A 57671-nucleotide genomic window follows, 5' to 3' on the forward strand; every position below is an offset into this window, starting at 1 on the left:
AGGTCACCAGCCATGAAGCTGGACGTTGCCCTAAGTGCAACATGTTCCTAGTGAGCGAAGAGGAGGAAGAGAGTAGCGGCGACGAGCAGGCCAGCGAGCACAAGTACTACTGCCCGATGCACCCCGAGGTCACCAGCCATGAAGCTGGACGTTGCCCTAAGTGCAACATGTTCCTAGTGAGCGAAGAGGAGGAAGAGAGTAGCAGCGACGAGCAGGCCAGCGAGCACAAGTACTACTGCCCGATGCACCCCGAGGTCACTAGCCATGAAGCGGGACGTTGCCCCAAGTGCAACATGTTCCTGATAACAGATGAGGCGAATGATGACAACCACGCAGGACATGATCATGGTAGCCACAATAACCCCGATGCCACAGACCCTCTAAGCCAGCCTAAGCCCAGCTTGCTGCCTGCAGCGCAATCAAGTGGCGAAGGCAATGTCAAATATGTCTGTCCAATGCATCCACACGTGGTTTCTGACACGCCTAGTACCTGCCCAATCTGTGGCATGAACTTAGAGAAAGTGACCATGGGTGAAGTGGGCGAAGAGGTAGTCGTTGGGATCAGCGGCGGTATGCAGCAAGCACTTGGCATGCGCACTGAAACCATTGGCAAAGAAACCCTATGGAAACTAGTAAAAACCATAGGGACAGTACAATACAACGAAAATGAGATTGGCCATGCCCATACCCGCGTGAGCGGCTGGATTGAAAACCTGATGGTGCACAATATTGGCCAGCAGGTGAAAAAGGGGCAATTGCTGTATGAGCTGTATTCTCCTGAGCTTATCAATGCCCAAGATGACTACATGCAAGCCTTTGATTACCTGAAGCAGGATAAAAAGCGGGGCCAAGAGCTACTGAGAAAAGCACGGCTTCGCCTTGAACTGCTCGGTGTCAGTAATCACACTATCAAGCAGCTAGAGCGCAGTGGTGAAACCATCTACCGCATTCCATTTTATGCACAACAAGATGGTGTCGTGAGCCAGCTCACCGTGCGCCATGGCATGTATGTACAACCGGGTGATACCCTATTTGAAATTGTCGATCTCAGCAGCGTATGGGTCATAGCCGATGTTTTTGAAAATGAGCAGAGCTGGTTAGAACTTGGCAGGCCGGTAGAGGTGACCTCTGCCGCTCAAGGCTTATTCGATCTCGAATCGACTATTGATTATATCTACCCAGAGTTAGACCCCATCTCCCGAGCGATGCGAGTGCGGATCAAACTCGATAACCAAGAGCAAAACCTAAGACCTGGCACCCTCGTCGATGTCAAACTCTTTGGTGGACCAGAGCGCAACGTCCTCACTGTGCCAACAGAAGCACTGATCCTCACCGGTCGAGAAAATCGCGTTGTTGTGCAGCGTGACGATAACCGCTTCGCCTCTGTTAAAGTCAAAGTGGGCATGATCGCCCAAGGTAAAGCTGAGATCATCGAAGGACTGCAAGCGGGTGACAAGGTGATTGTCTCTGGCCAGTTCCTCATCGATTCTGAAGCCAGTATTCAAGGTAGCTTACAGCGACTCAGCGGGGGCAATACTGCCACTGAAGCCGATCCGCATGCTCATCACTAATAGGAGGCACTATGTTAGAGAAGATAATTAGCGCCTCCATCAAACAAAGAGCGATGGTGTTGCTGATGACCGCGGTCATCGCCCTAGTGGGCTATCAAGCGATGCGCACCACTCCGCTAGATGCCCTACCGGATCTGTCGGATGTGCAGGTGATAGTCAAAACCTCCTACCCAGGTCAGGCACCACAACTGGTAGAAGATCAGGTGACCTATCCGCTGTCGACAGCCATGCTGGCGGTACCCGGTGCAAAAACCGTACGGGGTTTTTCGATGTTTGGCGATTCTTACGTCTACATCATTTTTGAAGATGGCACCGATATCTATTGGGCCCGTTCGCGGGTACTAGAGTACCTGTCTCAAACCCAAGGTCAGCTCCCGGATGGCGTAACACCGACACTGGGCCCAGATGCATCCGGTGTCGGCTGGGTATTTCAATATGCCTTGGTCGACAGAAAAGGTCAGCATGATCTCGCGCAGCTGCGTTCCTTACAAGATTGGTTTTTAAAACTTGAGCTGCAAAGCGTGGCTGGCGTGTCAGAGATCGCCACCATCGGCGGCATGGAGCAGTCGTACCAGATCATCGTCGACCCACATAAGTTAGCCCTCTATCAAATCGACTTGATGACGGTAAAAAATGCGCTGGATAACTCCAATAGCTCCACTGGCGGCTCAGTGATTGAGATGGCAGAGGCGGAGTATATGATCAGCTCCACCGGTTATCGCCAGAGTCTGGCCGATTTTGCCGAGATCCCACTGGGTATTGTGTCTGAATCCGGTACTCCAGTATTAATGAAAGATGTGGCGCAGCTGCGCACTGGCCCTTCTGCCCGTCGCGGCATTGCCGAACTTGATGGTGAAGGTGAGGTCGTCGGCGGTATCGTGGTGATGCGCTACGGCGAAAATGCCCTGCAGACAATCAATAACGTCAAGCAGAAGCTCACTGAGATCGAAAATGGTCTGCCTGATGGTGTCGAGTTAGTGATCACCTACGACAGATCTGAGCTGATCCTTAATTCAGTCAACAACCTGAAGAACAAGGTGATTGAAGAGATGTTGGTGGTGGGCTTCATCTGCCTCATCTTCCTGCTTCACGCACGCTCGACCCTCGTTGCCATCATCTCGCTGCCCATCTCGATTCTGATCAGCTTTATCGTGATGAGAATGATCGGTGTCAACGCCAATATCATGAGCTTGGGTGGCATCGCCATTGCCATCGGCGCGGTGGTCGATGCGGCCATCGTAATGGTTGAGAATGTGCATAAGCATCTGGAGCAATATAGGAAAAAACACAATGGCCAACCGCCGACCGGTGAAGCCCATTGGAACTTGGTCAGAAAAGCCTCTGTCGAAGTGGGGCCGGCGCTGTTCTTTAGCCTACTGATCATCACCCTTAGCTTCATTCCAGTGTTTGCACTAGAAGCACAAGAGGGACGACTATTCCACCCCTTGGCCTACACCAAAACCTTTGCCATGGCGGCCTCAGCTATCTTAGCCATCACCCTGATCCCAGTGTTAATGGGTTATTTTGTTCGCGGAAAAATCCCCGATGAGAAACGAAACCCCCTAAGCCGTATCTTAATCGCTCTGTATGAACCCGTGCTAAAACTGGTACTGAACTTTCCTAAGGTCAGCATACTGTTAGCCTTAATAGTACTGGGGAGTGCTGTTTACCCCATGAGCAAGATGGGCAGTGAATTCATGCCGGAGCTGGAGGAGGGTGATCTACTGTACATGCCAACCACCCTGCCAGCGGTGAGTTCAGGTAAAGCAGCGGAAATCTTACAGCAAACCGATAGGCTGATTAAAACCATTCCCGAAGTCAAACGCGTGTTTGGTAAAGTCGGTCGCGCTGAAACCGCTACTGACCCTGCGCCGCTGACCATGCTGGAGACCACCATCATGCTCAACCCTCGTGACACTTGGCGTGAAGGGATGACACTGGAGGGGATTATCGCCGAACTGCAGCGTACGGTTCGCGTACCGGGCATGACCAATGCTTGGGTACAGCCAATTAAAACCCGTATTGATATGCTGTCAACCGGTGTGCGAACGCCTGTCGGTATCAAGATATCCGGCTCTGATATTGATGAGTTGCAACGCATCGGTACTGAGATAGAAGCGGTAGTGAGCAAGGTACCAGGCACGCTATCTGCGTTTGCTCAGCGCACCAGCGGTGGCCGCTACATCGACATCGAGCCCAACCTGAAAAATGCCGCTCGCTACGGCATGACATTAAAAGATATCCAAGATGTGGTGCAGATGGCGATTGGTGGTATGGAGGTGGGTCAGTCCGTTCAAGGGCAGGAGCGTTACCCGATTAACATTCGCTACCCACGAGAACTCAGAGACAATATTGAAAAACTCAAAGACCTACCTGTACTGACCAAAACAGGTAAATACCTGCCACTGGGTAACCTTGCCAGTATCAGCATCAGTGATGGTGCGCCGATGCTGGCCAGTGAAAACGGTCGTTTGATCAGCTGGGTGTTTGTCGACTTAGCGGATATTTCCATTGGTGAATATATCGACTTAGCGAGACAAGCGCTGGATGAGCAGATCACGCTACCGGCACGCTACAGCTACAGCTTTGCTGGTCAATATGAGTATATGCAGCGTGTTGAAGCTAAAATGCAATTGGTGATCCCACTGATGCTGGCGGTGATTTTCATGCTACTGATGATGACCTTTAGCTCATTTGTACAAGCCTCGATGATCATGTTAAGTCTACCATTTGCCTTGGTGGGCAGTGCCTGGTTGCTGTTCCTACTGGACTTCAACTTATCCGTTGCTGTATCCGTGGGTATGATCGCCCTCGCCGGCGTCGCCGCAGAGTTTGGTGTAGTCATGTTGGTGTACCTCAACAATGCCATCAAACAACGTAAAGAAGAAGGCAACTTCAATACGGTCAACGACCTAAAACTGGCACTCATTGAAGGAGCTGTCATGCGGATTCGCCCGAAAGCGATGACCGTCGCCACCATCTTTTTCGGCTTATTGCCGATCATGTGGGGCGCCGGGGCCGGTAATGACGTGATGCAAAAAATTGCCGCGCCGATGGTTGGCGGTATGGTGACAGCACCGTTGTTGTCACTGTTTGTGTTACCTGCTCTTTATCTAATAATTTACCGTCGTAAATTGGTGCCATAATCACACATTCGCGCACGGCTCATTGCCGTGCGCACTTGCCCCTGTGGTAACCTTAAGCCAATCAGGTTAACCTCTCGCTATGATGACAACTTACAAACACGCCGCACAAATCTGGCTATGCTCACTGCCAACACTCATGTTCACTCTGGCATTAACTGGCCAAGCTTGGTCTGCAGAAATCAATATCACCCAAGGCTGCCCGCTATATCAATCGAAAAACAAACAAACCAACCCTGATGATCGGCAGGCGCAAGTCGCTGACAGTTTTCGAGTAGTACAAACCTTAGGCCCCCAAAGTGCCCCAACGTGGGTAAGAGTAGACACAAAAGCGACACCACACCCCTTACGCTGGATTGAAGCGAAATGTACAAATATTGCACAGAACAAGCCAGCAATATCGTTAAACTCTCAGGGAGCTAGCAGCAATCAATGTCAAATAGCGCAGCAGTACGACAGTCATGTGCTGGCATTAAGCTGGCAAGCTGGGTTCTGCGCCACCCGCGGCAAGCAACGAAAAGAGTGCCAACAAGCTAACAATCAGCATCCGAGCGCAAGCCAGTTTAGTCTTCATGGCTTGTGGCCAAATCGTCAAACTTGCGGGATTAGCTATGGATATTGCGCCAAGATCCGCAAACAGCCAAGTCAGTTCTGCGACTACCCTGCGATTAACTTAACTTCCCAAACCCGTCAGCAATTGCAGCAGCTGATGCCAAGCGCTGAATTTGGCACTTGTTTGCAGCGACACGAATGGTGGAAACATGGGAGTTGTCGAGACCAAACACCAGAGCAATATTACCAACTGGCGATAAGGCTCACTGAGCAGGTGAATCAAACCTCATTAGTAAAGGAGTTTATCGCCAAAAATCGCGGTAAAACGGTTTCACGCAAGCAGTTTAATCAGGCAATTGACCAAAGCTTTGGCCAAAACAGTTATCGCCATATCAGCTTGCAGTGTCGCCATGGTCAATTAGTTGAAATACAGATGCAATTGCCAAAGCAGTTGCTTGGGCAGCCAATATCAAGCTTATTATCAACTGCCAAGCGTGCCCGCAAAGGTTCTTGCGGACAACATTTTCAAATCGGCCAGTACCCTAACTAACTGGGTGTCGTTAAGGTAATCACCGAAAACACGCCGCCTTGAGGGTCGTTAAGTACCGCAAAACGACCCACATTGGCAATATCGGTAGGCGGTACGCAAACCTTGCCGCCTAACTCTGCGGCTTTCGCTGCACTGGCGTCACAATTCTCGACCATAAAATAGCTCATCCAATGGGCGGGGAGATCGCCCCACTCTTCGGTCATCGCCATCATTCCACCCTGTGGTCCCGCTGATGTATGCCACTCGGTATATTCAAAGCCCGACATGTCTTGTACGCTCGATTGCCAGCCAAATACTTTGGTATAAAACTCACCGGCTTTCTGGGTATCTCGACAGGCTAGCTCAACCCAGCATAATGTACTGTTCTCATCTTTACGCATACATCCCACATGTTGCTTAGCTTGCCATATTGAGAAGTGTGCGCCCTCTGGATCTTGACACAACACCATACTGCCTGCGTCCCCCACATCATGTGGCCCCATCACCACACTACCTCCATGCTGCTGAACTAACTGGGCGCTGGCGGCAACATCGGCCACAGCAAAGTAAATCCCCCAATGGGTAGGAGTATCCGCTTGTGCCATAAATTCAGGCATTTGAAACATCGCGCCCACGTCATCCTCACCGAGGGTAAACATGGTATAAACCCCTTCTGGCATCGGCATATCTTTTAATCCCCAATCAAACAAAGCGGAGTAAAAATGTCTTGCAGATAAGGCATCATTGCTGGCGAGTTCAACCCAGCAGGGCTGGCCGGGTTGGTAACTTGATACTTTCATATACTTGTCCTTGTATTGCGCTTGCTCATGTTGAGTCGATAAACTTTAGTTAAGCGGGTTTTACCGTTGCTGTCTATGCCAACAATGAGCAAATTGACCCGCCAGCAGCAACCCTCCCTACGCACCAATGCATTATCATGGACATCCTCACTGCAATCACGTACAAATATCAGTAACGACTTCATTTACTTAAGCAAGTGTCGTTCTACTAATAACAACAGCATTAACGGCCTTTTTAATCATGGCCACAACAGCGCGACATGATTGCGTTTATCAGGAGAGAGCTTTGGGCGCTTTTATTCATGGCTGCCGCTATGTCGGTATCCCTATGCTAGGCACTTTGCTAGCATTAACCGCGCTATATTTCTCGCAGAATAATTGGCAGCAATGGCTATCCAGTATTAACTATGTTCCATATTGGTTGCTGACCATCACCTCTGTGCTCGCCATTCAGTTTAACCGCAGCCGACTGGCCTATATCGGGCTTTTGTTACTGGTATACTTTAGCGCGATACAGTTACAGTGGCTAAGCCAGACAGCCCAGGCGCTATATCAAGATGTATGGGTCATCGCCGTGGCGCTCGCAGTTGGTGTGTTATTGTTATGCAAAGATCGCGGCTTATTATCTGCACATACTTTAATTCGCATAGCCGCTATCGCCATATGTTTTGCTTTTGGCTACTTTTGGCTAAGATCTCTCGATGATATCAATGGGTTTGTAGCACAAACATTCGCCATTACACTCGATCCAACCGTACAAATCTATGCACCTGTCGCTTTGATGGCAATCATCGTATTGGCGCGGACTTTCTGGCAACCTAATTTGGTTAATAGCGCCATTAGCGTGACTTTCATCCTTTGGGGGATTCATAGTGCCTATCCGCAACTATTGCCAACTAGCGTGTTACTCAGTGTCATTGCCAGTGTTTACCTGGTTACCATTTTGGTTGATTCGTACTTTCTCGCCTATCGAGATGAGCTCACCGGCCTGCCTTCTCGGCGGGCGTTATATAATTTAGTGCTGTCTTTAGGCCGAACTTATAGTGTAGCCATGGTCGATATCGATCACTTCAAAAAGTTTAACGATACCTATGGACATGATGTTGGCGATCAAGTGTTGAAACTGGTGGCAGCGAAGCTGGCAAAAGTCACAGGGAATGGCAAAGTATTTCGTTATGGCGGTGAAGAATTCACCATCGTTTTCCCTCGCAAGCAGACCGATCAAACCTTAACCCATTTAGAAGAAGTAAGAGAATCTATCGAGGCATATCAAATTGTGCTGCGCGATGATAAACGCCAACAACAAAGCAAACAAACCCGCGGCAAGACCAACAACAAGCACCAAAAAACTGTCAGTGTCACTGTGTCTATTGGCGTTGCTGAGCACCTAAAAGGACAAACGTTCGATGAGTGTATGAAAGTGGCCGATGAAGCCCTGTACAAAGCCAAGAAAAAAGGCCGCAACCAAGTTTGTCACTGATAACAAAGAGCAGGCCAAGCCTTTTGCTTGGCCTGCTTTGGTATTAAATTGAATAGAAGTAGTAAATTTGTGACTTCATGCGGATGATAATGCCGCGAATCACATCCAAAAACGCCAGAAACGCTATTGGCTTTTCACCGGATATCCAAGCCAGTCCAACCGACCCAACCGGAATGTCGTAATCTGGCGTTTCATGTAACTTCAAACGCACAAAATGATGCTTGTTATTGACGTTACGCACCGTAGTTTGACGAACGTTATCATCGACAGCTAACAGTCGCCCTTGAGATTCACCCGTTGCTTCAACAATCCCTTCCACTTCCGCACTGAAAATTTTGCCAGGAAACACTGCCGAAGTGAATTCGGCCATTTGACCCACTTTTATGTTTCTAATGGCCTGATGATTAACTCGCATCAACACGTACTTTTCATTGGTGTACATTTGCAGTCGCGGCACTAAACCAATCAGTTGACCTTCACGCATAATGAAGTTCGTCACAAAGCCATCAGCTGGTGCATGGATTTTGGTATGTTCAAGGTTCCACTGGGCTTGAGCCACATTTTCCTGTTCACCACGCAGCTCGGCTGCACGCGTTTTTACACTCAATTGCGCTTTTTCAATCTCTAGGCCACTTTTGTGTAGTGTCAATTGCGCTTGTTCAATCTGAGATTGATAAGTATCAACTTGGGCTTTAGCGATATCAATCGCATTGGTTTGCTCATCAAACTGACTCTGGGATACTGTATCTTCTACCACTCGATTTTGCTCAACAAAGCGTGCTAGCGTCTTCTGCTTCCAAATTAAATCTTTCTGCGCTGCAGCGAGTTGATTCTGCCTCATGGCAATATCTGAACGCGCTGTCTGCTGATTTTTATGTGCTAATTTGACATCTTCTTTGGCGACAAACAGCGCCACTTGCGCTGCTTCTTGAGCAACTTGCGCCTTATTTAACGCAATCTGATAAGGTTCATCATCCAATTCATAGATCAGTTGCCCCTTTTCAATCTGCTGGTTAGGTGAGATATGAATATGTTCAACTTGGCCTTTGATTTTGGTTGAAGCTGGACGTAATTGAATATGCGGTGATTGCACCACCGAGCCGCCAGACACATCCATCGGGCTATAATTTAATAAGCCCACCCAAACAAACAATAACCAGCTGCCGCCCCCCACGTAAGCAAAGCTTTTGCTATACACATTCCACGGCATACCAATTAAACGCAGGATATAGATAAACAGCGCCCAGAGCGCTAAACCTTCTAACATGACTTAGCCCTCTTTTGATGTCGCAGTATTACCCGCTTCACCATGCCATATATCACGAATACGGATCAGGGCTTTTTCTGCATCTAAAAAGGCCACAATAACGGCAATAACCCACACCCAGTGCCACACAAAACCTATCCAGGTGAGCGCGGTGATCAGGCCTATCTGTTGATGTTGTTTTTTGTGGGCTTTATTGATGGGCAGCTCATGAATTTTCCAAAATCCATAGCCTACCGCAGCAACCGTTGCCACCATAAATATCGTACTAATGACATGTAAGGTGGTATCAACCCCACTATCAACAAATGGCATCGCCATTAAACTCATATTTGCTTCCCCAAAACGTTCTTGATCTTGGCTATTTTGACAAAGTCTATATAAGCAACAACAGCACCAATCTATTTATATCAAATTTAGTCTATAATTGATTACTTCTGACTTAATGATGGCAACAATGAAATCTGATATTGCTTTTATACGCATGTGTTATATCAAGGTACTGCTGGCACCGGTGTTTGACCGTTTTGCTATCAGCGCACCTGATCTAGGCATTCCCCGCGCACTCTATGCTGACCCGATGGCACTGGTCCCCATGGCAGAATGCTTAAGCTGGTTCGCCAAAATACAAACCCTGTGTGGTGATGATTACATATGCTCTATTGCAGATAAGCTCAGCTTGGCGCACATGGATGTACCTGGAAATTGGTTTCTTTCCGCACCAGACTTTGCCGTCAGCTTACGGCGTATTAACTACGGCTTATCTTCGTTCCAGTCAGGCAGCAGTTACTACGTGATTCAGTCTGGCCGCATCATTAAATGGTGTTACAGCAATCGTTATGCAGAAGGACAACAACGCAACTATGACTCTTTTCGAGTCGCGATGACGCTACTCAACACCATGCGTCACCACCTAGGTGACGATTTTACGCCCCATAAAATCCACCTCAGCGGCCCCACTTTGCAGCACTTACAGTTAGAAAAAGTTTTTGGTTGCCCAGTGGTCTATAACACAGGGCAGACAGAGATTTGGGCCGATAACACCGTACTTTTACAGTCTCGGCATACTGAGTGGCTAGACAATCCAACCTTAACCATGCCACTGTCTTTATTTGAAAAATACCTCAACATGCCACAGCCGGATGACACGCCAAAAATACTCTATGAATTAGTTAATTACTGCCGATATTATGGCTTACCTAGTATCGATGATGTCGCCGAGAAAATTGGCTTGTCCAAACAACAATTGCAGCGGCGCTTGCAAGCTAAAGGCTTTAGCTTTATCTATTTACGCGGCTATGTATTGAGTAACCAAGCAGTAAAATACATGCTTGAAGGAAAACAGGTTGAAGAGATAAGCCAACTACTTGGCTATGGCAATAAGCAGAGTTTTAGTAAGGCCTTCAAAACCTTCCGGCTTTGTACCCCACAGCAATACCTTACACGTTTAAAGCAACATGCAGATCTCGCAGGAAACCCAACAAGACCTGCATAAAAGCATTAACCATATACAGGTAACAAATCGGCCATCGCCAGTAAATGACAGGCACCAGTGATAATACCAAAGGCAATCACTATCACAATCACTGTGGTACCACCTGGCACACGATAACTGTCACTATCAGCGAACATCTTCCGCGCCTTGTGTGCCATCAGAGCCGGCACAATAGCGGCCCAGATAGTCGCTGCCAATGCAGCAAAACCAATTGCGATTAAGAAACCATTTGGAAACAGTAAACCGAGTATGGTCGGTGGTAAAAAAGTCACCGCGGCGGTTTTTAAACGTCCTACACGCGACTCATCAAAGCCAAACAAATCCGCTAGATAGTCAAATAACCCTAAAGTCACCCCAAGGAATGATGAAGCGACAGCTAGGTTAGCAAATAGCGTTAAGGTCGTGGTTAGCCAATCACTGGACATGACATCCGATAACGCTGCAACCAGCACCCCCATATTACCGCCTTTAGCAATAACATCGACGAACTCTAAGCGCGAAATATTGCCCATAGTGGCCACTAACCAGCAAAAATAGATCACAAACGCGATACCAGTACCAATCAATATCGCTTTAATAATGGTATTAGCATCTTTGCCGTAATACTTCACTAAACTCGGTACATTGCCATGGTAGCCGAAACTCACCAAACCAAAGGGTAAGGCGGCTAACAAATAAGGTAAATAGCTGGCTTCGCCGTCTGGCTCAAATAACTTGGCCGGCTCAGCGCCCATAAGTAGGTTACCCACAGCAAGGAAGAAAGTAATCACCATGCCACCCAACATGATGGTGGTTATACGATCAACCGCTTTGGTACTAATAAACACCACAAACGCTAGTCCTAGCGCAAACACTAGGCCTGCAACACTTTGCGGTAAAGCTATTCCTAGTCCCTGCAAACTGTGATTGACGATGGAGCCACCGCCACTGATGTAGGCATAAGCAAGAATGTATAAAACAAATGCGATGGATAAGCCATTCACAATCCGCCAAAAACTACCTAAGGTATCTTTAGTGAGGGTATCGAAGCTGGCGCCCGGTTCAAAATGTAGATTGGTTTCGAGCAATAAAAGCCCAGAAACCAACATACAAAACCATACAAGTACCATCATCAGTAATGAATAACTAAACCACATGCCAGCACCCACAACCGGTAGCGAGAACATGCCCGCTCCTACTGCTGTACCGGCAATAATCATTGCCCCGCCTAATATTGACTTACCTGCTACCTTATTCTTGGCAGCATTCATATGATTGGCCATTTGGCTTATTGCTCCGCAGCGACGCTGTCTACAATTGTCTGTCTCACAGAGGCTCGAAGCAAGCCGTTAGTGCGCGTGCGGATCCGCTGGATATCAGACTGATTTTTATCAGATAGGTAACCCAAATCCTTTAGCTTCACACTAAGAGTCCCATAAAGTTTTTTATCATAAAATTCGGGCGCGGTAATACCGTGTAGCGCCCCTAAACGTTGTGCCAAGGTATGGCTTTCGCGCTCTAAATCAGATCGTTCAATCTTTGGTTTATTGGCCAACAAATTGAAAATAATCGCGTAGCGTTGCAATGTTTCGCTCACGGTATTGCCAAGCAACAACATTTGGCTCATAGCATCGGCTTCAACGTTTAAGCTACTCGTTTCGTTGATCAGTTGCTGCTCGACAAACAGGTCGAGTACGCGATTGACGTATGCAGGCACATCATCGACGCCCATAAACAATTCAGCTTGCAACAGAGGGTAAAGATCTTCAACCGTTGCAATCACTTGCTGGCGATCACATGATTTTCCTTGGGTAACACAAGTGGCAATTAACGAAGGAATAATCATCAAGTGAATGATGTTATTGCGGTAATAGGTCATAGCCACCGCAATACTGTCATCAATAGAAATAATATCGCCAAGCGGATCGCTATCAAGCTTGAGCTTTTTCAATTCCAACCCTTGTTGCACCAACTTACTACCGTCACCATCTACCACAGAGGCATAATCGGTATAAGGAAGGGTTTTCAATATCGTGAGATACAGGTCTAACTGCTGCTCAAGCTGGCTGCGCTGCAGCGCATGCTGCTCTGCTGCCAACAAGGTTAAGCTGGTTAACGTCACTGAGCTAACTGCCGCAGCATCGTTGATATTGGTCATCACTTTATTGGCTAAGTTATTCACCACAGGAGTCAACCAAGTTGGCTTTTGCTCTGGATCTTTTGCCACTTCATCACGCCAATCTGGCGCTTGTTCATTCAAGAAGTTGTGTAACGTAATCGGCTCACCAAAGTTCACATAACCTTGGCCAAAGTTACCTAATTTACGAATTGCGCCAAACACTTGCCAAACAGATTCTTTCTGCTTTTTCTTACCACTGAGCTCTTTATGGTATGTCGCCACTTCCATCACGTGATCATAACCAAGGTAAACAGGCACTAAAGTCACTGGACGCTCAACGCCACGAAGTACACTGTTAACGGTCATCGCAATCATGCCGGTTTTCGGCGCCAATAAACGACCTGTACGTGAGCGACCACCTTCAGTGAAGTACTCCACTGAATAGCCTTTAGTAAACAACTGGTCTAAGTACTCTCTAAATACCGCGGTATAAAGCTTGTTGCCGCGGAAACTACGACGAATAAAGAAAGCACCACCACGGCGGAATAGCGGACCTGCAGGCCAGAAGTTAAGGTTAATACCGGCGGCAATGTGCGGTGGAACCATACCTTGATAGTACAAGATATAGGACAACAGCAAATAGTCCATGTGGCTGCGATGACAGGGTACATAGATGATTTCGTGGCCGTCGTGATGCAACTGACGGATCTGCTCTGCACCTTTAATATTGATGCCTTTGTAAAGCTTGTTCCATAACCAAGTTAGGAAACGCTCAGCGATTCTCACTAAGCTGTCAGAATAATCCGCGGCAATTTCATCGAGGTACTCCATCGCCTTAGCGCGAGCCTCTGTTTCTGAAATCTTCTTGCTGTTGGCTTCTTCAATAATGGCTTTTTTCAGAGACTCTGATTTAAGCAGCGCATGGAACAGCGCTTGACGGTTGGGCAATACCGGTCCAGTCATCACCTTACGCTGACGATGGAAATGAACTCGCGCAACACGAGACAGCTTTTGCGCAATACGTTTATCGGTACCGTGAACATCTGCCATATGCCGCAAAGACAACGCGTTGGAGAATTGCACAAAGTTGTGGCGTCCAAGGAACAAAATCATCAAACATTTACGTAGCCAAGTAGGATTTTGACGTTCCAGCACCGCGGCGCGCATCGTATCATCTTCTTTGCCGGGGGTTCTTCCCCAATACAAGCTCACAGGCACCAACTGTACATCTAACTCGGGTCGCCGTTTATGGGCGCCCAGCAAGCGCATAAATGTGCTCAAGTAAGGTGAGTTGCTAGCCCGCTGACCAAATAACGGTTTTGCTCCCTCTAAACAGACCACTCTTGGGGTCTGTTCGCCATCGACCAATAAAGGATCATAAGGGCTCGGCAAACCAAAATCGGCAGTAATTTCGCTCAGTGCGGCGATATCACTGACTGATTCTGTTTTCATTACATAAACGACGGGGCGGCTAGGATCCAAATTCAGATCTGCAAAAGGGTCGTGAGGCACAACGATAGTGTGCACTAACTTTTTTTGAATCCAGCGCAATGACTTGTGCCAAATTGAGTCTTGTTTTGACATGATTTTGTTATTTATGAGTCTCGTTGTTAGCCCCATAGAATATCAGAAAAACTCTGTAGGTCGCTATTAACGATGCACATTTCTACTTCTACAATGGGATATTGCTCCACAAAATGGACCTAATACAGCGTACACAACATACAGTCATTGCTGGGCAATGCTGCAAGCCTTTGCTGTAGTGAATAAAATTATTCACTGGTTAATACTTGCACTACAAATAATACTGTATATACTGACAGGTACTGTATGGAAAAACAGGTTTACTTATGAGACCGCTAACGCCGAGACAATCTGAGATATTAGATCTCATCAAAAATAATATTGCTGATACCGGCATGCCACCTACCCGTGCTGAAATTGCCAGAAGACTGGGTTTCAAAAGTGCCAATGCGGCTGAAGAGCACCTAAAGGCGTTAGCAAAAAAGGGCTGTATTGAAATCATCCCCGGCACCTCTCGTGGTATTCGTTTGACCCAAGAAGAAGACGAGTCAGAGTCAGGCCTGCCATTAATTGGTCAAGTCGCTGCGGGTGAGCCCATTTTGGCGCAAGAACATGTCGAGCAGCATTATCAGGTTGACCCTGCCATGTTTAGACCCGCCGCAGATTTTCTACTGCGAGTTCGTGGTGACAGTATGAAGGATATTGGGATTCTCGAAGGTGATTTACTGGCCGTCCATAAGATGAACCAAGCCCGAAATGGTCAAGTCGTTGTGGCTCGCGTAGAAGATGATGTGACGGTTAAACGATTTGAAAAAGTGGGCAGCAAAGTGTTACTCCATGCAGAAAATGATGCCTATGACCCAATTGAAGTCGACCTTAACTATCAGTCTCTTACGATTGAAGGCTTAGCGGTTGGAGTGATAAGAAACGGAGACTGGCAATGAGCAACTTAATCGGAACTAGCCCAAGACATCCTGGATTGTGGCATCAAGATGCCAAACTGGCTAAAGGTGTGTCACGTATGGCAAGTCATACCCAAGGTATGCAAGAGCTACAAAGCTTAACACCTGAATTAGCCAGATTAAGCCAGCAAGGTCAGTGGATAGTACTGATTAGTCCGCCAAATATTGGTTACAAACAGATGTTAGCGCAAGCTGGCGTGCGTATGGATCGTATCTTATTAGTCCATGCAAAAGATGAAGTAGAAACTTTATGGGCTATGGAGAAAGCTTTAACGAGTGGCACTTCTAGCGCGGTGATTTGTTGGTCTCCTATGCTAGATAACCGCGATAACCGACGCCTAGAGTTAGCGGCTAAAAATGCGACCGCATTAGGGGTTGTAATCGAAAGTGACAGCCAACAAATACTCAGTCAACTTGACTCAAGCGCTACCGTACATGCTGATCAAGGTTCGCTATTCAGCTGCTTTCATTGATCCCACTGTTCTAGTGAAAGCCTCCCATTGGGAGGCTTTTTTGTTGCTGTTTTTTTTGATAAAAGTTAAATATTTGATCTTGATCAAATATTAAACAGGCAGTAAGTTAAAAGAAGATAACAACGATTATTTGTTATATCCGAGCGATTTAGTCGTCACTTTCACCTCGCCAGATTGGCTTATGCAGTGGGCTCCGTGCGAGAACAAAGTAGAAATTGGACTGATATATTCAGCCGTAAGTGCATAGAGTGGTAGCCACCCGCAAAATAACAACACCGCGCTAAACCACCAACGCACTTTGAAGTCATCGTTGCTTTTTTGGGAACCGAAGAGTTTGCATAGAGCAGAGACTTACTGTGTGGCTCTTCTTTGTAGTTGCCTTCGCAATTGACAGAGGAGAAGTCTAGTGAAGCAAGTGTTGTATTATTTGCTGGCGTTGCTGTTTACGCCCCCCATATTCGCCGCTGATATGCCCCTAAATATGACAGAAGGGGTAACAGACATCAGTAATAGAGTATTCAGTCTGCATATGACGATACTTTATATTTGCTGTGCCATCGGCGTGGTCGTATTTGGTGTAATGATCTATTCAATCATTAACCATCGTCGTTCTAAAGGCGCTGTAGCCGCCAATTTCCATGACAGCACTAAAGTTGAAATAGCCTGGACGGTGATTCCATTCATCATCCTAATTTTAATGGCCATTCCTGCAACCAAAACACTGATTGCTATGGAAGATACCAGTGACGCTGATATCACCATTAAGGTCACAGGGTCACAATGGAAGTGGCACTACAGCTATTTTGACCATGACATTGAATTTTTCAGCGTGCTTTCTACGCCTAGAGATCAAATCGACGGTGATGCAACCAAAAGCGAAAATTACTTGCTCGAAGTGGATAAGCCTCTGGTGATCCCAGTCAACAAGAAAGTACGCTTTTTAATGACTTCTGATGATGTTATTCACTCTTGGTGGGTACCTGCATTTGCAGTCAAAAAAGACGCTAACCCAGGATTTATTAACGAAGCATGGACTCGAGTTGATAAACCAGGCACCTACCGCGGCCAATGTGCCGAATTATGCGGTAAAGACCATGGCTTCATGCCTGTGGTGGTTGAAGTACTATCTGAAGCTGACTTTGACGCATGGCTTGTCGCGCAAAAACAACAAGCAGCTGAAGCCGAGGCAGCTGCCAAGGCGGCGCTAAGCAGCACGTTGTCGATGGATGAGCTAATGGCCAAAGGTGAGCAAGTCTATCTTGCCAGCTGCGCCGCATGTCACCAACCCAATGGTGCTGGTCTGCCAGGTGTGTTCCCTTCCCTAATCGGTAGTCCACTGATAAAAGGCCCCGTTGCCGATCACATCGATATTGTGGTCAATGGTAAAGCAGGCACTGCGATGCAAGCCTTCGCCAAGCAGCTTACCGCAACAGAAATTGCCGCAGTCGTCACCTACGAGCGAAATGCTTGGGGAAATGATTCAGGTGATATGGTGCAAGCGGCAGATATTAGCGGTGATAGTGCAGGAAATAGCAATGGCGACACCACAACTGATCCAGCCACACCAGTAACACTGCCGGCAACACTGCCAGCAGAAGATAATACTGCCGATACTGCGGCCGCAGCGCAGGCGACTGCCGTGGTACTTGATGACCTCAGTATTGATGAGCTAATGGCTAAAGGCGAGCAAGTTTATATGACCCGCTGCGCCGCATGTCACCAAGCCGCTGGTACCGGACTACCACCCGCGTTTCCTTCTCTTGTAAAAAGTCCTGTGATCTTAGGCCCTGTCAGTGACCATCTTGAAATGGTGATCAATGGCAAGCCGGGAACAGCAATGCAGGCTTTTGGTGGCATGCTAACACCACAAGAATTAGCAGCCGTCGTTACCTATGAGCGCAATGCATGGGGCAATGACAGCGGTGATGTTGTACAAGCATCTGATGTTGATGGTCACGGAAAGTAGGGGAATCAAATGAGCACAATTACACAAGAAGCACCCACCGCTCACGACGATCACCATGATGACCATCATCATGGTGCACCAAAAGGGCTAATGCGCTGGGTTTTAACCACTAACCATAAAGATATCGGTACCTTATATTTGTGGTTCAGTTTTATTATGTTTTTAACTGGTGGTGCCATGGCAATGGTGATTCGGGCTGAGTTATTCCAGCCAGGATTACAGCTAGTTGACCCCAATTTCTTCAATCAGATGACCACTGTTCACGGTCTAATTATGGTATTTGGTGCGGTAATGCCGGCCTTTACCGGCTTAGCGAACTGGTTGATCCCAATGATGATCGGCGCCCCCGATATGGCGCTACCCAGAATGAACAACTGGAGTTTTTGGATCTTACCCTTTGCCTTCGCTATCTTACTGAGCTCGCTATTTATGGAAGGTGGTGGCCCTAACTTTGGTTGGACTTTCTACGCGCCTTTATCCACCACTTACAGCCCTGATAGTACGGCACTGTTTGTCTTTTCAGTACACATTATGGGTATTAGTTCCATCATGGGTGCCATCAACGTGGTGGTAACCATTGTTAATATGCGCGCCCCAGGCATGACATGGATGAAGTTGCCACTGTTTGTTTGGACTTGGTTAATCACCGCATTCTTGCTCATCGCAGTAATGCCGGTGTTAGCCGGAACAGTCACTATGGTGCTGACTGATAAGTATTTTGGTACTAGCTTCTTTGACGCGGCAGGCGGTGGCGATCCCGTGATGTTCCAGCATATTTTCTGGTTCTTTGGTCATCCCGAAGTGTACATCATGATTTTACCTTCTTTCGGGATTATCTCGGCCATTGTGCCCGCCTTTAGTAGGAAACCACTCTTTGGCTATGCCTCCATGGTTTATGCCACAGCCAGTATTGCGATTCTTTCCTTCTTAGTATGGGCGCACCATATGTTTACCACAGGTATGCCGGTGTTTGCAGAGCTGTTCTTTATGTACTGTACCATGCTGATTGCGGTGCCAACTGGGGTGAAGGTATTCAACTGGGTTGCCACCATGTGGCGGGGGTCAATGACTTTTGAAACACCGATGTTGTTTGCCGTGGCGTTTATCATACTGTTCACCATTGGTGGCTTCTCAGGCTTGATGCTTGCAATTACACCTGTGGACTTCCAGTACCATGATACCTACTTCGTTGTGGCTCATTTCCATTATGTGTTGGTCACCGGCGCCATATTCTCCATTATGGCAGCGGCCTATTATTGGCTGCCGAAGTGGACAGGTAACATGTACGACGAAAAACTGGGCAAAATTCACTTCTGGTGTTCGACAATCTCAGTCAATGTGCTGTTTTTCCCCATGCACTTTCTCGGCCTAGCAGGTATGCCAAGGCGTATCCCTGACTATGCCATCCAATTTGCAGATGTGAACCAGATTGTCTCGATTGGTGGATTTGCTTTCGGATTATCGCAGCTGATATTCCTCGCAGTCGTGATTAAGTGTATCCGCGGCGGTGAAAAAGCCCCAGCAAAACCATGGGATGGTGCAGAAGGACTGGAATGGACAATCGCCAGCCCAGCACCTTACCACTCATTCACCACACCACCTGAGGTGAAGTAGCTATGAGTCAACCTACAGCGAAGTCGAATAAAAAGCTCATCATGATGCTAATCGCAGGTGCGGTGGGTATGTTTGGATTTGGCTTCGCTTTGGTACCGCTCTATGACGTCTTGTGTGAGCAACTTGGGATTAACGGCAAAACCCAAAGCACTGCCGTTGAATACACACCCATGACCATTGATGAGACACGAACCATCACCGTTGAGTTTATGGCGCAGATCCAAAGTGATCTGCCCTGGGAGTTCACCCCGGAAGTAAGGCGCATGAAAGTGCACCCTGGAGAGTTAGTACGTACTCACTACACGGCGTTTAATCTGTCTAATGCCAGTATTGTAGGCCAAGCTATCCCTTCTGTATCGCCGGGACAAGGTGCAGCCTACTTTAACAAAACCGAGTGTTTCTGTTTCAATCAACAGGCACTAGATGGCAAGCAAGATGCGGCGTTACCACTCATATTCTACGTAGATCCTGATCTACCAGAGTCTATTACCACCCTGACTCTGTCATACACTCTCTACAACATCACCGACAAAGGCTATGTCGCACGTGTTGAGCAAGGAGCAGAACAATGAATACTAAACATGAACACTACTATGTGCCCGCCCAAAGCGCTTGGCCGATTATTGGCGCAATTGGGTTATTTTTAATTGCAGTGGGCGCAGGCAGTTATATACAGCAGCTAGAAACCGAACAGACCAGTGGCGGCTATATTCTTACCGCTGGCATAGCCGTCATCCTGTACATGATGTTTGGCTGGTTTCGAGCAGTAATCAATGAATCAATGTCAGGCTTATATAGCCAACAGATGGATCGCTCATTTCGTCAAGGTATGAGCTGGTTTATCTTTTCTGAAGTGATGTTTTTTGCCGCTTTCTTTGGCGCCTTGTTGTATGCACGAATGATCGCAGTTCCTTGGCTTGGTGGCGCCTCAAACAACACCATGACCCATGAAGTATTGTGGCCAACATTTGAAGCGGTTTGGCCGCTAGTGAAAACGCCAGATGGCACCACTACAGAAGCTATGCCGTGGACAGGTTTACCCCTATACAACACACTCATCCTACTGGCATCTTCAGTCACTCTGCATTTTGCCCATGTTAGTTTAGAAAAATCGAAACGCAGTGCATTAACCGTGTGGTTAGCCATCACCATCGTGCTTGGTATCGCCTTTTTATGTCTGCAGGTGGAAGAGTATATCCATGCTTATCAAGAGATGGGGCTGACACTGGCATCTGGGGTCTACGGTAACACTTTCTTCTTGCTTACAGGCTTTCACGGCATGCACGTTACCTTGGGGACAGTGTTCTTGATCGTGCTGTTTTTTAGGATATTGAAAGGCCACTTCACTCCCGAAAGCCACTTTGCGTTCCAAGCCGGGAGTTGGTACTGGCACTTTGTCGATGTGGTGTGGTTATGCCTATTTGTTTTTGTTTACGTACTGTAATCACTCACTAATAAGGTCTTGGATTAGGTGCGATAACGCCTAATGCCAAGGCCAGCAATAACAGCACCACAACCAAAGCGGAAAACAGTACGCGACGGCCCAAAAACTGACTCATAGGGACATTCGTGTCGCCTTTTACCATCACAAACAATGCGCGGCCCAAATTAAATAAAATGAATAGCAGTAGCAGTACTAAAAGTAACTTAAGCAGTAGTGATAGCGTCATTCGCTCTCCTTTGCGTGTTTTGCTGCGTTCTAAAACCTTCGTGGTATTAGTTACTTTGATACTGTTTTCCGTGTTGGTCAAGTTAGGATTTTGGCAGCTAGCGCGTGCAGAGCAAAAACAGACTATCGCGGCTGATTTGGCCGAAAGACAACAAACAGGCCCACTCGACTTCCAACAACTGCTGACAAAATCGCACCAGCATTCGTTAACAGGCTTTACGGCAAAAATCCTGGTCACACCAAGTTCAAAGGGCACAATACTACTAGATAATCAAACATTTAAAGGTAAAGTTGGCTATTTGGCTTATCAATTAGTTCAACCCACAGCGAGCAACTATTTGCTGATGATGGAGCTTGGCTTCGTAGCTGCAGGCAAAGATCGCCAACAGTTACCTACTGTCGCCACGTTAGCCGCCCCGCAAGTGATACAAGGCCGGGTCTATCAAAAATCCATCAACCCTTTGAGCTCACAACTGCTCGCAGAAAACGGTTGGCCCATGCGTATTCAGAATCTCAATTTACCGCAATTGAGCGAACATTTAGGCCAACCTATTGCGCCATTTGTGGTGCAAGCGACCAATATTGAGGGTAACGAATTACCACAACCTTGGCAGCCCATTCCAATGGCAGCCAAGAAGCACATCGGCTATGCCGTTCAATGGTTTTCTTTGGCAGCTGCATTGATTGTATTGAGTGGTTATCTATTGATTTCAAAAACAAATAGCAGAAAACCTAGCGAAGATATTGCGAAACAACAAATGAGCGAGTAGGTTAGAAGTTAAACAACATCATATTTCTCCTAGCCGTCTCGGGAGTCAATATTCAGCACGCGGTAACCACAGCCAATGGCTTACAGTTACCGCCTAGGATAACAAACGAGAGGAGATGGAATGAACTCCCCAAAAAATAACGGCGCAAAGTCACTGATTGTTTTATTACTGGTATTTGTCATGCCAGTAGCAGTGGCGAAATTGGTGTTGGCATTTGACCTTTATCAGGGCGGAGCCACCAATAAAGGTGAATTACTCACCAGCGATATCACATACCAAAGCCTCGCCATCGACAACCCGTTACCGACCCACTGGCAACTGGTATACTTGGTTCCCCAAGACTGTGACCAACAGTGTCAAAATCGACTGTATATTCTCAAACAAAGCCACACGGCAATGGGCCGAGAACAAGAACGCATTCAGCCTGTTATTTTAACCAATCAACACAGCGACACCCGCTACCTTAGCGAATACGACTTCAACGTGACTGATATTGGTGCTCAGCAACCGTCAGTGTTAACCAAGCAAGCGGTGATCATTGTCGATCCACTTGGCTCGTTTGTTATGCGCTACCCCAACGTCAGTGATAAACAGCAACAGATTCTGCAAGGCAAGTCCATGGTGGCAGATCTACGTAAACTGTTAAAATTGTCGAGGGTTGGCTGATGCGATTACAAGCAGTACTGAAAATCACTTTAGTGTTTACACTGTGTGTTATTTTGATGGGCGCTTATACTCGCTTATCTGACGCTGGCTTGGGCTGCCCAGATTGGCCCGGTTGTTACGGTTTACTTAAAGTTCCGACTCAAGCCCATGAACTCAATGCGGCACAGTCTGCGTTCCCCGGTCATACCATCGAGCCCACTAAAGCATGGCTTGAGATGATTCATCGCTATATTGCCGGCGCCTTAGGGCTGTTGGTGCTGTACATCTTATATATTTGTCTACGCCAGCAAGAAACGCCAAAAAAACTACCAAGCTTCATTGCATTATTGATTGTATTTCAGGCGGCACTGGGCATGTGGACCGTCACCATGAAACTGATGCCCATTGTGGTCATGGCCCATCTTATCGGTGGTTTTAGTTTAATATCACTGTTGCTGCTACTGTATTTGCGCACTGGGCAAATTCGCATTCCCGGCGGCGATCCGCACATTCGTAAACTTGCGCCCTATGCCCTGATTTGCTTAGCCGTTTTAGTGCTGCAAATCATGCTTGGGGGCTGGACCTCATCTAACTATGCTGCGCTGTCATGCACGGTTTTACCTATCTGTGAAGGAGATTGGTACAACAAGCTAGATTTCATCACCGCGTTTAATCCTTTTCAAGGCCAACATGATACCTATGAATTTGGCGTACTCGATTATGCCGCGCGGATGACCATTCATGTTAGCCACCGAATTGGGGCAGTGATCACCGCTGTCATGTTAGTGATTTTGGCGGTCAAATTGCTCAAGCACTCTCAGTCAGCGTTATTAAAGCGCAGCGCTTGGGTATTGCTGGTATTACTGGCACTACAAATAGGACTCGGTATCAGTAACGTCGTCCTGCATCTACCACTCGGCATTGCCGTTTCTCATAATGGTGGCGCAGCTCTGCTGTTGTTAGCCATGGTTTTCATCAATTACGCCATTTGGCGTAAAGCATAGCGAGGTTTCATCATGGCTAAACCGCTAACTCTTTCCCAATCGCAGCCCCAAACCCTGCAATGGCGCGCCTATTTAGAAATGACCAAGCCAAAAGTTGTGGCGCTCATGTTATTGACCGTATTAGTTGGTATGTGTTTAGCGGTACCTGGCGCGGTACCGGTTATCCCTATGATTGCAGGGCTCGTCGGCATCGGCATGATGGCCGGTGCTGCCGCAGCTTATAATCACATGATTGACAGACGCATCGACGGTTTAATGGCGAGAACCTATAACCGCCCGTTACCAAAAGGCCGCGTATCCATATATCGTGCACTAACCTTTGCCACCAGCATGGCAGTGCTTGGTTTCATCTTGCTTTATGCTGTCGTTAATCCATTAACAGCATGGCTAACATTTGCCAGTTTAATTGGTTATGCAGTGATTTATACGGCTTACTTGAAACGGGCTACCCCACAAAATATTGTTGTCGGTGGTCTTGCTGGTGCGATGCCTCCGCTACTAGGCTGGACTTCCATCACCGGCGAATTTCATGGCCACGCTTTACTGCTAGTGATCATCATTTTTGCTTGGACTCCACCACACTTTTGGGCGTTAGCGATTCACCGTAAAGCGGAATATGCCAAAGTGGATGTGCCTATGTTACCTGTCACACATGGCGTCGAATTTACTAAAACCTGCATCTTACTCTATACCGTACTTTTAGCCGTGGCGTGCCTGTATCCGGTACTGGTAGGCATGTGCGGCCCCATTTACTTAATTGGCTCCACCCTACTGAGTTGTGGATTTATTTATAAAGCATGGCAGCTAAAATTCCGCGATAGACCTGGCCTTGCCATGGATGTGTTTAAATTCTCCATTTATCACTTGATGATTTTGTTCTTAGTGTTGCTTGTCGACCATTACCTATGGACTTAACCTATGCCTAAAGTGCTTTGGATTATTATCGCTGTTGCAGTCATGGCGGCGGGAAGCCTTACCGCCATGCGTTTTCAACAGCCGAAGGAATTACAACTACAAACCAGTTATGTATTACCTCAGGCCAGGCCTGTTGCACCCTTTAAACTGCAGGATCAATATGGCAACAGCTTCACTGAACATCAACTGTTGGGGAAATGGAGTTTAGTGTTTATTGGCTATACTTCCTGTCCCGATGTATGCCCTACCACAATGGGCAAACTATCTGCAGCCTATCCCAAGCTGAAACAGCAAATGGATATTCAAGTGATTTTCCTATCTGCCGATCCCGCCCGTGATAGCCAGGCACGTTTACTCGATTATATGAACTTCTTTAATCCTGAGTTCATTGCTATCACAGGTGAACATAAGCAGTTACTGCCGCTAAGCCGAGATTTGGGCTTTGTGTATGCCATGGTCGGGGATGGCGAGGATTATCAGGTAGACCACAGTGCTTCAATGACGCTAATTTCACCGCAAGGACTAAAAGTGGCAACGATTAAACCTAAATCATTAAAGCTTGGGCAGGTCCCACAAATCGCCAATGCAGCCATGATCAGCGATGTGCTCGCCATTGCAGCAAACCAGAGTTAATTAATACCAATCAAACTAAAAAGCCACCGAAATCGGTGGCTTTTTTACTTAATAGCGGCATTATACCAATCGGGATAAGAAAGTGGTCTACTCCGCTATCCAAGTACCATCATCTTTAGGACGCACCCAAGCTTGAGAGAACCAATAGTAGCGGCCAGATGATTTACTCGGTACGGTGCAATTATAACGAGAGCGCCCAGGTGGTAAATCAACGTCCGCTTGTATGGTAAATTGGTTTTCACTCAGCCACAGCGGTTTCTTGCCGCCTTGGCCTTGAACAAAACACATCAATTGATGAGGATAAATATCGTCCATATCTAGCGTTACTGTAAGCGCTGGACGCCACTGACCATTACTGAGCTCTGGGTTACTCAAGCTAAGCGACGTCACAGGCATATTCAAACTGTGTAATTTAACTTTTAAACTCGACAAATCAGCATACACACCAGCAACAGGAAAACGGGGAATAGCTGTCATATTGGTGTAAGCCCCGACAGCACCACTTTGTTGACCTAATCCAACATAGCCGTGGCGCTGCAATAGCTGCTCAATTGCGCTGTTGTACTCACCATAAGGATATGCCAACATTTTGAAATTGTGACCAATATTGTCAACAATGGCCGCTTCTGTATCGAGAATGCTTTGCTCGATTCGCGCCAACCATTGCGAGTCAGATTCATCGGCTAACTTACGCACTAAATGTTCATGGGCCCAACTATGATTGGCAATTTCAGCACCCTCTTTGGCTAGGCGCTTGAGCGTATCCCAACTCATCATTTCGCTGTATTGTTTCTCAATCGGCTCAATCGCAATAAAGATAGTGTATGGGAACCCATATTCCTTTAAGATGGGATGCGCTGTATCAGCAATATTGTTGTAGCCGTCATCGAAGGTGATCACCACCGTTTTGTCAGCTAACGCCTTGCCCGCTTTAATGCTGTTTAGCACTTCAGACAAGGGCTTAACAACAAATTGATTCTGTTTTAGATATTCCATCTGCTCACGAAACTGCTCAGGCGTCACACTGGTAATAGCAGGCGTATCGGTAGCCACATGGTGATATTGTAAAATCACTGCGCCATGGGATGAAAAACTCACCATCGCGATCAGTAACATGATCATACGTTTAAACATACTGTATACCTTTGAGAATCTATGTCGCCGCTAGCCCTACTATTCGACAGACAAAAAAATAAACAACTATTGGCACTGGCTTTGCCAATGATCTTGTCCAATATCACGGTGCCCTTGCTGGGCTTAGTCGATACTGCCGTGATTGGTCACCTAAGTAATGCTTATTATTTAGGCGGAGTCGCTGTTGGGTCAACGATTATAACCCTAATTCTATGGATATTAGGCTTTTTGCGCATGGCCACCACAGGCTTGGTCGCACAAGCTTATGGAGCTAACGATACCCAACTGCAATTTCGTTTATTAATCCAAGCTGCAAGTTTAGCACTCATTTTAGGGATATTTGCAATTGCGATGCAGTACCCCACCGTGCAAGCAGCCATGGCACTATCCGATGCCAGTGCGGCCGTTGAGCAGTATTGCCGCGAATATTTCCATATTCGTATTTGGTCAACGCCATTTGCCTTACTTAACCTGGTGTTACTGGGTTGGCTACTGGGTCGACAGCAACCTCAGGCAGCCATGTGGCAACTGATTGTCGCCAACTGCGTCAATATTATCCTTGATGTTGCCTTTGTTATTGGTTTAGACATGGGCGTAAAAGGGGCTGCTTGGGCATCGGTATTGGCTGATATTGCCGGCTTTTGTGTGGCCGGTACTATGGTATTGCAGCAACTCAACAAGCTGCCCGACTTGTCTTTTACCTCGACAGTGAAACAACTTTCACTGAGTAGCTACCGCCAATTACTGAGCCTCAACGCAGATATTTTTGTTCGTAGCCTTTGTTTGCAGTCTACGTTTGCTTTTATGACATTTTACGGTGCAGGTTTAGGTGATAGTACGGTCGCGGCAAATGCGGTACTGCTTAATTTATTACTACTGATCTCCTATGCACTTGATGGTGTGGCCTATTATGCCGAAGCTGAAGTCGGGCGCGCATTTGGTGAACGTAATCGACAACGCTTGCAGCAGTCTGTCACCTTAGCGCTAATGTGGTCAGCGATTGCTGCCGTGGGGTTTTGCCTGGTGTTTGCATTGGCAGGCAGCCAAATCATTGCACTACTGACCAACATTGAAGAGGTGCGCAACGTGGCAAATGCCTACCTGATTTGGGTGATATTTTTGCCTTTACTCGCGTTTGGCTCTTACCTGTTTGATGGGGTTTACATTGGCGCAGCCAAGGGCAAGGTCATGCGCAACAGCATGTTAGTGTCTACCTTAGGTGTGTTTTTCCCCACTTGGTTTTTGCTTCAAGCCAGCGGTAATCATGCACTATGGGCCGCAATGAGCTTGTTTATGCTCAGTCGCAGCGCACTACTTGCGATGCATTATTTCAGTCGCTTGCGCCACCAAAGCTTAACCAGCGCCTAAACATAAAAAAAGCGAGCTATCTGAGCTCGCTTTTTCAATCAAACTGGCTTAAATCAAACTCGCTTATTGGTATGAATGATCGCCATGTTGATGTTCAGTGACATCTTTCACGCCAGTTAGCTCGCCCGGGAACATATCGAGAAGTTGTTTCTCAATACCGTCCTTCAATGTCACATCAACCATTGAACAACCGTTACAACCACCACCAAACTGCAATACCGCCACGCCATCTTCAATATCCACTAGCATGATGTTTCCACCATGGCTTGCAAGCTGCGGGTTGATTTCAGATTGAATCACATACTCAATGCGCTCTTTTAACGGTGCATCACTGCTAACCTTGCGCATTTTTGCATTAGGCGCTTTTAAGGTTAATTGTGACCCCAACTGGTCAGTGACAAAATCAATAGAGGCATCTTCTAAGAAAGGGGCACTCTTCTCATCAACCATAGCATTAAAGCCATTAAACTCTAATTCCATGTCATCGGCTTCAACAGCGTCCGGCGGACAATATGATACGCCGCACTCCGCAGATGGTGTGCCAGGACTAATAACGAAAACGCGAATATGAGTTCCTTCAGGCTGATCAGCTAGAAGCTTTACAAAATGTGCCTGAGCTGCATCGGAAATGGTGATCATTAAGACTTGCTCCGTCAGGTTAAACCCGAGTGTTTTAGTAAGAATTAACGGTATGATACTCCTACTGTGGTCAGCTTTGTAGTCTTGATTACATTTTGTAGAGCTTTTTTTGTTAAAGAAAACGGCATTTTTTTTACGACTGAGCTATAGTAACCCAGCAAATCAAATAATAATTTAACTAGAAAATACAATGATAAAGATTCGCTCAGCCCTGCAAACATTACTGTTAATTGCATGCTATTGTTGCCTATCTCTGCCCGCTAAAGCAGACGATAAAAAGGTGAACTCTATCGCAAATTCAGCCATTACTTCCCCAGAGGAGTTTTTAGGCTACCCATTAGGTCAATGGCATTTACGCCACGACCAACTGCAGTTTTATCTACAAACCTTAGCCCAGCAAAGCCCGCGGATCAGTCTAGAGCACACAGGCCGTAGCCATGAACATCGCCAACAAATAACGGCAATAGTGACTTCAGAAGCCAACCAAAAACAACTGGCGAGCATTTTACAACAGCGACAACAAGTAAAAGCGGGGCAGAAGCAAACTGGACCGCTAATCATTTGGCTTGCTTACTCCATCCATGGTGATGAAGCCAGTGGCGCCCACGCCGCGTTGCAGTTACTGCATCAGCTGGCCAGCGCCAACGATGACTGGACCAGAAAACTGTTAGATCAAGCCGTTGTATTGGTGACCCCCAGCCAAAATCCAGATGGGCTAGACCGCTTTGCCACCTGGACCAACAACTATACCGGCGTCAATAAGGTCAGCGACCCAGAACACAATGAACATAAGCAAGCTTGGCCTCGAGGGCGTCGCAATCATTACTTTGCAGACTTAAACCGCGACTGGCTATTCCTAAGGCACCCCGAATCTCAAGGCCGCGTAGCGTTATTCCATAAATGGCAACCTCACTATGTGGGCGATTTTCACGAAATGGGCCACAATCAAAGTTATTTCTTCCAACCCGGCGTGCCTGACCGTACCCACCCACTAACGCCAAAAGAAAACCAGCAATTAACAGAAAAGTTAGCCGACTATCATCGCCAGGCGTTAGATGCTCGTCAGCAAAGTTATTTTAGTAAACAACTATTTGATGATTTTTATTATGGTAAAGGCTCCACCTACCCAGATATCAATGGCTCTGTTGGGGTGTTGTTTGAGCAAGCCAGTGCACGAGGGCAAATACAGGACTCTCGTAATGGTCCGGTGCACTTAAGTGAAGCCATTAGTAACCAATTAGCGACCTCCTACTCCAGCTTAAAAGGTGCCTTAGCACTTAAAGATGAGCTTGTAGAGTACCAGCAACTGTTTTACGGCCGTAAAGACAAACACACGCCAAAGGGAAAAGAAGCGGGACTGCTTATCTCAACATCGGGCGATACGCAACGCCGAAATGATTTAGCTGCGACCTTAGCCCAGCATCAAATTGTGTTCTTCTATCTGCCAAAAGCCATATCACAAAGTCATATTCAGTTTGCCACTGATGACGCGTTATTCATCCCTATCAATCAACCGCAGAAAAGCCTTCTGCTGGCCATGTTTGATGAGCGAACCGAGTTTGAAAATGCCACCTTTTACGATGTGTCCACTTGGAACTTGGCCCATGCGTATAACCTGAAGATTAAGCGTAACGTTAATCTCAACATTGATACGCTGAGTATCGAGCCCAGTATTTTCCAGCAAGCCATGTGGCCCGATAACAGTGTGGCACTGCTGGTTGATTGGCAGCAGGGCAAGGCTGCACCACTATTACAACAGCTGTTATCCCAGCAAATATTAGTTAAATTCGCCGGCAAACCTTTTGAGATAAAAGCGCCAGTAACCGCAAAACAGTATGTGGCTGGCAGCTTAATGATTCCATTGAAGCAAGCAAACATCAGCGCAGAACAGATAAAACAACAAGTCAGTGAACTTGCCAATGCGTTACAGCTTAAAGTGGATGCCACCACAACCAGTGCAGCCCGCACAGGGATTGATTTAGGTAGCCCAGACTTTCATAGTATAAAGCCGATAAAACCTATGATAATCACAGGTTATGGCACCGACCCAGAAGAGGTCGGTCAACTGTGGTATTACCTAGATAAGGTCCTCGGTATACCATTAACCCAAATTGATAGCCCACGGCTAAGCAAAGTGGACTTGCGACCCTATAGCCATGTGATTATGGCCGATGGTAACTACGACAACCTCAATGAGCGATATGCACGTAAATTAGGCCAGTTTATGAATAATGGCGGCGTGATCATTGCACAAAAAGGCGCATTGACCTGGCTGTCAAAACACAACCTACTCAAGGCCGATATTCGTAATAAGCGTTATTTCCAGCAATTGTTTGACCAAGACAATTTAAGCTTTGCCCAAAAGTCACAACTTAAAGCCAAACAAGCAATCGGCGGCGCCATTGTCGGATTACAACTCGACACTAGTCACCCCATTAACTTTGGCTTAGGGCAGGATAATTTGCCGATTTTAAAGAATAAGGTGTTTGGATTTAGCCCATCAAGTAAAGCATTTAATATTGCAGCGCGATATCAGCCAGAGCCCCTTATCGATGGCTATTTGGCCGCTGAATATCAACATGCATTAGCCAACACTCCCGCCATCGTCGTCGAGCCTAATGGTAAAGGCGCATTGGTGGCATTTGCTGATAATTTGGTATTTAGAAATATTTGGCTAGGCTCTCAAAAAAGCTATGCCAATGCGCTGTATTTTATCCCTCAGCTACATTAGCCGCTAGGGAATTGGCCCTGGCTTTAGCCCGTCAGTTGTGGCGCTTCTGCTCGGGCTAAGCACCACACTTGTACATGAACACCATGTTGCGCCAACAATTGCGCAATGGCGGCGACTGTAGTGCCCGTTGTCACCACATCGTCAATCAAGGCAATCCGTTGATAGCTGATTGGCCGAGCTAAAGTAAAGGCGTCATCAACATTAATGCGCCTTTGCTTACCTGATAAGCCAGCTTGCGGCGGTGTATCTGTAATGCGCATCACGCAGGCATCTTCAATGGGTAAGCTTAATGCACGACTTAAGCGTTGGCTGATCAGCCAAGCTTGATTAAAGCCGCGTTGACGTAATCTATTGCCATGCAAAGGCACAGGAATCAAAGCTTGCGGTAACCGAATCCATTGCTGGCGAAGCGCGTACTCAATGCGTGCAACTAATTGCTGTGATAATGGCGGCAGCGCGGCAAACTGAGTTTGATATTTAATGGCGGCAACCCACTGGCCCAAACCATCATAATAGCGGCAAGCGGCGATCACCACTAACGGTTGCTGCCGCTGACAACCACCACAATACTTTGCCGCAATCACCAAAGGTTTACCGCAGCCCAAGCAAGTATGATGCTGATACACACTGATTGCTATGCAATAGCCACAAACACCTTGGCTATCCTGCTCCACCTGTTGGTGGCACATTAGGCAGCGATTAGGCAGCCCGGCAGTGAGCCACCGCCAACCCTTTTGCAGCCAACTCCAAATTCGACTCTGTTTCATGCGCTCATCCGTAAGCCATGTTGTGATAATTACCGTCCCTGAGCTGCAAACTATAGGCTAAAAATGCGCTTAATGCCCTCGCCATTTCTCATTGAATAATCTGTTACTGCAAAAATGAATAACTCTTATACGTCGAGATAAAAAACAGTCTCGTTAGACTTGTCACTAACAACAAGGTGTCGATGACAAGTGCGGTTATTCACGGTCACGACCAATTAATTAATTTATTTGGAGATGGTTGTGAAATACATAGCCCCAGTCACTGTTAAATCCCTCGTTCCTAAAGCCACTGCTATCGCTGTTATGCTTTCAACTGCTGCATTACTGAGTGGATGCAGCCCTAAAGTGGATTCAAGCACCACCTCTGACATAGTGCGTCCCGTTTATGTTGAGCTCGCCAGCAATACTGCAATAGCGGATCTGTCTTTTAATGGCACCATCCACTCAGCGAGTCGCGCAGAACTTTCGTTTCGCACCAGTGGTCGCTTGGTTGAAGTACTTGTACAAGAAGGCGACTATGTTGAAAAAAATCAACTCATCGCCAAGTTAGATGATGCTGATGCCAAGATTGCACTCAGTGCGACCGAAATTGAACTCAACAATGCCCGCTCTGAATACCTAAGAGCCAAGACCTTGTTTGAAAACCAGCAATCAATTTCAAAAAGCCAATTTGAAGAGCTGACGCTGCGTTTCAGCTTAGCCAAAAACCAGCACAAAGAAGCTATACGCCGACTTGAAGACACTGCGTTAAAAGCACCTTTTTCCGGCGTGGTCAGCCGTCGCTTTGTCGATAATCACGTGTTAGTGCAAAGCAATGAAGCCATTGTTGTATTGCACGATCTCAATGATCTGGAAGCTGTTATCCATGTACCCGAAACGCTCATGACCCGTAACACCCAAGTGGGTCAAATCTATGCGCAATCGACCATTGCGCCTTTTGAGCAATTTAACCTGAGTCTAAAAAAATATGAAACAGAGCCAGACAGTGTCACGGGGACTTATGCGGTCACTTTCACCGTGCACACCGATGCCCAAAGCCGTCTGCTTCCTGGGATGAATGTCCATGTGTTTTCGGCAGAAGTTCACAGTGATTCACAAACCATCCAAATCCCCTTATCGGCGATATCTCCTGACAATATGGGTCAGCAATTTATCTGGATCGTCGATGAGCAAAATACCCTGCAAAAACGCCAGGTGGTTACCGGCAGCTTAAGCGGTGAGCGAGTCAATATCCAAGCCAACTTAGCGGTTGGTGAGCAGGTGGTGATATCTGGTACTCAAAATCTACAAGTCGGCCTTTTGGTGCGCCCTGAGCAAGTGGAGGTTAACTAATATGAATATTGCACAACATACTATTGCCAAGCGCACCAGTGTTTGGGTGCTTATCGCGCTAATGTTAATTGGCGGCTATATCAGTTACATGAAACTAGGTCGCTTTGAAGATCCTGAGTTTGTTATCCGTCAATCAGTGATTGTCACGCCGTACCCAGGCGCAACCGCCCAAGAAGTCGCCGACGAGGTCACCGATGTCATTGAAGGTGCCGTCCAATCACTTCAAGAAGTGCAAGAAATCACCTCAGTATCCAAACAGGGCGTATCGGAAGTCACCGTTGAAATCAAACGTGAATTTTCACATACGGAAGCCGAGTTACAACAAGTTTGGGACAAGCTAAGACGCAAAATTAACGATGCACAGCGTTCACTGCCACCAGGCGCTGGCGCGCCGATCGTCAATGATGATTTTGCTGACGTTTTTGCCCAGTTTTATGCCGTCACGGCTGAAGGCTACAGTGACAAACAACTGCAAGATTATGTCGATACCCTACGCCGAGAACTCGTGTTAGTCCCTGGGGTCTCTAAAACAGCCACATTAGCCGAGAAGCAAGAGACCATTTTTGTGGAAATATCCAGTGAGCGACTTGCCAATTTTGGCGTGTCAGCCCAACAGGTCTATCAGGTGCTAGAAAAGCAAAACATTGTCACCGTTGCTGGTGCAATGGATGCTGATGGCATGCGGGTATCGGTGATTCCTAGTGCTAATGTTAGCTCTTTCGAGCAACTGAAGATGCTACAAATTGCCCTAGGTGATAACCAGACAGTCATGCGCTTACAAGATATCGCTAATGTCACTCGTGGCTATGAAGAGCCTGCTTCAGTATTAATGCGTTACAACGGCATGCGTGCGATTGGCTTAGGGATTTCCAATGTGGCCGGTGGCAATGTGGTGGAAATGGGCGATGCGGTAAAAGCACGCTTAGCAGAATTAGAGAGCCTACGCCCCCACGGCATTGAATTGCATGAAATCTCGATTCAATCAGATTCGGTGCGCGACTCGGTCGCTGACTTTATCAATAATCTCATTGCCGCGGTAGTGATTGTATTTTTGGTGTTACTACTATTTATGGGGGTCAGAACCGGCATCGTCATTGGCTTTGTGTTAACCCTGACTGTGGCAGGCACATTGGTGGTGATGCTCATTGATGATATCGCCATGCAACGCATATCCTTAGGCGCATTGATTATTGCCCTAGGCATGCTAGTCGACAATGCCATCGTGGTCACTGACGGCGTATTAAGTCGCCTAAAGAAAAACCCCGATGCTGACAAGCAAACGGTGATCAACGATATCGTCAACGAGACCAAATGGCCCCTGCTTGGTGGCACCATTGTGGGTATCTGTGCATTTAGTGCCATTGGTCTTTCGCCATCAAATATGGGCGAATATGCGGGATCACTGTTTTGGGTAATTCTCTATTCGATGTTCCTAAGCTGGGTACTGGCGATTACAGTAACACCCTTGTTGTGCCACGACTTTTTGAAGGTAAACAAGCAAGCCCAAGACAAGCCACCAGCTAAAGTGGCAATTTGGTATCGCTCGTCTTTAGAATGGGTTCTCAACAATCAGCTCAAAAGCCTAGGTGTGGTATTAGCGGTATTTGTACTTGGAGTGAAAATGTTTAGCTATGTGCCACCAGGCTTTATGCCAGAATCACAACGCGAGCAGTTTGTCATTGACGTGTTCTTGCCCCAAGGCACAGATATACGCACCACCGAGGCGGTCATGCTGGACATTGAACACGACGTTCTGTCAAAAGCCGGTGTGACTAACACTACGAGCTTTATCGGCTCTGGCGGACTGCGTTTCATGTTGACTTACTCGCCTGAAGCGCAAAATACCAGTTACGCCCAAATGCTGGTTGATGTCAGCGATTTCAACATCATCGAGCCGTTGATTGCAACATTGCAAGCAGAGCTTAGTGAACGCTACGAGCAAGCTTCAGTCAATGTCTGGAAGTTTATGCTTGGCCCTGGCGGCGGTAAAAAAATTGAGGCAGCTTTTAGCGGCCCAGATAGCCAAGTCTTAAGAGGGTTGGCTGAGCAAGCAAAGCAAATTATGGCCGACAATCCAGAGCTTATTGCTGTGCAAGATGACTGGCGCCAACAGGTACCTGTTATTCGCCCAGTGTACGCATCAGATAGAGCCCAACAGTTTGGTTTAACCACCCAAGAGCTCAATCAAGCATTAGCACAATCTTTAGTTGGACAACAGGTAAGTGTATATCGTGAGGGCAATGACCTGATTCCGATTGTGGTACGCGCCCCAGAGCACGAGCGTAATCATGATAGAAGTATTGAGAACACCCAAGTGTTTAGCTCTACTGCTAACAAGTACCTGCAACTGTCGCAGTTTGTTGAGCGCGTTGATCTAGACTGGCAAGATTCAATGCTCAGACGTATTGATCGCGTACCGACAATTATGGCGCAAGCCGATCCTCGCGCTGGCGTGTTAGCCTCTGAAGCCTTAGCAACGGTGAAACAACAGATTGAGCAGATCCCTTTACCTGTGGGTTATCAGCTTGAATGGCACGGCGAATATAAAGACGCCAAAGAAGCCGACGAAGGCTTAATGATTGCAGCCCCCTATGGTTTTGCTGCCATGGTATTAGCCGTAGTGTTTATGTTCAACGGCATACGTCAGGCATTGGTGATCTGGTGCACTGTGCCATTGGCTGTACTGGGCGTTGCTGTTGGATTGGTTATATTCCAAACACCATTTGAGTTTATGGCGACACTAGGATTCTTAAGCTTAGTGGGCATGATGGTAAAAAATGCCATTGTTCTGGTCGACCAAGCAGAGAATGAGATCCGTGACGGCAAAGAGGCTTATGACGCCATTATTGAAGCAGCCATGAGCCGAGCCAGACCGGTAATATTAGGTGCTACCACCACTATACTGGGTGTGGCGCCACTACTGGTTGATCCTTTCTTCAAGAGCATGGCGGTGACAATTATGTTTGGTTTGCTGTTTGCCACGGTACTGACTTTAGTGGTTATTCCACTGAACTACGCGCTGTTCTTCCGGGTAAAACCTAAAGCCACGCTAGTTAAATAGCGAGCCATCTCTATCAACGGCAAGCCCGAATTAGTGCGGGCTTGCTTTATCCATAGCCATACCAACAACACAGTTCAGCGTCGCAGAACCCTTGTTACGTCATGGCAATCGATACGTAAGTGAAGTGACTATGAAAAACAATCTCGAACAGCTAGATCTCAACCTATTGCGGCTTTTGAAAGTGGTCGTAGACACCCGAAACACCTCTGTGACTGCCGAGCGATTAGGAATTTCTCAGACCAGTGTCAGTAGAGGGCTAGCAAAGCTCAGAGACACCTTTGGTGATCAGCTGTTTATTCGTAAAGCCCATGGTGTAGAACCATCCGAGTTAGCAGAAAAGCTGGCCGTAGCGGCTGAGCAAATGCTCAGCCCTTTTACGCAAGTGCTCGATGCTTATCAAAGTTTCGACGCAACAGAATATCAAGGTAATATTGTCATTGCCTGTGAGCTGACACTGTTAGATATTTTTGGCAACGGCTTATACCAATCATTAAGGCAAGCCTTACCGCAAGCCAAATTTAAGCTGGTTTATTGGCAATCGCAATCACTACAAGCGGTGTTGGAACGTAATATCGACTATGTGTTGCATTACAGTATGTACAACTTTCCACAGGATATTTATACCCACCACTTATCTAACATCGCGCTTAATTTAGTCGCCCGTAAAAATCACCCAATCCTTACGACAACCTCTGACTGGCAAGCGATCAAAGATATTGCAATTGTTAAACACGCTTCTGATTCTGCAGCAAAATACGACGTTTATGATGAGCTATTTATCACCCAAGGTATCGAGCCCAATATTTCGCTAGTAAGCCATAGCGTGCCAATCATCATTGATAAACTGGTTCATTCTGACGCCATTTCCATCAACAGCAGTTACCTTCTCAAAAATAACCAGCAACTTGCCTGTTATCCACTGCCACCTATGCCCGAACGTTTAAAAGCCTTATCGGTATCAGGGGGTTACTTGCAGTCGCGCCGCGGCTACCCGTTAAACCAGTTACTTCACCAAACCATTCAAGACTTTTTTAACACCATTACCCAACCTGCACTGCATAAGTAGTTATTACTGTTAACGCCAGAATCCATCCCCAACAGCTTTGGCTTGTGAGTAATAACTGCTGACTATTTAGCTGTTTATGCTATGTTGTCAGTATAGATAATGGCATTAAATAGCGGTGAGTCATGGAGAAACATCTAGACAATCTAGATTTAAACTTATTGCGATTGTTAAAAGTCGTGGTTGAAACCCGCAACACCTCGGTTGCTGCGGAGAAGTTAGGGATATCACAAACCAGTGTCAGCCGCGGTATGGCTAAGCTTAGGGAAACGTTTGGCGACCAGCTGTTTATTCGCAAAGCCCATGGTGTTGAACCATCAGAGTTAGCAGAAAAACTGGCCGAAGCGGCTGACAATATGCTGCTACCTTTTGCGGAAGTATTAGAAGCTTACTCGGCATTCGACCCGCTGCAATATCAAGAATCGGTGGTTATTGCGCTTGAAGTCAGCTTACTGGAAATGTTCGGTAAAGGTTTGTATCGGGCACTCAGTGCAGCCCTTCCTCAAGCTAAGTTAAAACTGATTTATTGGCAAGAAGGCTCATTGCAAAATATGCTTGATAGGCAACTGGATTATTTGGTGCATTTTAGCTTATACCCTCTACCACAAGATATTTATACCCACCACCTATCCAATATTGCCGTCAATTTAGTCGCTAAAAAAAACCACCCGGTGCTCAGCAAGTCTTCTGATTGGGAAGCTATACACGCCTTACCTTTAGTCAAACTGGTCTCTAACGCGATTAACGCAAAACACGATCCGTTTGATGAAATTGCTATTGCCAGAGGCTACCAGCCAAATATTTGCCTAGTCACTCACAGCATTCCAATCGCAGTGGATAAACTGCTCAATAGTGATGCAATCAAATTCAGTAGTAGTTACCTACTAACTCACAGTGATGGGCTCGAATGCTATCCATTACCGACGCTGCCCAAAGAATTACAAGAGGTGAGCGTAGTTGGAGGGTATTTACAGTCAAAGCGGGGTTATCCACTGAATCAATATTTACACCAAATCGTGCAATCTTTTTTTAATGGCATCATTCAGCCTAAATAACAAACATAAAGTTATAAACAAAAAAACAACAAATAAAACCCCAAACAATAAAGTATTATTTGGGGTCTTTATTTAACTTCTAAAAAACTAAAGTATCAGTTGCAATTAACCATTAAAATTTATAACTTAATCCAATCGTCGCTAAATAATCATCACTTTTATAAAAATCAATATTAGTGTCGTTTACATTGATACCCGCAAATGAGACTAAACTCCAATTTTCCCAGCCACCAATATTGGCATACTCATAAGCTAAAAATAACTTGTGGCGATGATCTTCGCGGGTTTTACTATAAATCGGGTTATAACCCTCATATTCACGGTAGGCATAGCCACCCGTCACCGCAAAAGTGTGGGCATTATGACTAACAAAGTAAGTCATCTCTAGTTCATACTGGTCATAGGTTTGCGCCTCACCATCGGCGTCATTATGCACATAGCCAACACTGGTCATCAGTCCCATTTGCGGGGTAAATAGCTGGGTATAGCTACCTTTGATGTAGTACATTTCACTGTCTCGAAGCAGTTCAGAATATTGAATATCCTCATGCTCAATTTCTGTGGTGGCATAAGCCATATCCAGCGAAAACCCTGATCCCCAAATGTTATTAAACTGCAGTCTATAGGCATGACCTTCAATGTCCGTTTCTTTACGGTGCCCTTCTAAATAAGGGTTTTGCCAAACTTCACCAGAAAGCACCGTCGGTAAATAGGCAATATCGATTTGCGTGCCGTTTTGCATGTCAAACTGATAGCCAATTTCAAATGCTAAGTCACCCACGGCTAAATCATCACGGGAGGTACCAATATAAAAACGTTGATTGCGATTCTCACCTAAATCGTAGGCAATATTACCCAACACCATACCGATAAACTCCTCACTATGGTTCCCCTTTTTCGTGTTATCACCAAGCAGTGCATCGCTTTCTACACTGAGATTTGAATTAGTTGACTTAAAGCCACTACCAAAGATTAGCTCACCACTCCACCTTGATGATTCTGATGCCATTGCGCCAGCAGATAATACAGATAGGATTGCTGCAGATAAAATCGTTTTTGTGTTCATTTCAATATCTCTCATTAATAAGTTTGTTAATTGCTCTCGTTTGATGAGACACATGTTAAATTTATTTTTGAGAAATAATATGGATAACAGATATGCAATTATGAATAAGACAACAGTTAAATATGAATAACTCTTATTCATATTTGTTTGTTGAGTTTTTATATAAATTAGCTGTACAACCTTTAAATTGAGAACCACAATGAACTTAAGTTGTATGTTAAATGAAAGCCAATACCAAGCAACGCTTTATCTCAATGATAGACCCTATAACGTACTCGACATCGGCGAGGGCCATTGCCTACTCGTCATTGTCGATGATATCGACCAATACTTAAGTCGACAGCCTACATTGAGCCAAGGGCAACGCATTATCATTGTCGATATTTCCAAGGTATTGCATCAAAACAAACTCTACATTGTCGAACAATGCTTAATTCGCGACTTACACCTTTTGTTAGATGTATTTTGGTTAGAAGAGGTAGAGATAAAAAATGAAGTCAACCACATCAAGATAGATGCTTTATATCGCATCACGGCTATCAGAAACCAGTTCAGTGCATCACTAAAACACCGACAACTCGGTCACATAGGCTCTTGATGGCTACAAGCGACACATCAGCCAGACGGCTTTATCCTTATGGGCTCATATTACTAGGACAAGGTGACGCTAGGACACGGTGATACTAGGACAAGCTGATCAATATGAAGTTGTCAGGCCAAAGCTATTAGACCTTCGCTAATGGGGCCAAACCTCACACCTTCAAACTAAAACGCCCAGCTTCTATCTGTGGTATATCTCACTGTAATTGGGGTAGACTAGCCGCCAGCTTTTTTACTATTACAATGGGCCAATATCGTGAGTTCAGCGTTAAGCATCCATACCTTAGGTCAAGGACAACCCATCATCATGCTCCACGGTTGGGGAATGAACAATGCGGTATTCACCCCCCTGTATGACCACCTGCAAGATTACTGTGTCCATTACATTGACCTGCCCGGTTTTGGACACAGTCCCGCAATAGACGGTCATTTTGATCAGTGGGTCGACCATCTCGTTGCCAACACGCCGACCAATGCAATTTGGGTCGGATGGTCGTTAGGCGGTTTATTGGCAACGCAAGTGGCTATCCGTCATCCTGAACATATTTGTGCATTAGCCACCATTGCGTCATCACCTTGTTTTATGGCGCAAAAGGATGAGGGCTGGCCAGGTATCGATCCGGCAATCCTCAGTCAATTTGGCACGCAGTTAGGGCAGAATCTGCCGAAAACCATTGAACGTTTTTTAGCGATTCAAGCCATGGGCAGCAGCACAGCCAAAGAAGACATCAAGCGATTGCGCGATTTGGTTTTAGCCAAGCCACTACCTGATCCACTGGCGCTAAAGCAAAGCTTATCAATGTTGCAGGAAATCGATCTGCGGCCGCAATTATCGACAATCGACAAACCGTGGCTGCGAGTCTGGGGAAGACTAGATGGATTGGTACCACGGCGTGTGCCGCCACATATGCCCAAGCATGATGCGCTCTACCAAGATTTAATTATCTCCAAAGCCTCCCATGCGCCATTCTTTTCTCATACAGATGAATTTAATCGTGGTTTTTTGCGCTGGTTGGCAACATTATACCAATCGGCATAAGAAAGTGAGCTACTCAGAGCTATTTTTGGCAAACTAGTTCGAGACGAATAACTTAAGTAATCGTGGTGCTATTGGGAAGTTATTCAACGAAGAAGTAGGCAGCCAAAAAACTCCCAAAGGGCGAGTTTTAGCACTTCTGATACTGTGTAAACGAACTTGAACGTAGAGTAACTATGCCCTTCATTCGTTGCCTTGCCTCACAAGTGCTAAACGCTCGCTGAGCGATCACATCTTTATGCCGATTGGTATTAGCTTAAGATGCTTTAACTCTTTAGTTATTTTGGTTATTATTTAACCATGGCTAGAGGAGTATATTCATGTTAGTGGTAACCAACTATCCCCAAGTACCGATTGCGACGACTAACGCCGCAACCGATGCTGCGCGCGTGGATAGTCAACAAAGACCACCGATTATACCGACTCAAGAAGCCACCAAAGGTCATGAAGAGCGCGCGTTTAATTCGCAAAATGAGCGCGCCGCTGAGCAAGCCAATGCCCAAGCTAAAATTAATGAAAGACTCCAAGGTAAACAGCAAGGTTCTGGGCAACAGCAACAAGAAGGCAAACAGCAACAGGAACAAAAACCTGCGGCACTGCCAGCAATAATAAAAGCAGCATTGCGTGGTAAACCGGCCCTGCAACGACGTGATATTCGCAGCTATCAACAGACGCCACAACCTAAGGCGACTAACGCGCAAATGTCGAAACTACTGGTGGATCAATCCCAAGAGTTTTACCAAGCAGTCGCTCGCCATGTTAGCGAGTTTTATCAACTGCAAACCCAGCCTAAACCTGAACCCAATTTATCTTCAGCGGTATAGTCTTTTAGATTAAGTCTTTTAAATTTAGTCGTTTAGGTTAAGTTACTTAAGCAGTACTCGTTCACTTTCACTTTGCCAGCAACATAAAAAACGCCGCAAGAAATTGCGGCGTTTTTGGTGATACCAATCGGTATTACTTTTTTAGCTTGGCAAAAGCATCTGCAAACGCGTTACCCATCGCGGCATTTACCGGTTGTTTCTGTTGCTGTCTTGGCTTGTGATTGTTCTTCTGTCCTTGAGCCTTAGCCGGTTTTTTAGCTGGGCGAGCTGCTGATTTTGCCGGTGCCTGCTCATCTAAACGCATACTTAACCCAATCCGTTTACGTTCGACATCCACTTCCATGACTTTCACTTTAACCACATCACCTGCTTTGACTATGGTATGGGGATCGCTAACAAATTTGTCCGTTAGCGACGAGATATGTACTAAGCCATCTTGATGTACACCCACATCCACAAAAGCACCAAAGTTGGTCACGTTTGTTACCACGCCTTCTAACAACATATTCGGCTGCAAGTCAGCAATTTGATTGACACCTTCTTTGAAAGAAGCGGTCTTAAACTCACCACGAGGATCGCGGCCAGGTTTATCAAGCTCAGCCAAAATATCGGTAATAGTTGGCAAACCAAAGCTGTCATTGATGAAGGCTTTGGCATCAATTTGTTTAAGTAATTCAGAATGACCGATTAACTGCTCTACCGGCAACTGCTGTTGCTTGGCCATCGCCTCAACCACAGAGTATGCCTCAGGGTGGACAGCAGAGCAGTCTAGTGGATTATCGCCGCCTTGAATACGCAAGAAACCAGCAGCTTGCTCATAAGCTTTTGGCCCAAGACGAGAAACTTTAAGCAGTTGCTTCCGTTGGCTAAACTCTCCGTGCTCATCACGGTATTCAACAATATTACGCGCTAAGGTTTTATTTAGGCCCGCCACTTGTGCCAGCAAAGGCGCTGATGCCATATTGAGATCAACCCCAACGCCGTTCACGCAATCTTCTACTACTGCCTCTAGGGATTGCGATAGCTGACTTTGACTGACGTCATGTTGATATTGGCCAACACCAATCGATTTAGGCTCAATTTTAACCAATTCTGCAAGCGGATCTTGTAAACGGCGCGCTATCGAAACCGCACCACGAATAGACACATCGAGTTGAGGAAACTCTTCAGCTGCCAATGCCGATGCCGAATACACTGATGCACCGGCTTCACTCACCATAATTTTAGTCAGCTTTGGCATCTCTGCCTTCATTGCCGCAATGACTTCGGCCGCTAACTTATCGGTTTCCCGCGATGCTGTGCCGTTACCAATAGCAATCAACTCCACTTTGTGCATCTTAATCAGGTTGCTCAAGGTGCGAATCGACTTATCCCAAAGGTTTTGAGGCGCATGAGGGAATATGGTTGAGTGAGCTACCAGCTTGCCAGTTTGATTTACGATGGCAATTTTCACCCCTGTGCGTAAGCCCGGATCCAGACCTAAGGTGGTTTTTGCTCCCGCGGGCGCTGCCATTAATAAATCACCTAAATTGCGGGCAAACACGTTAATGGCCTCGGCTTCAGCACGTTCACGCAACGCCGCAATAAACTCGGTCTCCATCTGCAAGGCAATTTTAATGCGCCAAGTGGCTGTCACTACGGTTTTCAGCCAGGTATCAACCGCGCTGCTGGTCAACTCAAGTCCTAAATGCTCAGCAATAATCACCTCACAATAGCTGGCAGATTTAGCTTCACTGTCAGGGTCAGCATTCATGCGCAATGATAATGCGCCCTCATTACGACCCCGTAACATCGCTAACGCGCGATGAGATGGCACCTTAGTAAATAGTTCACTATGTTCAAAGTAGTCTCTGAACTTGCTGCCCGCTTTTTCCTGCCCAGCGACCATGGTACTTTCAAGTACTGCTGTTTGTTTTAAATGACGACGCACCTTGTTGATTAAATCTGCATCTTCAGCAAAACGTTCCATCAAAATAAAGCGCGCGCCATCTAGCACGGCTTTAACATCAGCAAAGCCAGCTTCAACGTTGATAAATGCTTGTGCTTGACTATCAAGCTCATCACCACGCTCATCAAACAAGCGGTTAGCTAACGGCTCTAATCCGGCTTCGATGGCGATTTGGCCTTTAGTTCGACGCTTGGGTTTAAATGGTAAATAAAGATCTTCAAGGCGCGTCTTACTGTCTGCGGTCGCAATGGCATGCTGCAACGCATCGGTTAATTTACCTTGCGCTTCGATGCTCGATAAGATCACCGCACGGCGATCATTGAGCTCACGCAAATAACCTAATCGGCTGTGAAGCGTTCGCAGTTGAGTATCGTCTAACCCACCTGTCACCTCTTTACGATAACGGGCAACAAAAGGGACGGTTGCGCCATCATCAAGTAGCGTAATCGTAGAACTCACTTGTTGCTCGCGAATATTAAGTTCTTGAGCGATGATTTGAACAATGTTTTGCGTCATTTGCATATGCGATTGGTTCGTGCCAAAAAATTACCATGATTGTGTGGCACACAAGATACCACAGCCAGCAAAGCCTGTGCATGGATATTGAATTATCTGATGGTGATAACCTTGATCATCAGCCCATAAGCGCATCAAGATGATAGCGCCATGGGCTCATTTATCCGCACGAAGCCAATTCAAGCTAAGATTGGTTGCACAATTGCTGCCATTTCAATGTTGCTTGTGGGTCACCATTTCTAAAGCCAATATAGGTATTTAACTTGTTGGTTGTTTCACATTGATGTTCTGGTGCGGTAGAGGTTGGCACTTCAATCAAGTGAAGACCACCAGCCGCCACACAGGTTAATAAGGTATCGTATAACGCTGAGGTAGAGCTGCATTGATGCCCGCTGCCACCATAGGCTTTTATCAATAATTGTGGCTGAAACTGTTCATCGTTACAGGCGTAAATTGGCGCGTCGCCGGCTTTCCCTAAGTGGAAAATATTATTTCGCATGTAGATAATCACCACATTCGCCCGTTGCTTTTGGAGATTGATTAGCTCATTAGCCTGAAAATTAAAACCACCATCGCCTGTCATTACTAACACTGACTGGTCGCTCGCACTATCCTTAAGTTGGTCAACAACTGCCCGCGCATAGGGCAAACTGGTTCCCATTGCCGCATACCAAGGGTTAGCAAAATAACTACGTGGTAAATCACCGCGGTGACACTCAAGTTCAAAACTCGCAAATAATGAGTTGCCCACTTCAGGGACATAAACAAATGGCTTGTTGGTATGCCGCTGCGTTGTATTAATGGTTCGCGCAAGATTGTGATAACCCAAAGGTTCATCGACGATTGAGCGAGTAGCTAAGTCAGGCTTTTGTGCATCAGTTTTAACCCAAGGTTTATCAAAACGATGCTGCTCCGCCAGTTGAGTTAGATTGTCCATCACAGCTTCAATGTCTTTGTCCCAGTGAGCCGTGCCTTTTAACATCGTCTTATTGCCGTGATTATCCACACTGTGGGTCTGGCTGCTAAAAGCGTTATTGGTATCGGAAGGGAAAATAGCGCTACCCAGCTCAATAATATAATCAGCTTGCCGATCGATATACGCTTGTTGAGGCGACTCACTAAACACGCCGTTATAACTGCCCAAACACAGAGGGTCGGACTCATCTAGCATTCCTTTTGCAAACCAAGATCCGCCATAGGGAATATGGTAACGACGACAAAATTCGATGATCTTGTGTAATAACGCTTGATTCAAACGCAACTTTTCACCAATAAACACCAGTGGCGATTGCGCCGCACTGAGTTTAGTCATTATCGCTTGGGCAATACATTCAGCACCAGATAGATTCAAGGGTTGTAACTGCTGATAAACCGCGGGTTCGCTGGGTAAACTCAGTGCCTGGGTTGGCTGATTAATTAAATCTCGAGGGATTTCAATATAAACTGGCTGACGATGAACATACGCATAAATCAGTAGCGATAAACACTGCTCGGCAGCAACATTTGGCTGACCACTGTGTCGCTGGCCTTGTAAGCGCTCCGAGCGTACTCCCAAGGCTTTAAACGCATTCAATGCAGCATCAAGGTCGGTATGCCAAGCCGTATGGGGATGGACACTATGGTGTAACGCATGGCTATTGATTTCACTTTCACCTGGCGCGCCTGACAAGATAACTAAAGGTAAGCCCTCTGTTCTTGCCAAGGCCGCAGCCGAGGTGCATGGTAAACTCCCCACGGTATAGGTTGTCATGCATACGCCCAATGGATTGAGTTCTGCTTGGGCGCAGGCTGTGAAGCCTGCATGCATCTCGTTACTTGAGGGCAATACGTCGACTTTTTCAACCAAGGCATTAATCAAGTTAGCGACAAAGTCGCCACCAACGCCATAGACTCGCTTAACACCGAAAAATGCCAGTAATTGCCCTAAGCTATCGCCAAACTGAGGCAAAGTTGCTGCGTACGCTTGACCAAAATTGTCCTGAATTGAAACCGACACTAGAAATCCTCACTCGAAATAATGCCGACAGACTAGATGGGGCGACGCTAGCTGGCTTTGATCAAGATCAGTTTCCCAAAAATGCTTATTCATCCCGCAGTGTAAAGTTAGCGGCACACAGGCATAAGCGGTGATAGCAAATGCGCTGAAAACTCAGCAATCACCTTGATTTGGTGATTGCCGAACAAACTATTTTGCTGGTATGAGATATTTACAAGGTAGCTAACGCGAGCAAGATGGCTAACGCGAGAAAGTCACGACAAGATAGCGAACACTAGATAACTAAGGCTAGATAACTAACACTAGGTAATTAACACTAGATAATTAGCCATGCACAAATAGCCGAATACAGATACAGGCCGCTGCTATGACTCTTAAACATCAAAAGACTGGTATTGAATTTTATTAACGTACCACTCCTTTGACCCAGATGGCGTTTTAACAACGACTTCATCATCAACTTGCTTACCAATCAACGCCCTCGCCATGGGCGAATCGATAGTGATGTACCCCTGTTTAGTATCCAGCTCATCCTTGCCCACAATACGATACTGAACAATGTCACCTTGTTCATTTTCTAGTTCGACCCAAGCACCAAAATAGACTTTGCCCTCTTGCTGAGGCGAGTAATCAACAATTTTAAGATCTTCGACTCGCTTCACAAGATAACGAACACGACTATCTATTTGACGTAGTAAACGTTTGTTGTAGGTATAGTCCGCATTCTCAGAGCGATCGCCCTGGGCTGCGGCTTCCTGCACTTTCTTGGTAATTTCAGGTCGATACTCTTTCCATAAATACTTCAGTTCGCGATCCAACGCTTGCCAACCTTCACGCGTAATGAGCATTGCTTTCATGTTTGTAGTCCAAATAAAGAGGTAAAAACAAAGTAACCTGTGAAATTCTAGCGCTAGCACTGCAAGATTACTATGCCATTTGTTTTGATCGCCTCTTAATTAATAGCTACAGCTAAATCACACTACAATGACTTTAAAGTGTTCTAAAATCAGTCAATAAAGACTGTTAAGCATATCAATTTAGTTACAATTTTTACCACGCGTAAAACAAATAAATAATTACAACAATTCAACAACTTAAGGCGGCCAAGCAATAATAATCACATGTTAATTAATCGTTAGGTTAATTTGCCCTAGTCTTTTTATTACCAAAAAAGCTATATTAACAATGACATCTAGCGCAGCCAGTTAAGCGACTGCGCACTGTTACCGCAAACTGTTTAAAGGACTACAAGCATGGGACAAGAAACCTCAAAAATTCTCGTCGTCGATGATGATATGAGACTACGTTCGCTACTGGAGCGCTATCTTGTGGAGCAAGGCTATCAAGTCCGCAGTGCGGCAAATGCAGAGCAAATGGATCGCTTGCTTGAGCGGGAGAATTTTCACCTTTTGGTGTTAGATCTTATGTTGCCCGGTGAAGATGGCTTATCAATTTGTCGCCGCTTACGCCAAAATGACAACGCCATTCCTATTGTTATGCTCACCGCCAAAGGCGATGAGGTTGACCGCATTATTGGCTTAGAGCTAGGTGCGGATGACTACTTACCAAAGCCTTTTAACCCGCGAGAGCTACTTGCGCGCATTAAAGCCGTGATGCGTCGCCAAGCACCAGAAGTCCCCGGAGCACCCACCCAGCAAGAAGAACTGATCGAGTTTGGTGAATTTTCCCTCAACCTTGCCACGCGAGAAATGTACCATGGCGATGAGTCGATAGCTTTGACCAGTGGCGAGTTTGCTGTACTCAAAGTCTTAGTGAGTCACCCGCGTGAACCTTTATCGCGAGATAAACTCATGAACCTAGCCCGCGGACGAGATTACTCAGCACTAGAACGCTCTATTGATGTGCAAGTATCACGACTTCGTCGCCTGATTGAAAAAGATGCCGCCAACCCAAGATATATTCAAACGGTTTGGGGACTGGGCTACGTATTTGTGCCTGATGGTGCGGCGCGCCGATAACGCATCGGCATGAAGTGGTTTAAAAAATTCCTACCTGCCAGTGCATTTAGCCAAACAGTTTTACTGATTGGCTCTTTGCTATTGGTCAATCAATTGGTGTCCTACTTATCGGTGGCGGTCTATTTTATTCAGCCCACCTACCAACAGATCAACCAGCTCATTGCGCGGCAAGTCAACTTACTGTTTGTCGACGGTGTGGATGTCGGCCGTGAACATCTAACCATGGTAGATGCACTTAACGCCAAAGTGCGTGATGATGCCATGGAAATTTACAACCAAAAGCAAGCAAGAGAAGCAGGTATTGAACGCGCCACCTACTACAGCTTATTGTCATCACAAATGTCTGAACATCTCGGTGGCCGAGCTGAAGTACGCATCGCCCAAGGCGAGAATTTTGAGATATGGATTAAACCACCGCAAGCACCTTCCATTTGGATTAAAGTGCCCCTCACCGGATTTAAAGATTTTGGTTTATCGCCTTTAACCTTGTATTTAATGGTGATTGGTGCCCTCAGTGTCGCGGGTGGATGGTGGTTTGCCCGCAAGCAAAATAGACCACTCAAGCGATTACAAAAAGCGGCACTTTCTGTTTCTCGTGGTGACTACCCGGCCCCATTACCCACGGACAGTGGCTCAACAGAAATCATGGAAGTGACGCAGGCATTCAACCAGATGTCCCATTCGATGAAACAGCTGGAACAAGATAGGGCGCTGTTGATGGCGGGAATTTCCCATGACTTACGCACCCCGCTAACCCGAATACGTTTAGCTTCAGAAATGATGGTTGAAGAGGATGAATACCTTAAAGAAGGTATTGCCCATGATATTGAAGATATGGACGCCATCATTAATCAGTTTATTGCCTATATTCGCCAAGATCAGGAAAGCAATCGCGAACTGACCCAATTAAATGACTTAATTGAAGATGTCGCAGAGGCCGAATCTAAACGCGAAGGCAAAATTGAGTTAAACCTCGACAGCTTGCCACCGGTTCCCATGCAGGCGGTAGCCATAAAGCGGGTGATCAGTAACTTAGTCGAAAATGCTGCTCGTTACGGCAATGGTTGGACATTGATTAGTTCAAGCCACAGTGGTAACAAAATCTACTTCAGCGTCGAAGACAATGGCCCTGGCATCAATGAAGCTGAAATCAACGAACTGTTTCAACCTTTTACCCAAGGTGACAGCGCGCGTGGCAGCGTAGGTTCAGGCTTAGGTTTAGCGATTATCAAACGTATTGTCGATCGCCATCAAGGTAGTGTCAGTCTAAGCAACCGCGAGCAAGGCGGTCTAAAAGCACAAGTATGGCTGCCATTAGACTAAAATCATATAACTAGACGCGGACATTCGCCGCCTGCGTTCGGGTTTTCACCTATACTTTCTTCTAATCATTGTCACCTGTAATACCTGTTTACATAAACGACCAACATGACATATTTTTCTGGTCCACAATGCTAATGAACAGGGGGAGTTTCAGGAGTATATTGTTTATGGACGAAGTAAAGTCGAGAGTATTGCTGGTAGATCAAGATGTAAACAGTAGAAATGCAATAGGAAAATACCTCAGCGAACAGGGATTAGACGTCAGTTTCGCAGACAGTGCCAGTCAAATGGATCGCATGTTAGCGATCGATGAATACCACCTATTATTGCTCGATATTAAACTCAACGGTGAAGATGGCTTATCGGTTTGCAAAAGGTTACGCCAAAAAGAGAATCACATCCCCATTATTATGAAGTCTCAATACGGCGATGAAATTGACCGTATTCTCGGGTTAGAGATTGGTGCAGATGACTTCTTACCTGATCAATGTAATCACCGAGAGATGCTCGCTCGGCTGCATGCAGTTATTCGCCGCAGGCCAATAGAAACCAGCGTCGCTGCGCCCCATGAAATCACTTTTGGCCATTTCACGCTCAAATTAGATAGCCGTAAAATGTACAAAAACAACCAAAGCGTTGCCATGACCAGCAGTGAGTTCGCCATTTTACAGGTTTTCGCCAACCACCCTAATGTGCCGTTAACCCGAGAAAAAATTGCTGCGTTATCTAAAGGAAGTGATCATATGCCTTCAAATCGCGCCATTGATGTGCAGATATCTCGACTCAGGCGCATTATTGAAACCGACACAGCTCATCCCGATTACATACAAACTGTCTGGGGATTGGGCTATGTTTTTATTCCTGAAGCAACCTCACCACTGACAGCAGAAAAAGTCTAATTATGATGTTTGATTAGGCTAACTAATCGAAACAATACACATACATTAGCAAAACATACTGTTCTAAGAAGTGGCCAGCTAGACGTCATCAATTTGCAACAATAGTGCAATAATCTGTCGGCAAATTAACCGCTTGGCCACACTGATGAGAATATCCACCCTGTCATTAACTGCTTCGGCAAGCTTGCTGCTACTTGCTGCGACCTTAGCTGCGGTCGTGATTTGGAGCAGCCAGCAACGTCAGCAAATTGAACTAGAAACCGAACAACTGTCGCAGATCCAGCAAACCTTCTTGGTCGAAGTCCGACGCGAGTTAGAAACCTATCTTACCACCGGTGACAGTACGCGCTTAGCCGCTGCGAAACAGCAACTAATGACCATGTCTGCTGATATTGGATATATCAATCACCCCACAGCAATACAGGTCGGTGAACAACTGGGTAACTTCACTCTCGCCCTTGATGGTAAATACTTAGCCGCAGGCAAACTCGCGGGCAATCCGCGACAACTCTTGTCCCATGCAGAATCAGAAATGATGGACAACAATCGCCGCTTAGCGCAATACGCTTTTGATGGGTTAAACCAAAACCCTGAGCTCGCCAATCAGTATTTACAGCTTTCTAACGAACTTAGCCCACTGGTTTACCGTTTATCGCAGCTGACTCAAGATTACCTTATCGGCAAAGAACAAAAGCTAAAACCATTCTTAGAAAGAAACATTAACGATTTAGCCAACTGGCACCAAAAACTCAAGCAACTGGGGCTTATTGGTGTTTACCAAATTGAAGAAGTGGATGAATTTGCGCTTGGCAACGATGAACCTGAACGCTTTGAAGTGGGTGAAAGCTATCGTAATGAATTGCTAAGCTTAACATTACGTTACGGCAAAGAAGTCGAGAACACCCATAATTTGTTGATCGATAATCAGAACGTCCAGGCGCAGATGCGCACCGCCATCACCGATATTGAGCAATCTTTGATAGCACTGGGCCAAGTGCAAAAAACTCAAAATCTGCAATTAAAGCAAGAGTTGCAAACCGCGCTTTATGCCATGGTATCTATCTTAGCCCTGTTTGCACTGGGTTACCTATTCTTGCAACAGCGACGGGTAGTTAAACCACTCAAAAACCTTAACCATGCCTTTATGCAGCTAAGTGAAACCAATAGCCGCGAACGGTTGGTGATTCAACGCCGATGCGAAACAGGGCAAATTGCCAGCCACTTCAACCAGCTACTCGACCGGTTTGAAAGTGAGGATGAACAACAACGACTACAGATCACCACGGTATCGCAATCCCTTAGCCAATTGGTTCAGCGCATCAGCCTCATCAGCTCCAGCACTGAACAAACCCAACAGATTGTCGAAGTGGCACTTGAACAAACCGAGCAAGTTCGTGAACTCGCGCGTGAAGTTAACCTTAGCTCTGAACAGGTGGAGCAAAGTGCTGAATCCACCCGCGCCGATATGCAACGTTCGCAAACAGAAGCAGAAGCCGTACTGGCTGCAACGGAAGAAACTCAGCAAGCAGTGACCAATTGCCACCAGTCACTCTCCAGCCTGACTACCTCTGTCACTGATGTATCTAAAATTATTGATGTCATTGGCAATATTGCAGAGCAAACCAATTTGCTGGCACTCAATGCCGCCATTGAAGCCGCCCGCGCAGGAGAGCAAGGTCGCGGCTTTGCCGTGGTTGCCGATGAAGTGCGTAATTTGTCACTTCGCACCCAACACTCGCTCAAAGAGATCATGACCATACTCAGTCAACTCACTGAAGCTAACGGTGAGTTAGAAATCAGCGTAAAAGGTATTGGTGATGCATCAGAAAAACAAAAGCTACGGGCACAAGCCCTGTGGCAAGTAGCTCAAGATGTACAGGCTCAAGCCCATGAAATGACGCTCACGGCCAAACAAGGTTCGGCCCACTCTTTGGCTCAAGTAAGCCATTTAGATGATTTTGTTCGGGCGATGGCAGAATTAAAACAACACGCTCAAGGTGCATCAAACCAAAGCGATGACATCGCTCAAGAGGTCAAACAAAGTGTCAAACGTATTGAAAGTAGTCTAGGTATTGAAGCTGAAGCGCAGCCAATCGCCATAGAGCACGCTGCATAGTGGCAAAGCGAATCAACAGGCGTTAGATTGAGCGCCTGTTGATGTGATCTAAGCGCTACAATAAAGCGAGGACAGTTTCAGCTTTGCTGGCTTCAAAGGTTTTGGGTTGCTCAAGCTGTAATCTTGTCACCACGCCATTGTCGATAATCATGGCGTAACGTTGGGAACGAACACCGCCAAAGCCGCCAGTATCCATGGTTAAACCTAACGCTTGGGTAAAACTGCCATCACCATCAGCCAACATCATCAATGCATCGGCGTTATGTTGCTTACCCCACGCTTTCATGACAAATGCATCATTAACCGAGACACAAGCGATAATATCGACGCCTTTATCTTTAAACACATCAGCGCTGACAACGTAACCGGGTAAGTGCGCTTCAGAGCAGGTGGGCGTAAATGCACCGGGCACCGCGAATAACACCACTTTTTTACCAGCAAATAATTCTTCGGTTTTGTGATGCAACATGCCGTCTTCAGTTAACTCGCTGAGCATGTCACAGGGCAATGTTTGACCTTGTTCTATCATGTTACTCGCTACCCTAATTTGTTGATGGTTATTATTTTGTTAAACCCTACTATCTTGCACCCATTGAGGAGATAGCGCAAATTTTGCCCATGTGCTGATGCCAAAGCAATTATTCTGCATCGTTACTATCACCTGCCTGCTGCAAAACAAACGGCGTCAATGGCTCGGTTTTATCAATCAAACGCGCCACTTTGCTGATTGCCTTAATTGCCACTGCATCTTTACGATAAGACAAATACACAGGCCGATACCAAGGCTGCTGGGCATCGACCTCATACAGTTGTCCTGATTCCAGAAATGGAGTGACTACCACCCTAGGCAAATACGCAGCCCCACCCTTTTCTAGAATGAAATTTAACGCAATCTGACCGTTAGATGTGCGCAAGTAAGGCGGTGGCATCTTGGCGTGGCGCTCAGCATGTTCCGACGCAAAGCGAGTTCCCCAGTCAACATAAACATAGCCTTGGGTCAGGGCATTACTCGCTGACTGTGGTTGCGAGCACACCAGCACTAACTCCAACATGGCCACCTGTTGGCTAGCAATTTCATCTGTTTTCATCGGGTCAAAACTGACGCCAATATCCAGCGTCCGTTCCATTTGCGCCCGTGTCATCTGCTCTAAACTCAGCACTTCAGCACAAAACGAGTAACCTTGTAACTCTTCAGTCACCACGCTCAACCAATGCTGCAAAAATGCATCCCAAATATTGGGGGTACCGGCAATGGTGAGCTGCACGGCATAGTCTTTAGTCAATAACAGCTCGGTTTTAGCCTGATCTAATGTGCGCACCATGGTTTCACCGTAGGGGACTAATCGCTCGCCGGCACTGGTCAATTTGATGGCATTGCGGTCTCGCACAAATAAAGTAGTATCAAAAAAAGCCTCCAATTGTTTTATACGCGCACTCACAGCGGCCTGAGTGATATAAAGATTATCAGCAGCTCGGCCAAAGTGCTTTTCTCGTACCACTTCAAGAAACGTTTTAAAGACTTTTATATCCATAATCTGTCCAACTTTACTTAGTGTTGACTAGAGTCTATTTACCTTTCGAACTTAATGTTTGCTTGAGCATTGATTCATGTAGCACAACAACACCTCATCAGCGCCGCTTAGCATGAAAGTCCAACAACTCGCTGCCAAAATAGCTATGAAACGTCAACGGCCCCTAACCGCTGCAACGATAAATATTGACTCACTTTGATAACACTCTAAGGGTGAGTGAAATCAGCAAACTTGTCCATTTAAATCAGTCAGCTTAGTGCGCTTAAATCCGCAACTAACGACCACCTTGATACGGTATAAATTCACGCCAAATCTTAGCGATCAACTGAACCTTAATCACAAACAAATTTTGTTGTGACGATAGAAATTTTTCGTTTTCTTTTTATCCCCAATAGCTCTACCTTTCGCCCCACGAGCTACCCCCTAAAACGGGTTAAATTTTATCAAGTTCAAAACTTATAAAACTCTTTTTTAATCATAAGGATGAGCCAAGTGAGCAATCAAAAGTTTAGACTCAGTGCCAGTCACTTTTATGACGATGCGAATTTCCCAAGAGGATTCAATCGTTGTGGGGAGTTCACGCGTGTACAAGCTGAATTACTCACCTTGTACGGCTTAAACATGCAAGCCCTAGCGGCTGGCATGCTACTGGCCGAAAACGAAGAAGAGCAGCACTTTATCAACGTAGTACAAGGTATCGAAGTCGCCAACACACTGATCGAAATTACCTGGATGAAGTATTTAAGTTTAATTACCACGCCAAAACGATTCTTCTCGTTGTCTGGTGAACGTAACTTAAACAAGCAGCCGCAAACCAAGCAAAACAGTGAATATTAGCTACATTAACTTAAACAACTTATTGACATTAAAAGGCCAGATTCAATGCGCATAGCGATTCTTTCAAGAAGCGAAAATCTCTACTCCACTCGCCGCCTAAAAGAGGCCGGTGAAGCTCGCGGTCACCAAGTAGATATTATTGATACCTTGCATTGTTATATGGACATCACCAGTAGCAACCCAACCGTACGCTATATGGGTAAAGTGTTACCTAAATATGACGCTGTGATTCCACGCATCGGCTCTTCCATTACTTTCTATGGTACCGCTGTGGTGCGTCAGTTTGAAATGATGGGCACCTTTTGTGTCAATGAGTCTGTTGCGATTAGCCGCTCACGGGATAAATTACGCTCTTTGCAATTGCTGTCTCGTAAAGGCATTGGGCTACCCAGAACTGGCTTCGCGAGTCGCCCAGACAAGATTCAAGATTTAATCAAGAATGTCGGTGGCGCGCCATTGGTCATCAAGCTATTAGAAGGGACACAGGGCATTGGTGTCGTATTAGCTGAAACCACCAAAGCGGCAGAAAGTGTTATTGAAGCGTTTATGGGGCTAAAAGCGAATATTTTGGTGCAAGAGTTTATCGAAGAAGCTGGCGGTGCCGATATTCGTTGCTTTGTTGTCGGCGACAAAGTCGTCGCAGCGATGAAACGCCAAGCAGCTGAAGGCGAGTTTCGCTCTAACCTTCACCGTGGCGGCAGTGCTCAATTGGTACGCCTAACCAAAGAAGAGCGAGCAACGGCAGTCAATGCTGCAAAAGCAATGGGATTAAACCTGTGTGGCGTAGACATTTTGCAGTCTAATCATGGCCCGGTGGTGATGGAAGTTAACTCCTCACCAGGACTTGAAGGCATTGAAGTTGCGACCAATAAGGATGTAGCAGATTTAATTTTTCAGTTTATTGAGAAACGCGCTAGGCCCAATGCCAACAAAACCCGAGGTAAAGGTTAATGGCACAAACGTTAACAATCGGTGGAATCGACATCGCACCGGGTGAGCAAAAACAGCTACAGTTACCTGTATCTAAGCTCTACACCGACACCGAAATCTCGATTCCAGTGCATGTGATCCGGTCGAAAAAACCCGGCCCTACTGTGTTTATCAGTGCGGCTGTGCACGGTGATGAGCTCAATGGTATTGAGATCACCCGACGCTTGATTGCCCAGCAATTAAAGTTAACCCGCGGCACATTGATAGTTGTGCCTATGGTTAACGTGTATGGCGTGCTCAACCAGAGTCGCTATATGCCAGACAGACGCGATCTGAACCGCTGCTTTCCTGGCAGTGCCAAAGGCACACCCGCAGGTCGTTTAGCGCATATTTTCTTAAATGAGATCGTTAAACACTGCGACTATGGTATCGACCTGCACACAGGGGCAATTCATCGTTCTAACTTGCCGCAAATTCGCGCCAACTTAAAAGATGATGAAACCTTGATGCTGGCCGAGGCATTTGGTGTGCCGGTGTTATTAAATGCTAACCTGCGCGATGGTTCTTTACGTGAGTCAGCGGTTAACCATGGCGCTAGAATATTACTGTATGAGGCGGGTGAAGCACTGCGATTTGATGAGCTTTCTATTCAAACCGGCATTAAAGGTGTGCTGAATGTATTGTCTGCCCTTGGCATGATACGCAAACGCAGAAGCAAACGTAAAATAGAGCCTTTTGTGACCAACCGGAGCAATTGGACTCGCGCCAATGCCAGTGGTTTTGTGCGTGATTTTGTCGAACTGGGCCAACAAGTGGAAAAAGGCACGGTATTGTCTGAAATTAATAGCCCCTTGGGCGCGGTTATTGCCCAGGTTATCTCTCATCGAGCGGGCATTATTATCGGCAAACAAAACATCCCTTTGGTGCAAGAAGGTGATGCTATGTTCCATATTGCTTATTTCGGTGAAGCCGACGATGAAGTCGCCGAGCATATTGAAACCATGCAGGAACAGGTACAACCGATAAGTGCGGCAATGCCGTTACTGTAATTAATGCTAGAACACAGAGAAATAACATAGAGAAGTACCATGAACAGAATGATCATTGGCAACTTAGAAACCTGTCATCTACCTGACCTAGGGATTCACGATCTCCATGTTAGAGTCGATACCGGTGCAAAGACCTCAGCGTTGCACGTAGATAATCTACGTCAGTTGAAAGTTAACGGTAAGCCCTTTGTCGAGTTTGATCTGCACCCAGACGTGTACAACCTTGAGCAAACGGTTCGCTGCCAAGCTCAGCTACATGACTCTAGGCGTATTAAGTCGTCTAACGGTGAAGTAGAGCAGCGCTGTGTAATTCAAACCACGATTCAATTGGGCGACCAGAAATGGCCGATTGAATTAACATTGAGTAATCGTAAAGATATGAGTTACTTGATGTTACTCGGCAGACAAGCCATGGGCGACCGTGTCTATGTTGATCCCTCAGCCACTTACCTAATCAGTGGCTACAACGGTTAACCGATACTGGTGCTATCTGCGTGCAATGCGCAAATAGCACCTCAGCTATCTAAAATCTGCTCCTTGCAACGCAAAAAACAGTACCGTCCCGGCACTGAGTAACCCAAATGGAATGACCGCAACAAGATATGCCAACGCGAGGCTGACTCGTCTAAACCAAAGCAGCGCTGAGCTATGTTTCGTTTTATGCAGTCTTTTTACTGCATAAACAGACATCGCACACCATAAACAGACCAATGCCAAAATTTGGCCATCACTACCGCTATCAAACGATTTGGCAGTAGCCCAA

At 46.4% G+C, this 57671-nt stretch carries 49 protein-coding genes; 33 read left to right on the plus strand and 16 right to left on the minus strand.

Annotated elements, in window-relative coordinates; genetic code table 11:
- The 3 genes from ACHUFW_RS09750 to ACHUFW_RS09760 form a co-directional block, all read left to right on the plus strand.
- Positions 1-1571: efflux RND transporter periplasmic adaptor subunit (locus tag ACHUFW_RS09750; RefSeq protein WP_394202594.1), on the plus strand; the 1571-nt coding region annotated here is incomplete at its 5' end.
- Positions 1572-1582: 11 nt separating this feature from the next.
- Positions 1583-4717 (plus strand): efflux RND transporter permease subunit, encoded by a 3135-nt coding sequence (locus ACHUFW_RS09755; RefSeq protein WP_394202596.1) that lies wholly within the window; start codon positions 1583-1585, stop codon positions 4715-4717.
- Positions 4718-4796: 79 nt separating this feature from the next.
- On the plus strand, positions 4797-5816 hold the full coding sequence (locus ACHUFW_RS09760) for a ribonuclease T2 family protein (RefSeq protein WP_394202598.1): 1020 nt from the start codon (positions 4797-4799) through the stop codon (positions 5814-5816).
- On the opposite strand, the gene ACHUFW_RS09765 is transcribed toward ACHUFW_RS09760, so the two are convergent.
- A complete protein-coding gene (locus ACHUFW_RS09765) occupies positions 5813-6595 on the minus strand; it encodes a VOC family protein (protein ID WP_394202599.1) in 783 nt (260 codons plus the stop codon). The genes ACHUFW_RS09760 and ACHUFW_RS09765 overlap by 4 nt on opposite strands.
- Before the next feature lie 286 nt (positions 6596-6881).
- Here ACHUFW_RS09765 and ACHUFW_RS09770 point away from each other — a divergent pair, with 286 nt between their 5' ends.
- Positions 6882-8075 carry a GGDEF domain-containing protein gene (locus ACHUFW_RS09770; protein ID WP_394202600.1) on the plus strand — a complete coding sequence of 398 codons (1194 nt, stop codon included), beginning with the start codon at positions 6882-6884 and terminating at the stop codon, positions 8073-8075.
- 43 nt (positions 8076-8118) lie between these two features.
- Here the strand turns inward: ACHUFW_RS09770 and ACHUFW_RS09775 are convergent, their stop codons facing one another.
- Both ACHUFW_RS09775 and ACHUFW_RS09780 read right to left on the minus strand, forming a co-directional pair.
- Positions 8119-9342 (minus strand): HlyD family secretion protein, encoded by a 1224-nt coding sequence (locus ACHUFW_RS09775; protein WP_394202602.1) that lies wholly within the window; start codon positions 9340-9342, stop codon positions 8119-8121.
- 3 nt (positions 9343-9345) lie between these two features.
- Positions 9346-9669, minus strand: coding sequence for an MFS transporter (locus tag ACHUFW_RS09780; protein ID WP_394202603.1), 324 nt, complete (start codon positions 9667-9669; stop codon positions 9346-9348).
- A gap of 127 nt (positions 9670-9796) precedes the next feature.
- On the opposite strand from ACHUFW_RS09780, the gene ACHUFW_RS09785 reads away from it, so the two are divergent.
- Positions 9797-10834, plus strand: a complete 1038-nt coding sequence (locus ACHUFW_RS09785) for an AraC family transcriptional regulator (protein WP_394202605.1) — start codon at positions 9797-9799, stop codon at positions 10832-10834.
- A 5-nt stretch (positions 10835-10839) separates the two neighbouring features.
- On the opposite strand, the gene mtr is transcribed toward ACHUFW_RS09785, so the two are convergent.
- Together mtr and plsB are read right to left on the minus strand one after the other, a co-directional pair.
- Positions 10840-12096 carry a tryptophan permease gene (mtr, locus tag ACHUFW_RS09790; RefSeq protein ID WP_394202607.1) on the minus strand — a complete coding sequence of 419 codons (1257 nt, stop codon included), beginning with the start codon at positions 12094-12096 and terminating at the stop codon, positions 10840-10842.
- 5 nt (positions 12097-12101) lie between these two features.
- Positions 12102-14516 carry a glycerol-3-phosphate 1-O-acyltransferase PlsB gene (gene plsB, locus ACHUFW_RS09795; RefSeq protein WP_394202608.1) on the minus strand — a complete coding sequence of 805 codons (2415 nt, stop codon included), beginning with the start codon at positions 14514-14516 and terminating at the stop codon, positions 12102-12104.
- Positions 14517-14782: 266 nt separating this feature from the next.
- Between plsB and lexA the strand changes: the two genes are divergently transcribed.
- From lexA to ACHUFW_RS09825, 6 genes are all read left to right on the plus strand, one after another.
- The gene (gene lexA, locus ACHUFW_RS09800; RefSeq protein ID WP_394202610.1) at positions 14783-15400 is read left to right on the plus strand and encodes a transcriptional repressor LexA; all 618 of its coding nucleotides are present in this window, start codon (positions 14783-14785) and stop codon (positions 15398-15400) included.
- Positions 15397-15891: a cell division inhibitor SulA gene (locus tag ACHUFW_RS09805; RefSeq protein ID WP_394202612.1), complete on the plus strand. Its 495-nt coding sequence runs from the start codon at positions 15397-15399 to the stop codon at positions 15889-15891. The genes lexA and ACHUFW_RS09805 overlap by 4 nt, the downstream gene beginning before the upstream one ends.
- 406 nt (positions 15892-16297) lie before the next feature.
- Complete coding sequence (gene coxB / locus ACHUFW_RS09810; RefSeq protein ID WP_394202613.1) at positions 16298-17857, plus strand: cytochrome c oxidase subunit II; 1560 nt, start codon at positions 16298-16300, stop codon at positions 17855-17857.
- Positions 17858-17866: 9 nt separating this feature from the next.
- Positions 17867-19471: a cytochrome c oxidase subunit I gene (gene ctaD / locus ACHUFW_RS09815; protein WP_394202614.1), complete on the plus strand. Its 1605-nt coding sequence runs from the start codon at positions 17867-17869 to the stop codon at positions 19469-19471.
- A gap of 2 nt (positions 19472-19473) precedes the next feature.
- Positions 19474-20043, plus strand: a complete 570-nt coding sequence (locus ACHUFW_RS09820; RefSeq protein WP_394202615.1) for a cytochrome c oxidase assembly protein — start codon at positions 19474-19476, stop codon at positions 20041-20043.
- Positions 20040-20915 carry a cytochrome c oxidase subunit 3 gene (locus tag ACHUFW_RS09825; protein ID WP_394202617.1) on the plus strand — a complete coding sequence of 292 codons (876 nt, stop codon included), beginning with the start codon at positions 20040-20042 and terminating at the stop codon, positions 20913-20915. Before ACHUFW_RS09820 ends, ACHUFW_RS09825 begins: the two co-directional genes overlap by 4 nt.
- 7 nt (positions 20916-20922) lie before the next feature.
- On the opposite strand, the gene ACHUFW_RS09830 is transcribed toward ACHUFW_RS09825, so the two are convergent.
- Positions 20923-21141 (minus strand): DUF2909 family protein, encoded by a 219-nt coding sequence (locus ACHUFW_RS09830; RefSeq protein WP_394202619.1) that lies wholly within the window; start codon positions 21139-21141, stop codon positions 20923-20925.
- A gap of 70 nt (positions 21142-21211) precedes the next feature.
- On the opposite strand from ACHUFW_RS09830, the gene ACHUFW_RS09835 reads away from it, so the two are divergent.
- The 5 genes from ACHUFW_RS09835 to ACHUFW_RS09855 all read left to right on the plus strand — a co-directional run bounded on the left by ACHUFW_RS09835 (position 21212) and on the right by ACHUFW_RS09855 (position 25107).
- Positions 21212-21910, plus strand: coding sequence for an SURF1 family protein (locus ACHUFW_RS09835; protein ID WP_394202620.1), 699 nt, complete (start codon positions 21212-21214; stop codon positions 21908-21910).
- Positions 21911-22030: 120 nt separating this feature from the next.
- The gene (locus ACHUFW_RS09840; protein WP_394202622.1) at positions 22031-22576 is read left to right on the plus strand and encodes a hypothetical protein; all 546 of its coding nucleotides are present in this window, start codon (positions 22031-22033) and stop codon (positions 22574-22576) included.
- On the plus strand, positions 22576-23559 hold the full coding sequence (locus ACHUFW_RS09845; protein WP_394202623.1) for a COX15/CtaA family protein: 984 nt from the start codon (positions 22576-22578) through the stop codon (positions 23557-23559). The genes ACHUFW_RS09840 and ACHUFW_RS09845 overlap by 1 nt, the downstream gene beginning before the upstream one ends.
- Positions 23560-23571: 12 nt before the next feature.
- Complete coding sequence (cyoE, locus tag ACHUFW_RS09850) at positions 23572-24474, plus strand: heme o synthase (protein ID WP_394202625.1); 903 nt, start codon at positions 23572-23574, stop codon at positions 24472-24474.
- A gap of 3 nt (positions 24475-24477) precedes the next feature.
- Positions 24478-25107: an SCO family protein gene (locus tag ACHUFW_RS09855; protein ID WP_394202627.1), complete on the plus strand. Its 630-nt coding sequence runs from the start codon at positions 24478-24480 to the stop codon at positions 25105-25107.
- An 87-nt stretch (positions 25108-25194) separates the two neighbouring features.
- Here the strand turns inward: ACHUFW_RS09855 and ACHUFW_RS09860 are convergent, their stop codons facing one another.
- Complete coding sequence (locus ACHUFW_RS09860) at positions 25195-26241, minus strand: polysaccharide deacetylase family protein (protein WP_394202628.1); 1047 nt, start codon at positions 26239-26241, stop codon at positions 25195-25197.
- Between the two features lie 21 nt (positions 26242-26262).
- Between ACHUFW_RS09860 and ACHUFW_RS09865 the strand changes: the two genes are divergently transcribed.
- Positions 26263-27609 carry an MATE family efflux transporter gene (locus ACHUFW_RS09865; RefSeq protein ID WP_394202629.1) on the plus strand — a complete coding sequence of 449 codons (1347 nt, stop codon included), beginning with the start codon at positions 26263-26265 and terminating at the stop codon, positions 27607-27609.
- A 63-nt stretch (positions 27610-27672) separates the two neighbouring features.
- Here ACHUFW_RS09865 and nfuA read toward each other — a convergent pair whose 3' ends face one another.
- Positions 27673-28248, minus strand: coding sequence for a Fe-S biogenesis protein NfuA (gene nfuA / locus ACHUFW_RS09870; RefSeq protein ID WP_394202631.1), 576 nt, complete (start codon positions 28246-28248; stop codon positions 27673-27675).
- A gap of 190 nt (positions 28249-28438) precedes the next feature.
- Here nfuA and ACHUFW_RS09875 point away from each other — a divergent pair, with 190 nt between their 5' ends.
- The gene (locus tag ACHUFW_RS09875) at positions 28439-30979 is read left to right on the plus strand and encodes a M14 family zinc carboxypeptidase (protein WP_394202633.1); all 2541 of its coding nucleotides are present in this window, start codon (positions 28439-28441) and stop codon (positions 30977-30979) included.
- A 23-nt stretch (positions 30980-31002) separates the two neighbouring features.
- On the opposite strand, the gene ACHUFW_RS09880 is transcribed toward ACHUFW_RS09875, so the two are convergent.
- Positions 31003-31746: a ComF family protein gene (locus ACHUFW_RS09880; RefSeq protein ID WP_394202634.1), complete on the minus strand. Its 744-nt coding sequence runs from the start codon at positions 31744-31746 to the stop codon at positions 31003-31005.
- A 240-nt stretch (positions 31747-31986) separates the two neighbouring features.
- On the opposite strand from ACHUFW_RS09880, the gene ACHUFW_RS09885 reads away from it, so the two are divergent.
- From ACHUFW_RS09885 to ACHUFW_RS09900, 4 genes are all read left to right on the plus strand, one after another.
- Positions 31987-33078, plus strand: coding sequence for an efflux RND transporter periplasmic adaptor subunit (locus ACHUFW_RS09885; protein ID WP_394202636.1), 1092 nt, complete (start codon positions 31987-31989; stop codon positions 33076-33078).
- A gap of 1 nt (position 33079) precedes the next feature.
- Entirely contained in the window at positions 33080-36139 is a 3060-nt protein-coding gene (locus ACHUFW_RS09890) for an efflux RND transporter permease subunit (RefSeq protein ID WP_394202638.1), read from the plus strand.
- A 130-nt stretch (positions 36140-36269) separates the two neighbouring features.
- The gene (locus ACHUFW_RS09895) at positions 36270-37205 is read left to right on the plus strand and encodes a LysR family transcriptional regulator (protein WP_394202640.1); all 936 of its coding nucleotides are present in this window, start codon (positions 36270-36272) and stop codon (positions 37203-37205) included.
- A gap of 122 nt (positions 37206-37327) precedes the next feature.
- Positions 37328-38257, plus strand: a complete 930-nt coding sequence (locus ACHUFW_RS09900; protein WP_394202642.1) for a LysR family transcriptional regulator — start codon at positions 37328-37330, stop codon at positions 38255-38257.
- A 112-nt stretch (positions 38258-38369) separates the two neighbouring features.
- Here ACHUFW_RS09900 and ACHUFW_RS09905 read toward each other — a convergent pair whose 3' ends face one another.
- Complete coding sequence (locus ACHUFW_RS09905) at positions 38370-39323, minus strand: DUF2860 family protein (RefSeq protein ID WP_394202644.1); 954 nt, start codon at positions 39321-39323, stop codon at positions 38370-38372.
- Positions 39324-39522: 199 nt separating this feature from the next.
- Here ACHUFW_RS09905 and ACHUFW_RS09910 point away from each other — a divergent pair, with 199 nt between their 5' ends.
- The 3 genes from ACHUFW_RS09910 to ACHUFW_RS09920 all read left to right on the plus strand — a co-directional run bounded on the left by ACHUFW_RS09910 (position 39523) and on the right by ACHUFW_RS09920 (position 41783).
- Positions 39523-39921 carry a hypothetical protein gene (locus ACHUFW_RS09910; protein WP_394202646.1) on the plus strand — a complete coding sequence of 133 codons (399 nt, stop codon included), beginning with the start codon at positions 39523-39525 and terminating at the stop codon, positions 39919-39921.
- 255 nt (positions 39922-40176) lie between these two features.
- A complete protein-coding gene (gene bioH, locus ACHUFW_RS09915) occupies positions 40177-40962 on the plus strand; it encodes a pimeloyl-ACP methyl ester esterase BioH (protein WP_394202892.1) in 786 nt (261 codons plus the stop codon).
- A 317-nt stretch (positions 40963-41279) separates the two neighbouring features.
- Positions 41280-41783 (plus strand): hypothetical protein, encoded by a 504-nt coding sequence (locus ACHUFW_RS09920; RefSeq protein WP_394202648.1) that lies wholly within the window; start codon positions 41280-41282, stop codon positions 41781-41783.
- 133 nt (positions 41784-41916) lie between these two features.
- Here the strand turns inward: ACHUFW_RS09920 and ACHUFW_RS09925 are convergent, their stop codons facing one another.
- From ACHUFW_RS09925 to greB, 3 genes are all read right to left on the minus strand, one after another.
- On the minus strand, positions 41917-44253 hold the full coding sequence (locus ACHUFW_RS09925) for a Tex family protein (protein WP_394202650.1): 2337 nt from the start codon (positions 44251-44253) through the stop codon (positions 41917-41919).
- A 178-nt stretch (positions 44254-44431) separates the two neighbouring features.
- Positions 44432-46243 (minus strand): thiamine pyrophosphate-dependent enzyme, encoded by a 1812-nt coding sequence (locus ACHUFW_RS09930; protein ID WP_394202652.1) that lies wholly within the window; start codon positions 46241-46243, stop codon positions 44432-44434.
- Positions 46244-46617: 374 nt separating this feature from the next.
- Positions 46618-47100 (minus strand): transcription elongation factor GreB, encoded by a 483-nt coding sequence (gene greB, locus ACHUFW_RS09935; RefSeq protein WP_394202654.1) that lies wholly within the window; start codon positions 47098-47100, stop codon positions 46618-46620.
- A gap of 396 nt (positions 47101-47496) precedes the next feature.
- On the opposite strand from greB, the gene ompR reads away from it, so the two are divergent.
- The 4 genes from ompR (at position 47497) to ACHUFW_RS09955 (ending at position 52560) form a co-directional block, all read left to right on the plus strand.
- On the plus strand, positions 47497-48222 hold the full coding sequence (gene ompR, locus ACHUFW_RS09940; RefSeq protein ID WP_394202656.1) for an osmolarity response regulator transcription factor OmpR: 726 nt from the start codon (positions 47497-47499) through the stop codon (positions 48220-48222).
- A 9-nt stretch (positions 48223-48231) separates the two neighbouring features.
- Positions 48232-49545: a two-component system sensor histidine kinase EnvZ gene (gene envZ / locus ACHUFW_RS09945; RefSeq protein ID WP_394202657.1), complete on the plus strand. Its 1314-nt coding sequence runs from the start codon at positions 48232-48234 to the stop codon at positions 49543-49545.
- A 167-nt stretch (positions 49546-49712) separates the two neighbouring features.
- Positions 49713-50444, plus strand: a complete 732-nt coding sequence (locus ACHUFW_RS09950) for a winged helix-turn-helix domain-containing protein (RefSeq protein ID WP_394202659.1) — start codon at positions 49713-49715, stop codon at positions 50442-50444.
- Between the two features lie 145 nt (positions 50445-50589).
- Complete coding sequence (locus ACHUFW_RS09955) at positions 50590-52560, plus strand: methyl-accepting chemotaxis protein (protein ID WP_394202661.1); 1971 nt, start codon at positions 50590-50592, stop codon at positions 52558-52560.
- 55 nt (positions 52561-52615) lie between these two features.
- Here ACHUFW_RS09955 and ACHUFW_RS09960 read toward each other — a convergent pair whose 3' ends face one another.
- Together ACHUFW_RS09960 and ACHUFW_RS09965 are read right to left on the minus strand one after the other, a co-directional pair.
- Complete coding sequence (locus ACHUFW_RS09960) at positions 52616-53089, minus strand: peroxiredoxin (RefSeq protein WP_394202663.1); 474 nt, start codon at positions 53087-53089, stop codon at positions 52616-52618.
- A 109-nt stretch (positions 53090-53198) separates the two neighbouring features.
- On the minus strand, positions 53199-54092 hold the full coding sequence (locus ACHUFW_RS09965; protein ID WP_394202665.1) for a LysR family transcriptional regulator: 894 nt from the start codon (positions 54090-54092) through the stop codon (positions 53199-53201).
- Positions 54093-54584: 492 nt separating this feature from the next.
- Between ACHUFW_RS09965 and ACHUFW_RS09970 the strand changes: the two genes are divergently transcribed.
- From ACHUFW_RS09970 to ACHUFW_RS09985, 4 genes are read left to right on the plus strand one after another with little or no spacing between them, the layout of a single operon-like run.
- Complete coding sequence (locus ACHUFW_RS09970) at positions 54585-54929, plus strand: MaoP family protein (protein WP_394202666.1); 345 nt, start codon at positions 54585-54587, stop codon at positions 54927-54929.
- Positions 54930-54974: 45 nt separating this feature from the next.
- Positions 54975-55880, plus strand: a complete 906-nt coding sequence (rimK, locus tag ACHUFW_RS09975; RefSeq protein WP_394202668.1) for a 30S ribosomal protein S6--L-glutamate ligase — start codon at positions 54975-54977, stop codon at positions 55878-55880.
- On the plus strand, positions 55880-56908 hold the full coding sequence (locus ACHUFW_RS09980; protein WP_394202670.1) for a succinylglutamate desuccinylase/aspartoacylase family protein: 1029 nt from the start codon (positions 55880-55882) through the stop codon (positions 56906-56908). The genes rimK and ACHUFW_RS09980 overlap by 1 nt, the downstream gene beginning before the upstream one ends.
- Positions 56909-56947: 39 nt before the next feature.
- A complete protein-coding gene (locus ACHUFW_RS09985) occupies positions 56948-57382 on the plus strand; it encodes an ATP-dependent zinc protease family protein (protein WP_394202672.1) in 435 nt (144 codons plus the stop codon).
- A 45-nt stretch (positions 57383-57427) separates the two neighbouring features.
- Here the strand turns inward: ACHUFW_RS09985 and ACHUFW_RS09990 are convergent, their stop codons facing one another.
- Complete coding sequence (locus tag ACHUFW_RS09990; protein WP_394202674.1) at positions 57428-57598, minus strand: hypothetical protein; 171 nt, start codon at positions 57596-57598, stop codon at positions 57428-57430.
- Positions 57599-57671: the final 73 nt, after the last annotated feature.

The sequence above is a fragment of the Shewanella waksmanii genome (genome assembly GCF_043643685.1).
Classification (GTDB): domain Bacteria; phylum Pseudomonadota; class Gammaproteobacteria; order Enterobacterales; family Shewanellaceae; genus Shewanella; species Shewanella waksmanii_A.

Bases quoted from the DNA above. Each gene is read 5' to 3' on its own strand.
- ACHUFW_RS09840 (WP_394202622.1), top strand. From the start codon at position 22,031: ATGAACTCCCCAAAAAATAACGGCGCAAAGTCACTGATTGTTTTATTA.
- ACHUFW_RS09785 (WP_394202605.1), top strand. From the start codon at position 9,797: ATGAAATCTGATATTGCTTTTATACGCATGTGTTATATCAAGGTACTG.
- ACHUFW_RS09960 (WP_394202663.1), bottom strand. From the start codon at position 53,089: ATGATAGAACAAGGTCAAACATTGCCCTGTGACATGCTCAGCGAGTTA.
- mtr (WP_394202607.1), bottom strand. From the start codon at position 12,096: ATGGCCAATCATATGAATGCTGCCAAGAATAAGGTAGCAGGTAAGTCA.
- nfuA (WP_394202631.1), bottom strand. From the start codon at position 28,248: ATGATCACCATTTCCGATGCAGCTCAGGCACATTTTGTAAAGCTTCTA.
- ACHUFW_RS09920 (WP_394202648.1), top strand. From the start codon at position 41,280: ATGTTAGTGGTAACCAACTATCCCCAAGTACCGATTGCGACGACTAAC.
- ACHUFW_RS09900 (WP_394202642.1), top strand. From the start codon at position 37,328: ATGGAGAAACATCTAGACAATCTAGATTTAAACTTATTGCGATTGTTA.
- ACHUFW_RS09925 (WP_394202650.1), bottom strand. From the start codon at position 44,253: ATGCAAATGACGCAAAACATTGTTCAAATCATCGCTCAAGAACTTAAT.
- ACHUFW_RS09985 (WP_394202672.1), top strand. From the start codon at position 56,948: ATGAACAGAATGATCATTGGCAACTTAGAAACCTGTCATCTACCTGAC.
- greB (WP_394202654.1), bottom strand. From the start codon at position 47,100: ATGAAAGCAATGCTCATTACGCGTGAAGGTTGGCAAGCGTTGGATCGC.
- ACHUFW_RS09825 (WP_394202617.1), top strand. From the start codon at position 20,040: ATGAATACTAAACATGAACACTACTATGTGCCCGCCCAAAGCGCTTGG.
- ACHUFW_RS09765 (WP_394202599.1), bottom strand. From the start codon at position 6,595: ATGAAAGTATCAAGTTACCAACCCGGCCAGCCCTGCTGGGTTGAACTC.
- envZ (WP_394202657.1), top strand. From the start codon at position 48,232: ATGAAGTGGTTTAAAAAATTCCTACCTGCCAGTGCATTTAGCCAAACA.
- ACHUFW_RS09905 (WP_394202644.1), bottom strand. From the start codon at position 39,323: ATGAACACAAAAACGATTTTATCTGCAGCAATCCTATCTGTATTATCT.
- ompR (WP_394202656.1), top strand. From the start codon at position 47,497: ATGGGACAAGAAACCTCAAAAATTCTCGTCGTCGATGATGATATGAGA.
- ACHUFW_RS09965 (WP_394202665.1), bottom strand. From the start codon at position 54,092: ATGGATATAAAAGTCTTTAAAACGTTTCTTGAAGTGGTACGAGAAAAG.
- cyoE (WP_394202625.1), top strand. From the start codon at position 23,572: ATGGCTAAACCGCTAACTCTTTCCCAATCGCAGCCCCAAACCCTGCAA.
- ACHUFW_RS09755 (WP_394202596.1), top strand. From the start codon at position 1,583: ATGTTAGAGAAGATAATTAGCGCCTCCATCAAACAAAGAGCGATGGTG.
- ACHUFW_RS09855 (WP_394202627.1), top strand. From the start codon at position 24,478: ATGCCTAAAGTGCTTTGGATTATTATCGCTGTTGCAGTCATGGCGGCG.
- ACHUFW_RS09895 (WP_394202640.1), top strand. From the start codon at position 36,270: ATGAAAAACAATCTCGAACAGCTAGATCTCAACCTATTGCGGCTTTTG.
- ACHUFW_RS09805 (WP_394202612.1), top strand. From the start codon at position 15,397: ATGAGCAACTTAATCGGAACTAGCCCAAGACATCCTGGATTGTGGCAT.
- ACHUFW_RS09780 (WP_394202603.1), bottom strand. From the start codon at position 9,669: ATGAGTTTAATGGCGATGCCATTTGTTGATAGTGGGGTTGATACCACC.
- ACHUFW_RS09865 (WP_394202629.1), top strand. From the start codon at position 26,263: ATGTCGCCGCTAGCCCTACTATTCGACAGACAAAAAAATAAACAACTA.
- ACHUFW_RS09880 (WP_394202634.1), bottom strand. From the start codon at position 31,746: ATGAAACAGAGTCGAATTTGGAGTTGGCTGCAAAAGGGTTGGCGGTGG.
- ACHUFW_RS09990 (WP_394202674.1), bottom strand. From the start codon at position 57,598: ATGTCTGTTTATGCAGTAAAAAGACTGCATAAAACGAAACATAGCTCA.
- plsB (WP_394202608.1), bottom strand. From the start codon at position 14,516: ATGTCAAAACAAGACTCAATTTGGCACAAGTCATTGCGCTGGATTCAA.
- ACHUFW_RS09980 (WP_394202670.1), top strand. From the start codon at position 55,880: ATGGCACAAACGTTAACAATCGGTGGAATCGACATCGCACCGGGTGAG.
- ACHUFW_RS09760 (WP_394202598.1), top strand. From the start codon at position 4,797: ATGATGACAACTTACAAACACGCCGCACAAATCTGGCTATGCTCACTG.
- ACHUFW_RS09910 (WP_394202646.1), top strand. From the start codon at position 39,523: ATGAACTTAAGTTGTATGTTAAATGAAAGCCAATACCAAGCAACGCTT.
- ACHUFW_RS09830 (WP_394202619.1), bottom strand. From the start codon at position 21,141: ATGACGCTATCACTACTGCTTAAGTTACTTTTAGTACTGCTACTGCTA.
- ACHUFW_RS09845 (WP_394202623.1), top strand. From the start codon at position 22,576: ATGCGATTACAAGCAGTACTGAAAATCACTTTAGTGTTTACACTGTGT.
- ACHUFW_RS09955 (WP_394202661.1), top strand. From the start codon at position 50,590: ATGAGAATATCCACCCTGTCATTAACTGCTTCGGCAAGCTTGCTGCTA.
- ACHUFW_RS09875 (WP_394202633.1), top strand. From the start codon at position 28,439: ATGATAAAGATTCGCTCAGCCCTGCAAACATTACTGTTAATTGCATGC.
- ctaD (WP_394202614.1), top strand. From the start codon at position 17,867: ATGAGCACAATTACACAAGAAGCACCCACCGCTCACGACGATCACCAT.
- ACHUFW_RS09860 (WP_394202628.1), bottom strand. From the start codon at position 26,241: ATGTTTAAACGTATGATCATGTTACTGATCGCGATGGTGAGTTTTTCA.
- lexA (WP_394202610.1), top strand. From the start codon at position 14,783: ATGAGACCGCTAACGCCGAGACAATCTGAGATATTAGATCTCATCAAA.
- ACHUFW_RS09775 (WP_394202602.1), bottom strand. From the start codon at position 9,342: ATGTTAGAAGGTTTAGCGCTCTGGGCGCTGTTTATCTATATCCTGCGT.
- rimK (WP_394202668.1), top strand. From the start codon at position 54,975: ATGCGCATAGCGATTCTTTCAAGAAGCGAAAATCTCTACTCCACTCGC.
- ACHUFW_RS09950 (WP_394202659.1), top strand. From the start codon at position 49,713: ATGGACGAAGTAAAGTCGAGAGTATTGCTGGTAGATCAAGATGTAAAC.
- ACHUFW_RS09820 (WP_394202615.1), top strand. From the start codon at position 19,474: ATGAGTCAACCTACAGCGAAGTCGAATAAAAAGCTCATCATGATGCTA.
- ACHUFW_RS09890 (WP_394202638.1), top strand. From the start codon at position 33,080: ATGAATATTGCACAACATACTATTGCCAAGCGCACCAGTGTTTGGGTG.